Below are 57,671 nucleotides of genomic sequence, written 5' to 3' on the forward strand. Positions count from 1 at the left end.
TCTCCTTCCAGCTCGAGCAGGGCGAAGTGCTGGGGATCATCGGCCCGTCCGCCTCGGGTAAAAGCTCGCTGGCGAAACTGCTGGTCGGCGTCTGGCATCCTCTGTCCGGCAAAGTGCGGATCGACGGCGCGGATATTTGCCAGTGGGATAAAGTCCTGCTTGGCCCGTCCATCGGCTATCTGCCGCAGGATGTGGAGCTGTTTGACGGCAGCATCGCGCAGAACATCTCCCGTTTTGGTCACGCCGACAGCGAACTGATCGTCGCCGCCGCGCATCTGGCCGGGGTTCACGAGATGATCCTGCGCCTGCCGCAGGGCTACGACACCCCGCTCGGGATGGGGGGCTATCAGCTCTCCGGCGGCCAGCGTCAGCGCATCGGCCTGGCGCGGGCGGTGTACAACAACCCGGCCTTTATCGTCCTCGATGAGCCGAATGCCAACCTCGACGACATCGGCGAAATGGCCCTTATCAAGGCGATCAACACTCTGCGTACCCAGGGGCAAACCGTGGTGCTGATTTCCCATCGCCCGACTCTGCTGGGGGTGGTCAACAAAGTCCTGCTGATTAATGAAGGCGCCGTCCAGGCGTTCGGCCCGCGCGAACAGGTGTTTGCCAACCTGCGCCAGGCCAACATGCTCAAATCCGTGCCGACCACTGCCGATGCACCCGCTGCCCACAGCCAGCAACCCCAACGAGAGGCATTATGATGAAAAAGAATAACAACAGCCCTGCGATGCCAGACGGTGACGGCGTGGATATCAATATTTGGCCGCCGTTGATTCGCGGCACGATCGTGATTGTGATCGCCGTTGGCGGGTTCTTACTGTGGGCGGTCAAAGCGCCGCTGGATGCCGGCGTGGTTGCCGAGGGTACCGTCACCGTGTCCAGCAACCGTAAAACCATCCAGCATTTAAGCGGCGGTCGGGTCACCGATATCTTTATGAAAGAGGGTGAAGTGGTCAAAAAGAACCAGGTATTAATGCGCCTGGACACCCTGCAGCTCGATATGCGCTACAGCGCGTTGAGCGCGCAGTTTATCTCCGCCAAAACCAGCGAAGACCGCCTGCTGGCAGAGCGCAACGGCGCGGATACCATCACCTTTAGCGACACGCTGAGCAAAAATTTTGCCAGCAATAAGCGGCTGGACGAAAGCCAGCAGCTGCAGACCAGGCTGTTCGAGACGCGCCGCAAAAATATTCAGGATGAGATCTCGATGATCGACGAGTCGCTGGATGGCCTGACCGAACAGACCGGCAACCTGAATAAAATAAAAGGCTACCGCGAGCATCAGTTCACCTTGATCAACAGAGAGCTGGGGGCGATCCGGGCGCTTGCCGAGAAGAACTACTACCCCAAAGCCCAGCTGATGGTGCTGGAGCGCGAAGCGGCTGAAATCTCAAGTACCGTTTCAGAGGACATTCTCAACATCGCCAGACTCAAATCACAGCAAAATGAACTGCGGATCAAGGCCTATCAGGTGCAGCACCAGTATCTGCGTGAAGTGGAGTCAGAATTAACCCTGAAGCAAAAAGAGGTGGCGATGCTGGAGGACGAGCTGATGTCGACCCGCCATGAACTGGATAACACGGTGATCCGCTCCCCTATCGACGGGATCGTGCTGGATGTCAAAGTCAGCACCGTCGGCGGGATCATTCAGCCGGGCGAGCATTTAATGGATATCGTCGCCGCCGGGCAGCCGCTGCAAATCGATGCCAAAATCCCGGTGCAGGCCATCGATAAGCTGGCTCCAGGGCTGACGGTCGACGTGCTGTTCCCGGCACTCAACCACGCCCTGCTCCCGTCGGTGCCCGCCCGGGTGCTGACGGTGTCGGCAGACCGCTTAACCGATAAAGTCACCCAGCAGCCGTACTACCTGGCCGAAGTACAAGTCTCCGCCGAAGGGGTGCATCTGCTGGGGGACTACAAGATCAAAGCCGGGATGCCCGCCAGCGTGACCATCAAAACCGGGGAACGCACTTTCCTGAGCTACCTGTTCAAACCGCTGCTGGCCCGGCTGGAGCTGGCGTTTAAAGAGATTTAATCCTGTCGCTACACCGCAGCGCCCTGCCAGCAAAAACATGCCGGGGCGCTGCGCTTGCCCGGCCTACAAAACCCGAAAAGCGTGCCCGTCACCTACGACGCCCCCTTCCGATACCGTAAACCTGTACACATTATTGTGCTGAAATGCTCTACCAGCGTGAAATCTGCTCGTTATTTCAGCAACTAAAACCTTTTTTTTACGGATTCGGAAGAATCTGTACAAGTTCTATGTACAACTTTAACCTTTTCGTCTATTTTTTGTATCAATCATTTAAACCTACCCATCCGGAGTCACTATGCGACGTAACGGTTCGCAACAGAGTTCAGCCATGGCCATCACGGCCTACTTCAATAAAGCCACCATGCCGACCCAACAGGAGACGCTGGGATTGATTGTGAGCGAAATTCTGAAGGAAGGGCGTAGCCTGAGCCGGCTGAGCATTTGCACTAAGTTGTTGCACCGGGTTGAATCGACTGAAAACGAGGAAGAGATTGCTCATTACAACGCATTAATTGGTTTGTTCTTTGAACGATAACGACAATCGAACTTCCATAGCTTCCATCAGTCAGTATTTGCTACGCGCCGGATCGCACCTGACGGCTGGCGTAAAACGTTACTGATAATATGCTGCGGTGAATATGTACTCCCGTCAGCAGTATGAGAACAGTTATGCACAGAACGAAAAATGAAAAACTGAAAGATGACCTTATTGGCGAAGCCGTATTATTAATTTTAAAAAATAATGGGCCGATAAATTTTAAGGCGCTGGCTAGCAAACTGCGTGCCATGGCGATGGGTGAAAGCGACCCCGAAAGACAGGCGGCGCTGGCTGCGGCAGTGGCCGAAATTGAACAACGCAACGCCGGGAGCGCCAATAACCCTGCAGAGACAAGGGGCAACTACAGCATTGATAATATGCACCACCTGATGACTAAAAATAGCCAACCCCGCGCTGATAAAAAACATTAACTTTATTCTGGTGAATAAGATGAACAAAGACATCGCACAGCACAGTTATAAATTTGACGCACTGCAAGACCAGGCTCTGGCCAAACATTTTCGTACCGCTGGCGCATCCTTATCTGATGAAGCGGCAGTATTAGGCGCCGCCATCAGATGTATTTTGCTCTGCGGCGATAACCTGTCGAATAAAGAAGTTATTCTTCAGTTGATACACGCGCTGGAAGTGACAACCGATCCTGCGGCTGCAGATGTCATCCGCAACACGCTGGAGATTGTGGTTGGCTTTACCCGCGACGATATGTGATCGTCATGTGCAAAAAGACAGAAGGCCAGCATCCCGCGAGCTGGCCTTTTAGTAAAACTGTGAACTCACCACAACTCCTGCAATAACACCCCCCTTGCCGAGAGCCGGCCACTTTTCTACGCTTACTTCACATCAAAAAGCGCACAACCCACATCGAATAAACCAGCAGCCTCATGCGTTAACATTTTACCTGTGTAATGGAGAGTCACCCTATGCTGCGCCCTCTTCTCCTGCTGGTCGCAACGCTGTTTTGCCCGCTGGTCCATGCGCTGCCGACCACCTGGAATATCGATACCGATAAGACAACCATCAGGCTGTCGTGGCATGCATTTGGTGGCATTCTGTCGTGGGCGAACCTGAGCGGCGTGACGGGGGCGGTAACGCTCGATCCCGACAATGAATTTGCCGATCGCATCAACGTGCAAATCCCGGTCGCCACCCTCAAAGCCTCCAACAACCTGCTCACCTGGCAGCTTAAAAGTAATCTGTTTTTTGATGCGCAGCGCTACCCGCACATCACCTTTACCAGCACCCGGGTGGTCAAGCTCGGTGAGGATCGCTATCGCGCCTTTGGCACCCTGGCGGTCAGGGATCTCACTCGCCCGGTGATCCTCGAGGCCTCACTCGATCGCCAGTCGGCGGGGGCGATCGCACTGCACGCCACCACCGCCATCTCACGCGCGGCCTACAAAATGGATCGCTTTGCGCTGGTGGTGGACGATCGGATTGCGATCTCCATCGCCATTAAAGCCAAAACCACCGCCGCACTATGACAGCGCGGCCTGTAATTGGCGGGCCGTTGCCTGTAATTGTGCCACCGGGGTGCGGGCAATCAATGCGAACTGATACTGCGGGTTACGCCACCAGACGATATTCATCCCGTAGCGCTGCTCAGTGCTGATGGCGGCGCCACTCCCCTGCTTATGCGCCGACACACACAGCGCCATCGGGCCGTAGTCGGCATGGTTCCAGGCAATCTGGGCAATCGGAATGCTTTCATAGCGCAGAATGCGCACCATCTTCAGCTCGCTCCCCGCTAACCGCAGCTGGCTTTCCTGCAGCTGCAACCCCATATCCCCGGCAAGACGGGCCAGACCACGGCGCAGCACCGGCGGTGAGCTGTCGGCGTCGAGCAGCGTTTCGCCGCTGTAGAGCGACATGTAGTGGGCCTCAAGGTCACGAATGCTGGCGTCCTCGTGCTGTGCCTCATCGTGGTCATCACCCCCCGGGCGCGCCAGATAGCCTATCCCGACGCCGGTGAGCAGAAACGCCACCGAGGCGGCAATCAGCGCCCGGCGGCTGACGCCCGCCCGCGCCAGCGCAGGGTCGGCAAGATGAGTTTCCAGTCGGGACAACATCTGCGCGTGGGGGGCCTCCATCAGCAGCGATGCAAAGGCTTGCTGATAATCCTGATTGCTTTTCATCAGCTCGGCGGTGCGCCCGGCGAGGATATCGTCGCTGCGCAGCAGGCGCGCAAACTGCTGCGCGTCGGCCTCCGCCATCTGCCCGTCGAGCCAGGCAACAATGGCCTCATCGTCATAAGGGGGGGTAAAGCGGAACGTGTTCATCCCCGTCTCTCCTTGGTGGATGGCGGGGCATCCACTGTTTTCGCCAGCGTCGCCCGCGCACTCGCCAGCCGACTCATTACCGTGCCGATCGGCACCGACAGGGTATCGGCCGCCTCCTGATAGGTAAAACCTTCGACATACACCAGAAAGAGCGTATTGCGCTGGGCCTCCGGCAGGGCGTTCACCCGACGCATGATCTGCTGATAGCGGCGTCGATCGTCATCCTGCTCAACGGTGTCCGGTGCCTGCAGATCCTCGCCGTCGACAAAGCCCTGCCCCATCCGCACGCGACGCGCGCGCAGATCGGAGATCCAGATCGAGTGCAGGATCGCAAACAGCCAGCGGTCGATGCGCGTACCTGGCGCATACTGGGCGCTCTTTTCCAGCGCGCGAACGCAGGTCGCCTGCACCAGCTCTTCGGCCATCTCACGATTGCGCGACAGAACCAGCCCATAGCGCCAGAGACGGGTCAGATGCGCAGCAAGCTGCTGGTGAACCTCGCGGGTGGCGATTTTCAGCTCCTCATAGACAGATTCAGGATTCAGGGTGGCCGTTAATCGCCGCCTGCAAATCCTGATACTCTTCACAGCCGTGGCCGCAGATGCTGGCGATGGCTTTTAGCTGTTCCCCGGCCAGATCGGGACGGCCTTTTACCATCCAGGCTTCGCCGAGATATTCCCGGGCCTGGGCATAATTGGGTTTAAGCGCCAGCGCACGCTGATAATAGCCAATGCCCTCGTCGGTGCGCCCGAGCTTGCGGGTGGCGAAGCCGCGATAGTTCCACGCCTCGGCGGTATTGCTGTTTTTCAGGCTATCCAGCAGGTTCAGCGCCGCCTGATACTCGCCTTTTTTCGCCAGGTGATAAGCGTAATGGGTTTTATCGGTGTCGCTCAGGCTACCGGACTTATCCGGCACGCATTTTTTGGTCGCACTGTCATACACCTGCCCGCGTGGGCAGTCCGGCGTGGTCTTGTCGGTATTATTATCGCCCATCGCCAGCGCATAAGGGGCCTGTAAAAAGCAGAACAGCAGCGGGATCGCCAGACGGACGGTTGAGCATTTACGCATGATCGTGACTCCAGGTTAGCAGCAGGGAAAATCAATCCGTAAACGCGCGATGCTTTTACTTTATTCGTTAAATTTATTCTCATTGCCCCCGAAGCGAAACCGTAAAAGCCAGGCTATACTGCCAGCCAGATATAAGCCACCGCAGTTAAAACTCATACCTTTGTCTTATTCTTATTTTGCTGCAACCTCCCTGACAATAAATAAACAAAGGATAAAATCATACTTTTGTATTATGCCATATATTTACAACGCGACTAATAAGCATTCCCTCAGACATTACAACCTCTGTAACAATAAATACCCGAACGGCAGTAATTAAACGCATGCCAATAAATAAAAAAACGGCAATAACCGACAAGATCTGTGATGTTTATCAATATCCTGCTGCCCGGCATAACACCTGAAACTCCACGCCAACCCTTACAGTACAAGGCCTGCCGCCAACTTCACTTCTACGGATTCACGGCGTCTAAGGTGCTAAATATATCCGTCAAACGCTTGTGTAAAGATTACTGACACTTCATTTGCGCTTTTAGTGCTTTCTGGCTATATCAATTTCAGGCCCTAATGAAATGATAGCAATATTAATAACAGGGATTACAGCCCTTACAAATAATCCCGATAACCGTACTCACTGAATCATCCTGAGCCCAGGATCTTTGCTACGTCTGCGCAAGCGGGCGGGCATTGGTCGCCCAAAAATTATTACAGCAGGTCACTATTATTCACACATAGTGTTTCCTTAAGGGCGCTCATCATCTGCTGAGAACATTTGACGTAAATCACACAGCATTTCAATTAACTCTGTTGGGAGTAATACGAATGAGTAAAATTACTGTCATCTCCAGTGTGACGCGCAAGGAAACGGTAACGGAAGGCACTCAGGTGATACTGGGCGACGCCTCCGTTGTTAAAATCCAGGCAGGACGCGGCGAGATTTACGGGTATTCTCGCAGCGGAAACGATCTGCTGGTCAAAATGTCCGACGGCCAGACCCTCACCCTGAAAAACTACTTCGTGAACAGCCACGAGCTGGTGCTGGATGAAAACGGCTCCCTGTGGTGGATTGAAGAGCCGCTAGGCGTGGAGCGTTACCAGCAGGTCGCGTCAACCGATGTACTGCTGTCGGGATCCGTCACCAGTTCGTCGAACGACGGAACCGCCATCTGGCCGTGGGTATTAGGCGGACTGGCTGCTGCGGGCGGTATTGCGCTGGCCGCGGGTGGCGGCGGTGGTGGCGGCGGCGGTGACGATCGCGTGGATCCCGGCCCGGCGCCGCAGGATACCACCCCACCCGATGCCCCGACCAACCTGCGCTTCTCGGCAGATTCCACCCAGCTGCTGGGTAATGCCGAACCTAACAGCGGCATTACCATCACCGATGCCAACGGCAACGTCATTGGCAAAACCATCACCAACGGCAACGGCGAATTCACCGTCGAGCTGGGCACGCCGTACAACAACGGCGAGACCCTGACCGCAACGGCAACGGACGGCTCGGGCAACGTCAGCCCCGAAACCACCATTACCGCCGCCGACACCACCGCGCCGGATGCGCCCCTGATTATCATCGCCGATGATGATGTGGGCAGCATTACCGGCTCGCTGGCCGACAATCAGACCACCGACGATCCGCGTCCGACCTTCACCGGCAGCGGCGAACCGGGGGCGAAAATCACCATTTATGACAATGGCGTCGCCATCGGCACCGTCATGGTCAGCTCGGAAGGCAGCTGGACTTTTACCCCCACCGCCAATCTGAGCGATGGCTTCCACCAGCTGACCGCCACCGCCACCGACCCGGCCGGGAACGTCGGCCCCGAGTCGCCGGTGTTCTCGATAACCATCGATACCCTCGCGCCCAACCCGCCTGCCGTGCAGGTGATTGACAACGAGGGCACGTCACAGGGCATTATCATCGCCGGACAATTTATTGATGCCGACCAGCCCGAGCTGACCGGCACCGGGGAAGTGGGCAGCACCATCGCCATTTACGATAACGGCGAACTGCTGACCGAAGTCGCGGTGGCCGCCAACGGCACCTGGAGCTATACCCCAACCGAGCCGCTGGCGGAGGGCGCTCATTCCCTGACCCTGACCGAAACCGATCTGGCCGGGAACACCAGCGCGCTGTCTGCGCCGTTTACGTTTACGGTCGATCTCACCGCCCCTGCGGCACCGACCGTCATCCTCACCCCAGACGGCACCCAGGTAAGCGGTACCGCTGAAGCTAACGCCACCGTCAGCGTCAGCAACAGCCTGGGCGAAGATCTGGGCACCGTTAAAGCCGATGCCAACGGCGCGTACACCCTCACCCTGAGCGCCGCGCAAATCGACGGTCAGACCCTGAACGTGGTCGCCGAAGATGCGGCAGGCAACCAGAGCGCCCCGGGTATCGTCGTCGCCCCTGACCTCACGCCGCCGGATGCACCGACGGATCTGGTGGTTGCGCAGAACGGCGGCACCCTCACCGGGACTGCCGAAATCGGGGCCAGAATTGCCGTGATGTCGTCCGCCAACGAAGTGCTGGGCACCGGCACCGTCGGCGACGATGGCAAGTTCTCCATCTACCTCGCCCAACGTCAGGTTAATGGCGAAGCGCTGGAGGTGTACGCCTGGGATCACTCAGAGAACAAAAGTCTGCCCGGCAAGGCAGGTGCCTTTGACACCACCGCGCCGCTGCGCCCGGACAACCTTGCGCTCTCCAGTGATGGCCTGACGGTCAGCGGCACCGCCGAAGCCGGCAGCACCGTCATCATTCGTGAGGGCACCGTCGAGGTGGGCCGCGTCACCGTAGGCGACGGCGGCAGCTTCTCGGTAGTGTTCCCGCTGCCGAAAAAGAACGGCGAAGAGATGCTGTTCACCGCCACCGACAAGGCGGGCAACATCAGCCCGGAAAGCATGTTGCTCGCCCCAGATACCACGCCACCGGCCAAACCAATCATTACCGACGTGATCGATGACGTGCTGGAGGGGCTGGGCACCATTCACAGCGGCGACATCACCAACGACCGCGCGCCGCTGATCGTCGGCACCGGTGAAGCGGGCACCAAAATCTTTATCTACAGCGGCACGGATCAGATCGGTTTCACCGAGGTGGGCGTGGACGGTAACTGGTCATTCCAGGTGAATGCCCATATGACTAACGGCATCCATGACCTGACGGCCGATGCCGTCGACAGACGCAGCAACCACAGTGAGCTGTCGGATATCTGGACGATTAACGTCGATCCCGCCTCCCCTGGCGTCCCTGGCACCCCGGTGGAAACCCCGGTTGAAACGCCGCAGTTGGCGACGCTGGCAAGCGTTGCACCGCTGGCGGTGGAGAGCCTCAGCCACAGCGACACTGGCGAAACCGTGATTTACCACGTGCTGGATAATACGGTGGGTAACGCCACGGCGGGCAACAGCGGCAGCGATCATCTGAGCGACTTCTCGCTGGCAGACGGGGATAAAATCGATATCAGCGAGCTGCTGGTCGGCTGGGACGGGGATCGCGCTACGCTGGGGGACTATATCCAGATCTCCGGCAGTGACGGCAACACCCTGATCTCCATCGACCGGGATGGCGCCGAAACCCGCTATGCACCCACGCCGCTGGTGACGCTGGATGATGTGCAGACCACCTATGAGGAGCTGGTCGCACAGAATCATATCGTCGCCGGTTAACGCGAAAACCAGCCCGGGTAATTTAACCCGGGCTTTATCTGCTTATTATCGCTAGCATTTCTGAATAATAAACATCGCAAACCATTACAGTTGCATTTATTTAATGTTTTGCACCTTTAGCTTATTCCACCACGAATTCAACCCTTGCATTTTATTAATAAATAAACCAGCCAAATATATCATATTAAATATCTTCTTCACCCCCGCTTAATTAATTAAACAGCCACGCTAACATTCCAGAAATGTGATTTCACGCAATATTCAGCTTACTCCCGCGCACAATCGCCTGTGGCCAGCGATCGCCACAACGCCCGCCACGTCAGGGACTAACCACCAAAAACCCTGATTCCCGCTTATTTTACCCGGCCAGCGAAACGTTATTTTCAGTTCAACTTACCTTTTATTTACCGACGCTTAATTTGCGCTTTTGCGACTTTCTGGCTATATCAGAATTAGTCAATAATAAATTAATACTATTAATGAGATCAGGGGTTTCACTGCCAAAAACCAATTAACGCCGCACGCTTTTCCAAGCAAAAAAAAAGCTTTTAAAACAATGCCGCCACATTTCGCGCGGGCAGGCATCGTTCGCCCTAAATTTATTGCCCCGGTCACTGTCACTTGCCAACAGTATTCCGCGGGACGCGCTTAATCTGCACACACAAATGGCCCGCACGATGCGCCATTTCGTTGCACTTGATGGGAGTCATACCGATGAGCAAAATCACAGTCATCTCTAAACTGACGCACAAGGAAACGGTAACAGACGGGTCGCTGGTCACGCTGAATGACGCCTCTGTGGTTAAAATCCATGCAGGACGGGCCGATATTGCCGGCTATGAGCGCGTGAACAATGACCTGATCGTCAAGCTCAATTCCGGTGAAACCCTTACCCTGAAAAACTTCTACGCTAACGGCGCTAACGGCATCAGCCAACTGGTGCTGGAAGAGAGCAACGGCGCGCTGTGGTGGATTGCCGATCCGCTGGCGGTCGAGCATTACCAGTCTATCGCCTCCCTGGACATGCTGCTGGCAGGCACCGCCTCAACGGGCTCCGGCGAGTTCGCCGCCTGGCCGTGGGTGGTGGGTGGGCTGGCCGTAGCAGGCGGCATTGCGCTGGCCGCAGGCGGTGGTGGCGGAGGTGGCGGCAGCGATGGCGATAACGTCGGCAATCCGAATCCCGTCCCGCCCGATAACACGGCACCGGATGCCCCCGGCAATCTTCGCTTCTCGGCTGACGGCAAGCAGCTTTCCGGTACCGCCGAAGCCAACAGCCAAATCACCATCACCGATGCCAACGGTAACGTCGTCGGCAGAGGTACCACTAACGGCAACGGCGAATTCACCGTCGATCTGAATACCCCGTACAAAAACGGCGAAACCCTGACCGCAACGCCGACCGACAGCGCGGGCAACGTCGGGCCAGGCACCAGCGTCACGGCGGGGGATACCACCGCGCCAGATGCGCCACTGATTACCGCCGTCAGCGATGACGTGGGCAGCATCACCGGGTCACTCACCCGCGGCCAGACCACCGACGATAACCGTCCGAGCTTTACCGGCAGCGGCGAGCCCGGTGCGACCATCACCGTCTACGATAACGGCGTCGCCATCGGCACCACCCTGGTGAACAGCAACGGCAGTTGGGCCTTCACCCCGGCCAATGCCCTCGGTGAAGGCGTCCACGCCATCACCACTCGCGCCACCGACAGCGCGGGCAACGTCGGCCCGGAATCCGCCAGCTTCACCCTGACGGTCGATACGATCGCCCCAAATGCCCCGTCGGGCGTGACCGTCAATGACACCACCGGAGCGGTACTCGGTCCGGTTGCGGCAGGTGCCAGCACCGACGCCAACCAGCCGGAACTGAGCGGCAGAGGCGAAGCGGGCGGCACCATCACCCTGTATGACAACGGCCAGGTGGTCGGGCAAACCACCGTCGATGCCGACGGCAACTGGCGCTTTACCCCGAGCAATCCGCTGGCGGAAGGCCCGCACGCCATCACCCTGACCGAGACCGATCTGGCGGGCAACACCAGCGCCCCGTCGGCAGCGTTTGAGTTTGTGGTCGATCGCACCCCGCCAAATCAGCCGACCCTGGAAATCAACGAAGCAGGCACCGAAATCAGCGGCCGCGCCGAGCCGGGCAGCACCATCGTGATCACCAACAACGACGGCGTGGTAGTCGGTAACGGCGTGGCGAATACCGACGGCAACTTTACGATCGTACTCAACCAAATCCAGAACGACGGCCAGACCCTGAGCGCGGTCGCCACCGATACCGCGGGCAACCCAAGTACGCCAACCACTATCGTCGCCCCGGATGCCACCCCGCCAGACACCACTGCACCACTGGCTCCGACCGATCTTGAGATCAACGAAAATGGCACCCTCGTCACCGGTAAAGCCGAGCCGGGCAGCACCGTCACCGTGCGGGTGGGCGACAGCATCGTCGGGCAAGGGACCGCCACCGACAACGGCGATTTCTCAGTAACACTCAACACGCCGAAGCTGAACGGTGAAGTGCTCTCGGTCACCGCCACCGACGCGGCGCAGAACACCAGCCTGCCAGGCACTGTGACCGCCCCGGACACCACCCCGCCTGCGGTACCGGTAATCACCCACATCGTGGACGACGTGGAAGGCATCACCGGCAATATCAATAACGGACAGATCACCAACGACACCAAACCGGTTGTCCACGGCACCGGTGAACCGGGCTCCACCATTTACCTCTACAACGGCACGGATCAGGTGGGCTTTGCCGAGGTGGATCAGGACGGCAACTGGCAAACCGAACTGCTGCTGATCGACAACGGCGGCTATGTCCTGACCGCCGAAGCGGTTGACCGCTACAACAACCACAGCACGCCGTCCAACAGCTGGACCATTATCATCGATGCCTCCGCCCCGGACGCCCCGGCGATTAACCAGGTAATCAACGATCGACCACAAATCCCGGTCGCCATCGATAACAACGGCGTCACCAACGACAACCGCCCGACCCTGTTCGGCTCGGGAGAAGTGGGAGCCACGATCAGCATTCGCGTCGATGGCACCGAGATTGGCTCCGCGCTGGTAGGGCCGGGCGGTGAATGGCGCTTTACCCCAACCCAGGACATTGCCGACGGCACGCACGCCATCACCGCCGTGGCAACGGACGCCGCCGGTAACATCGGGGAGCCTTCTGCGGCCTTTAACATCACCATTAACACCGTGGTGCCCACCGCCCCCAGCATCACCTTCGCCGAGGACAATACCGGCAGCATTCAGGGGGATGTCACCAGCAACGTACCGACCGACGAAACCCGCCCGGTGCTGCACGGCACCGGCCCGGCGAATACGCTGATCAGCATTTACAACGGCACCACCCTGCTCGGCACCGCGACCACCGACGCTAACGGGGCGTGGAACCTGGCCCTCAGTACCCCGCTGGTTAACGGCACCCACGCCCTGACCGCGACGGTCAGCGATGCGGCGGGCAACATCGCCACCTCGGGCACCTTCAACCTGGTGGTGGACACCACCACCCCAGGCATTCCGGGCCTGCCGACCGTCACCGTCAACCCGGACGGCGAGCCGGATGTGGTGCTGAAATCCGGGGACAGCACCCGGGACACCACCCCGACCTTGAGCGGCACCGGCACCGTCGGGGATGTGGTGACCATTTACAACGGAGGCGACAAGCTCGGTGAAACCACCGTTCAGCCGGATGGCAAATGGAGCTGGACGCCGGATCCGGCGCTCGGCAGCGGCACCTATGAGCTGAGCTTAACCGTCAGCGACAAAGACGGCGCGGGCAACGAGAGCGCCCCGTCCCAGCCGGTGACCATCACCATCGATACCGTGGCCCCGGATCAACCTGATATTCCATTAGTGGTGGATAACGTCAGCGACATTACCGGCCCCATCGGCAATAACGGCGCCACCAACGACACCCGCCCGGTGCTGAGCGGCACCGGCACGCCGGATGACGTGATCAGCATCTACGACCAGACGCCAGCCGGGGGCAATGAGAAAGTCGGTCAAGTGATTGTCGACGTGAACGGCAACTGGAGCTGGCGTCCGGAAACGGCGCTGGATGAGGGTTCGCACAGCTTTACGGTGACAGCCACCGACAAAGCGGGGAACATTTCCCAAACCTCCGACAGCATTACCGTCACCGTCGACAGCCAGGTGCCGGAGATCCCGACCATCACCAGCGTGGACGATAACGTCGGCCCGGTCACCGGCACCATCGACCCGGGCAGCAGCACCAACAACACCACCCCGACCGTCACCGGCAGCGGCGAAAGCGGCACCACGGTGATCCTCTACAGCAACGGCGTTGAAGTGGGTCGTGGGCTGGTGGTGAACGGCGAATGGACCATCGACACCAGCGCGCTGAAAGACGGCCCGGTTAACCTGACCGTGGCGGCGGTGGACGCGGCCGGGAACGTCAGCGAGGCGGGCAGCGACTTTGCCTTTGTCATCGATACCGTACCGCCGGCGATCCCGCAGATCCTTGCCATTTCCGACAGCACCCTGGCGAACGGCACCCTGTACACCAACAGCGGCCTGCCGACTCTCAGCGGCACCAGCGATCCGGGCAGCACCGTGTCGGTGTATGTTGACGGCAACTACCGCGGTCAGGTGCAGGCCAACGATCAGGGCCAGTGGGAACTGACGCTTGACGACGCCGCCCTGAGCAACACCCCGCACAGCATTACGGCTGTGGCCAGCGATGCGGCGGGCAACACCAGCGGCAGCACGCCGGTCGCTGTCACCGTCGATACCGTCGCCCCGAATGAACCGGACGTCACCAACATCACCAGCGGCGGCACGCCGCTTAACGGCAGCGCCGAGCCAGGTTCCACCGTCACCGTGCGCGACCCGAACGGCGTCGTGCTGGGCACCGGGATCGCTAATACTCAGGGCGAGTTCGCCGTCGCCCTGACCCCGCCGCAGAGCGATGCGGTGACCCTGAGCATCACCGCCAGCGACGTGGCCGGTAACACCAGCGATCCGATCACCTTTGATGTGCCTGCCACGCCTGCCCTGCCAGACGTTCCGGTGATCCTCGCGATCACCGATGACAACGGCACCGACGCGATTAACGTTAAAGGCCTTAGCTCCAACGATTCCACCCCGGTGGTCAGCGGCACGGCAATTCCTGATAGCCTTGTCACCCTGTATCTTGACGGCGGCACGACTCCGATTGGTAGCGTGTTGTCAGATCCGGTCACCGGCGCATGGTCGATCCCGGTCACCGTCCCCCTGAGCGAAGGCAGCCACAGCTTTAGCGCCACCGCCACCATCAACGATGGGCTTGCGACCAGCGGCCAGTCGCCGGGGGCGACGGTCAACATCGATCTGACCGCGCCAGACGCCCCGGTTCTCGGCAGCGTGGTGGACGACGTCGGCACCGTAGTGGGCGCGCTTGTCAACGGTCAACGCACCAACGACACCCAGCCAACGCTCTCCGGCAACGCCACGCCGGGCGACACCATCAGCATTTACGCTAACGACACCCTGCTCGGCAGCGTGCAGGTCAGCAATACCGGGGCCTGGAACTTCACCCTGCCGCAGGCGCTGGTCGATGGCGCCTACGCGTTGACCCTCAGCGCCACCGATCCGGCTGGCAACGAAAGCGATCGCTCCTCACCGTTCACGCTCAATGTCGACACCGTCTCCACCACGCCTGTGATCACCGGCGCGCTGGATAACGTCGATCCGGTCACCGGCACTGTCGTCAGCGGCGGCAGCACCAACGACAACACCCCAACCCTGTCCGGCACCGCAGAAGCCAACAGCAGCGTGGCGATCTACGAAGGCACAAAACTGCTGGGCACCGTCACTGCCGGGGAAACCGGGCTCTGGAGCTTCACCCCAATCAGCGTGCTGGCCGAGGGCCAACACGTCTTCACCGTGGTGGCCACCGACACGGCGGGCAACGTCAGTTCGCCGTCGGGCAGCTACACGCTGGTGGTGGATATGACCCCGCCAGCCGTGCCGGTGGTGGTCTCGGTGCGCGATGACGTGCCGGGCAACACCGGCCTGCTGACCAGCGGGCAAACCACCAACGACACCCGCCCGGAACTGACCGGCACCGGGGTCGCGGGCTCAACCATCCATATTCTGGATAACGGCAGTGAGATCGGCACCGTGGTGGTCAGCGAAACGGGAAGCTGGAGCTTTACCCCAACCGCCGATCTCGGCGAAGGCCGCCACGACCTGCGGGTCAGCGCCAGCGATCCGGCGGGCAACCTATCGGGCACCTCGCCGGTGTTCACCGTCACCGTTGACACCACACCGCCACCGGCTCCGGTGGTCCTCACCGTGGTTGACGATGTCGGCACCATTACCGGCACGCTTAACAGCGGCGCGGTCACCGACGACGCGCGCCCAACCTTCACCGGCAGCGGCGAAGTGGGGGCGACGATCCGCATCTTCAGCGACGGCAGCGAGATTGGCAGCGCGGTGGTGAACGCCGCCGGAAGCTGGACCTTTACACCGGACACGCCGCTGGCCGAGGGCGCACGCACCATCACCTTTAACGCCACCGACACCGCGGGCAACAGCACCCCGGCAGGCGGGGCCTTTACCCTGACGGTCGACACCCTCGCCCCGGCCACGCCGTCGATTGTCTCGGCGGCGGATAACGTCGGGCCGATCCAGAACCCGCTTACCAGCGGCCAGGTCACCGACGACACGACCCCAACGCTCTCCGGCACCACCGATCCGAACGCCACGGTCACCCTTTTTGAAAACGGCATTTTCGCCGGTACCGCGCTGGCCAACGAATCCGGTGTCTGGACCTATACGCCTGGTGCGGCGCTCAGCAACGGCAGCCACACCTTTACCGCCAGCACCCGCGATGCCGCAGGCAACCTCAGCGAAACCTCTGCCGGCTTTACGGTGATTGTCGATACCCTGAAACCGACCGCCCCGCTGATCGCCCTGGCCTACGATGACGTCGGCACCCTCACCGGGCCACTCTCCAACGGCCAGACCACCAACGACACCCTGCCAACGCTCACCGGCACCGGCGAGCCGAATGCCACCATTCAGATTTTTGAAGGCCAGACCCTGATGGGCAGCGGCACGGCGGATAGCCTGGGCAACTGGTCGGTGACCCTCACCGTGCCGCTGGGCAATGCGACACACAACCTCACCGCGGTGGCGACCGATGCGGCGGGCAACACCAGCGATGCATCGACGCCGTTCATCCTGAGAGTGGACACCCTGCCGCCAGCGGTGCCGGTGCTGCTGGCCGTCACCGACGACGTCGGAACAGTGACCGCGCTGACCGACGGGCAACAGACCAACGATCCGACCCCGACGCTTAACGGCACCGGGGAAGCGGGGGCGACGGTCAGCATTTACGACGGCACCACCCTGCTCGGCACCGCGCTTATCGGGGACAACAACGCCTGGACCTTCACCCCTACCACCCCGCTCGGCAACGGCCCGCACAGCCTGACGGTGATTGCCACCGATGCCGCCGGGAACGCCAGCACCCCGACCAACGCCTTTACGTTTAACGTCGACACCACGCCGCCTGCGGCACCGGTTATTACCTTGATTGTCGATGATACCGGCTCGGTGCAGGGCCCGGTCACGGCCGGCAACCCAACCAACGACACCCGTCCGACCCTCAGCGGCACCGCCGAGGCCAACGCGGTGGTGCGCATTTACGACGGCACCACGTTGGTCGGGCAAGTCACGGCCAGCGAGACCGGGGAATGGACCCTCGCCCAGACCACCATCGCGCTGAATAATGGCCAGCATAACTTTACCGCCACCGCCACCGATCCAGCGGGCAACACCAGCCTGGCGTCGCCGGTGACCGCGATTACCGTCGATACCATCGCCCCGGATGCACCGAACAGCTTCACGGTGATCAACACCGGCACCACGCTCACCGGCCGCGCCGAAGTGGGCAGCACCGTCACCGTCTATAACGGCAACACGGTGATTGGTACCGCCGTGGTGCGCGACAGCGGCGACTTCTCCGTCTCCCTCAATCCGCCGATGCGTAACGGGGAGTCACTGACGGTGACCGCCACCGACAAAGCGGGCAATACCGGGCTGGAAGGCACCCTCACCGCCCCGGACACCACCCCGCCTGCCGTGCCGGTCATCACCGAAGTGCTGGACAATGTCAGCCCGGGGATTGGCATTATCGACAGCGGAACCCTCACTAACGATGCCACGCCGCTGATCCGCGGCACCGGCGATCCGAACGTCACCATTAATCTCTACAGCGGCGACGTGCTGGTCGGCACCACCACCAGCAGCGCGCAAGGCACCTGGGAGATCCAGCTGAGCACGCCGCTCCCGGATGGTGGCCACGTGCTCACCGCCCAGTCCGTGGACGGCAACAGCAACACCAGCGCCGCGTCTAACGGCTGGACCATTATTGTCGACGGCACCGCACCGGACGCCCCGGCCATCAACCAGGTGATCAACGATCTCTCCGGCACGGCGGTCGAAGTCACCAACAACGGCGCGACCAACGACAACCGTCCAACCCTGTACGGCACCGGGGAACCGGGGGCGACCATCAGCATTCGGGTAGACGGTGAAGAAGTGGGCACCGCGCAGGTCGGCAACGGCGGGGCATGGACCTTTACGCCAGACGATCCGATCGACGATGGGCTGCACGCCATCACCGTGGTGGCCACGGATACCGCCGGGAACGTCGGGGCCGAATCGCCTGCCTTTAACGTCACCATCAACACCGTTCCGCCGGATGCGCCGACCATCACCTACGCCGAGGACAATACCGGCAGCATCCAGGAGGATGTCACCAGCGGCGTGGCGACCGACGAAACCCGTCCGGTACTGCACGGCACCGGCCCGGTCAATGCGCAGATCAATATTTATGACGGCAGTACCCTGCTGGGCACCGCCACCACCGACGCACAGGGTGCATGGAATTTAGCCCTGGTGACCCCGCTCGGTAACGGCACGCACGCCCTGACCGCGACGGTCACCGATAGCGCGGGCAACATCGGTACCTCGGGCATCTTCAACCTGGTGGTCGATACCGTGGCACCGCTGACCCCAGCGATACCGGCGGTCAGCGTTAACCCGGATGGCGATCCGGGCGAGACCCTGTCGTCCGGCAGCAGCACCCGCGACACCAGCCCGACGCTGACCGGCAACGGTACCGCCGGGGATATCGTCAGCATTTATAACGGCGCGGATAAAATCGGCGAAACCACCATCCAGTCGGGTGGCGGCTGGAGCTGGACGCCAGACCCGGCGCTGGATCCGGGTACCTACACCCTCAGCTTAACCGTCACCTACCAGGACGGCGCAGGCAACGAGAGCGCCCCGTCGCAGCCGGTGGTGATCACCATTGACACCGACGCACCAGACGCACCGGACCTGCCGCTGCTGACCGATAACGTCAGCGATATCACCGGCCCAATCGACAACAACGGGGCCACCAACGACACCCGTCCGGTACTGAGCGGCACCGGCACCCCGGATGACGTGATCGCCATCTTCGACAACACGCTGGCGAATGGCAACGTGCAGGTCGGGGAAGTGGTGGTCGATATCAACGGCAACTGGAGCTGGCGTCCGGAAACGGCGCTGGATCAGGGCGGGCATATCTTCACCACCACCGCCACCGATCGGGCGGGCAACACCTCGCCGGTCTCTGACAGCCTGACCGTCACCGTCGACAGCATCGTGCCGGACATTCCGGTGATCGTCAGCGCCGATGACAACACGCTGCCGGGCCTCGGCAATATCGCCGCCGGCAGCAGCACCAATGAAGCCACCCCGGCGATCAGCGGTACCGGTGAGAGCGGCACCACGGTTATCCTCTACAGCAACGGCGTCGAAGTGGGACGTGGCGATGTGGTTAACGGCGAATGGACCATCACCACCCGCGCGCTGAAAGACGGCCCGGTCAACCTGACCGTGGCGGCAAGGGACGCGGCGGGTAACGTCAGCGAGGCGGGCAGCGACTTTGCCTTTATCGTCGACACCGTGCCACCGGCTATCCCGCAGATCCTCGCCATCTCCGACAGCACCCTGGCGAACGGTAACCTCTACACCAACAACGACACGCCGGTTATCAGCGGCACCAGCGATCCGAACAGCTTCGTGCGGGTCTTTATCGACGGCCTTGATCAGGGCGTGGTGCAGGCCAACGGCCAGGGGCAATGGTCGCTGACCCTGCCTGACGGCACCGTGCTGACCAATACCACCCACACCGTGACCGCGCAGGCCGCCGATGCGGCGGGCAACACCAGCAACAGTGCCCCGGTCAGCGTGATTGTCGATACGCAGGCACCGGATGCGCCAGAGGTCACCAACATCACCAGCGGCGGTACGCCGCTTAACGGCAGCGCCGAGCCGGGTTCCACCATCACGGTGCGCGCCCCGAACGGCGATGTGCTGGGCACCGGGGTCACCAACCTCAGCGGGCAGTTCTCCATCGCCCTGACCCCGCCGCAAAGCGATGCGGTAACCCTCAGCGTCACGGCGAGCGACGTGGCGGGTAACGCCAGCGGTCCGTTCACCTTCGACGTGCCGGCCACCCCGCCTCTGCCTGCGGTACCGACCATCGACGCCATTTTTGATGACGTCGGCAACGCGGCCACCAACGTGAAAGGCCTCAGCTCCAACGATGCCACGCCAACCCTCAGCGGAACCGCGATCCCGGGCAGCCTGGTGACCCTGTACCTGGACGGCAGCACCACGCCGCTGGGCACCGTCACCGCCGATGCCACCACCGGAGCATGGACCTTCCCGGTGGGCGGCGCGCTGAGTGAAGCGAGCCACAGCTTTACTGCCACCGCCACCGTCGGCGGCCAGACCAGCGGCCAGTCGCCGGGGGCCACGGTCACCATCGACCTGACCCCGCCAGCGGCTCCGACCTTTGGCAGCGTGGTGGACGACGTGGGCACGGTCAGTGGTTCGGTGACCAGCGGCACGCCGACTAACGACGCACAGCCGACGCTGAACGGCACGGCGACGCCGGGGGATGTTATCAACATCTACTCCGGCAATGCCCTGCTCGCCAGCGTTCCGGTGGGAACCACCGGGGCCTGGAGCTATACCCCAACCCTGCCGCTGACCGACGGCACTTACACCCTGACCCTCAGCGCCACCGATCCGGCCGGGAACGAGAGCCTGCGCTCGTCGTCGTTCTCGCTGGTGGTGGATACGGTCTCTCTGGCACCGGTGATCGTCGGCGCGGACGATAACGTCGGCCCGGTTACCGGCAACGTCGCCAGCGGCGGCAGCACCAACGACAACACCCCGACCCTGTCCGGCACCGCCGAAGCCAACAGCAGCGTGGCGATCTACGAAGGCACAAAACTGCTGGGCACCGTCACCGCCAGCAACACCGGGGCCTGGAGTTTCACCCCAACCGTGGTGCTGGCAGAAGGCACGCACACCTTCACCGCCATCGCCACCGACACGGCGGGCAACGTCAGTTCTCCGTCGGGCAACTACGTGGTAGTGGTGGACATGACGCCGCCAGCGACCCCGGTGATTGTCAGCATCAACGACGACGTTGCGGGCAGCACTGGCCTGCTGGTCAGTGGGCAGGTAACCAACGATGCCCGGCCGGAACTGACCGGCACCGGGGCGATCGGCTCAACCGTCCACATTCTGGATAATGGCAACGAGATCGGCACGGTAGTGGTCGGCGCAACGGGCAGCTGGAGCTTTACCCCAACCGTTAACCTGTCCGAAGGGGCGCACGATCTGCGCGTCAGCGCCACCGACGCGGCGGGCAACCTGTCGGGCACCTCCCCGGCCTTCCCGATTGTTGTCGATACCGTGCCACCGTTGACGCCGACCGTCCTCACCGTGGTCGACGATGTAGGAACCCTTACCGGAACGCTCGCCAACGGGGATGTGACCAACGACGCCCGTCCAACCCTCACCGGCAGCGGTGAAGTGGGGGCCACGGTGCACATCTTTAACGACGGCACCGAAATTGGCAGCGTGGTGGTGAATGCCGCCGGCAGCTGGACCTTCACCCCAACCGATCCGCTGGCCGACGGCCTGCGCACCCTGACCTTTAACGCCACCGATACCGCAGGCAATACCGGTCCGACAGGGGGCACCTTTACCCTGACGGTCGACACCGTTGCCCCGGGCGTGCCGTCGATTGTGTCGGCCGCCGATAACGTCGGCTCAATCCAGACCACCATCACCGTCTCCGGCCAGGTCACCGACGACGCCACGCCGGGCTTATCCGGTAAGGCGGATGCCGGTACCACAGTGGTGATTTACGACAACGGCGCGGTGGCAGGCACCGTGCAGGCCAACGGCTCAGGCGACTGGACCTTTGTGCCGGGCACGGCGCTGGCGAACGGCAGCCACACCTTTACCGCCAGCACCCGCGATGCGGCAGGCAACCTCAGCGAGGCCTCACCGGGCTTCACCCTGATTATCGATACCCTGAAACCGGTCGCCCCGACCATCGCCCTCGCCTTTGATGACGTGGGGACGATTACCGGGCCACTGACCACCGGCCAGAGCACCAACGACGCCCTGCCAACGTTCAGCGGCACCAGCGAACCGAACGCAACGGTGCAGCTGTTTGAAGGCACCACCCTGCTGGGCACCGCGACGGCGAACGACAGCGGTGCCTGGTCGCTGACCCTCACCACCCCGCTGAGCAATGCCCAGCACAGCATCACGGCGGTGGCGACGGATGCGGCGGGCAATGCCAGCGATCCGTCCGTGGCGTTCTCCCTGACGGTAGATACCCTGCCGCCAGCCGTACCGGTGTTACTGGCGGTCACGGATGATGTCGGTACCGTGGTGCAGCTCACCAACGGCCAGTTAACCAACGATGCCCGTCCGACCCTTACCGGCACGGCGGAAGCGGGGGCGACGGTCAGCATTTACGACGGCGCGACCCTGCTGGGCACCGCGCTGGTGGCAGCCAATAACAGCTGGACCTTTACCCCGACCACCGCGCTGGGCAACGGGCCACATACTCTGACAGTGACAGCCACCGACGCGGTCGGCAACGCCAGCGGCGCGACCACCGGCTTTACGATTAACGTCGATGCCACCCCGCCAGTGGCCCCGGTGATCACCTCAATCGTCGATGACGTCGGCTCCATCACTGGCCCGGTCATTAACGGCAACCCCACCAACGACACCCGTCCAACCCTCAACGGTACCGCCGAAGCCAACGCGGTGGTGCGCATTTACGACGGCGCGACGCTGGTCGGCCAGGTCACCACTGGCCCAACCGGCCAGTGGATCCTGCCGCAGACCACCGTCGCCCTGACTGACGGGGTACATAACTTCACCGCCACCGCCACCGATGCGGCGGGCAACACCGGCCCGGCATCGCCGATTACCAGCATTACCGTCGACACCATCGCCCCGGGCACTCCGGGCGGCTTCACGGTGCTGAACAGCGGCGGCCTGGTCAACGGTACTGCCGAAGCGGGCAGCACGGTGACCATTCTGGGCACCGACGGCGTCACCGTGCTGGGCAGCGGCGCGGCGGACGGCACCGGACGCTTCAGCATCACCCTTTCCACCCCGCAGGTGAATGCGGAGGTGCTGCGCGCGTATGCCACCGATAAAGCCGGTAACGTCGGCCTGACGGTGGATCTGCCGATGCCGTACTCGCTGGTGCCAACCCCACCGGCGATCACCAGCGTCAGCGATAACGTTGGCAGTATTATTGGCCTGCTGACCAGCGGCCAGAGCACGGACGACACCACGCCAACCCTGACCGGGACCGCGCAGCCGTTCTCCACCATTACCCTGTATGACAACACCACCCTGCTGGCGACCGTTACCACCAACAGCGCCGGGGTCTGGACCTATACCCCAACCACGCCGCTGGTGAACGGCCCGCACGCCTTTACCGCCACGGCGGGCAATGCGGTGGGCACCAGTACGTCCGTCCCGCTGAGCACGGTGATTGTCGATACCGTGGCACCGGGCACGCCGGTCGGCACCTTTAACGCCGACGGCAGCGTGCTGAGCGGCACTGCCGAAGCCAACAGCACCATCACCCTGCTGTTAAGCGATAACAGCGTGGTCACCACCACCACCAACCCCCAGGGCGGCTGGAGCTACACCTTCCTCGACAAGCAGTCTGAAGGGGAGCGGGTGCTGGTGTCGGCCACCGATGCGGCGGGTAACACCTCCGCGCCGGGTACGGTGCTGGCCCCGAACCTGCCGCTGTCCGCCAGCGACAACGTGGTGGAGCTGGCACTGACCACCACCGCCACCACCAGCACCGCCCAGTACAGTGACTTTGGCGTCCAGCTGGTGGGCGGCGTGGGTAACGTGCTGTCGCTGCTGGGCGAAAACTCGGCGCAGGTGACCTTCAGCGTGCCGGTCGGTGGCAGCGCCGACATGCAAATTAACGCCAGCGCGACGGGGATCGTCCTGTCGCTGCTCAACACCCTGGAGGTGATTGTGCAGCGCTGGAACGGCACCACCTGGACCACCGAAGTGGATACCGGCCTGCCGCAGTTTGCCAACCTGCTGACGCTGGGGGCCAGCGGCGTGACGCTAAACCTGGCCGGTTTGCCGGGCGGGCAGTACCGGGTGCTGAGCTACAACAGCAACCTGCTGGCGACCGGGTCGTACACCAGTCTCGACGTCGACGTGACCCAGACCACCGCGGGCGTGCTGAGCGGGGCGCTGGTGAAACAGGGCAACGTGATCACCGACACCGACCCGACCAGCGGCAGCGACAGTGCGCCTAACGGCACCCTCGTCACCAGCATCACCAACGCCAACAACGTGACGGTGAACGTGGTGCAGGGCGCGGCGGGCACCACCATCAACGGGCTGTACGGCACCCTGAACCTGCACACCGATGGGAGCTACACCTACACCCTGACCAACACCAGCGCCTCGGTGCTGGGCCGGACCGAAACCTTCACCTACAACATTGCGGGCGGCAACGCCTCGGACAGCGCGCGGCTGGTGATTTCGCTGGGTGCGAATACGGTCACCAACAGCGTGACGGCGATTGACGACACCAATGCGCTGACCTTCAACACCTCCGTGCAGGCCGTCGATAACGGCACCTCGAGCCAGGGTGGCTTTACCGTGGTGGGCGTCAACCTGGGCACCGTGCTGAACCTCAATCTGCTCGACGATCGTAGCGAGGCGACCAAGTACAGCGTGGCGGAAGGCACCACCCGCACCATGACCCTCCAGTCCACCGTCGGCGGCGTGGCGCTGGCCTCGGTGTTTGACCTGTATATCTACAAGTTCAACCCGGCGACCCAGAGCTACGAGCGGATGCGCACCGAGGCCGGCTGGCTGCGTGCGCCGCTGCTGGGCGGCACCTCAGGCAAGCTGACCCTGACCCTGGCGGCAGGCGACTACATGTTCCTGCTGAACACGGTATCGGGGATCACCGCCCTGACCAGCTACCGTCTGGACGTGCTGGAGGACCACGTCTACACCGTCTCCAGCGTCACGGCGGCTACCGGCGGTAACGTGCTGGCCGATGACATCGTCCCGGCCGGTACCCACGTCACCCAGGTTAACGGCGTGGACGTTCTGGCTACGGGCAACACCCGCATCGACGGGCTGTACGGTACGCTGCTGATTAACGCCCAGGGGCAATATACCTACACCCTGCGGGCGGGCGTCGGTGCCGACCATGTCAGCACCCCGGACAGCTTTATCTATACCGTGACCGCGCCGAACGGGGATAAAGACACCGCCTCGCTGAACATCACCCCAACGCCGCAGGCGCTGGATGCGGTCAACGACGTGAGCCAGGCGATGAGCGTGGATGTGACGCCGCAGGTGGCGACTTATAGCGATACGTCGGTGGGTACGGTGACGTGGAATGCCGCCCTGCTGGCCTCGACCACCTCGGCCAGAGCCAGCGGCGACTTTGTGGTGGCGGCCAACACCGCGCTGCACGACGTGGTACTCCACTTCAATATCACCTCAGTGCTGGCACTGGGTGGCCTGAGCGTGAACTGGACCATCACGGGACCCGGCGTGACCCGGTCCGGCGTCTTCCCTGGCAACCTGCTGCTGGGCTCCGCGGGCTCCGTTAACTTGACCGGGCTGGATCTCGATGCCGGGACCTACACCCTGAGCTTTACCGGCTCCATGGGGCCGCTGGGGTTAGGCGCGATCACCATCACCCCTTACGTCACCGGTACGACCCTGTACCTCAACAATGAGCTCACCACCGCCGGGCACACCGTCGCGGGCAACATCTATGACGGTACTGACTCGCAAGGGGTCGCGGACCAGCTGCACTCGGTCGACAGCCGCCTGAGCATCACCGGCTACACCGGCACCGTCACCACGCTGGATCCGTACACCACCGCCAACGCCACAGCGACCATTCAGGGACATTACGGCACGCTGAATATCGGGGTCGACGGAGCCTACACCTACACCCTGAACAGCGGTGTTTCACTGGCCTCGATGACCAGCAAAGAGACCTTCACCTACAAACTGACCGGGGATAACGGCCAGACCGACACCGCCACGCTGACCATCAACATGGCGCCGAAAATCACCAGTTCCGAGCACAGCGATACCTTCACCGGTAGCGCCTATGGCGACACCCTGATTTACGAGGTACTCAACAACACCGCAGGCAACGGGACGGGCGGCAACGGCAGCAACGACCACTGGACCAACTTCTCACTGGCACAAGGAGACAAAATTGACATCAGCGATCTGCTGGTGGGCTGGAACGGGCAAGCCGCTACGCTGGGTAATTATCTGCACGTCACCAACAGCGGTGGCAATACCGTGATCTCCATCGACCGGGACGGTGTAGCAAATACTTACACTAATACTACACTTGTCACATTGGACGGCGTTCAAACCACGTACGACGAACTGGTCAACCAGAATCATATCATTACCAGCTAATGCCCATAATAAGACCCGGGCGCACGTCGCCCGGGCTTAACACTATAAAGTTGTTACGTTTTATTAGGGATAATCTATGAATAAAGTGCCTTGCTGGTGGCTTGGGTGCTGCCTGTTTTCTATGCAGGTTCTGGCCGCAGATTCACCCGCGGTCATTAACTTTGGTCAACTGAGCGAAGACCAGGAACTCCCTTCTTTAAATGGACGCGTCGCGCTGCCGACAAACCAGGCCGCGCCCGGGACGTTAACCCTCGGCGATGCCGTCACCCGGGCCGTTAACTGGCACCCGACCATTCGCGAAGCGGTGGGCAAACTCTACGAGCAGATCCAACAGGTCGACGTCGCCAAATCAAAATACTATCCGCAGATCAGCGCCGGAATAGACAACCGCTACAGCAACTCCTCCAGCGACACCGGCTTTACCCCCTCGGTGGTGCTCTCCCTGTCGCAGATGCTGTATGACTTTGGCAAGGTGGCAAGCCAGGTGCGCGCCGAAAACGCCGGTGTGGCCCAGCAGCAGGCCAACGTGCTGGTGAGCATCGACACCATCGCGCTGGATACCGCCACCGCGATGGTGCAGGTGCAGACCTGGCAGCAGATGGTCGATACCGCCGAAGAGCAGCTCACGGCCCTGAGCAAAATCGGCACCCTGACCCGCCAGCGCAACGACGAAGGGGCGACCTCGCTCTCGGACGTGGTGCAGACCGACGCCCGTATCGAAGGGGCACGCTCGCAGCTGATGCAGTATCAGGCGAGCCTCGACAGCTCTCGCGCCACCCTGATGAGCAACCTCGGCTGGAGCAACCTGAATAACGTCAGCAACGCCTTTCCGGAAAAACTGGCCCGCAGCTGCGAGGTGGGCGAACCGGACGATCGGCTGGTGCCGGCGGTATTAGCCTCGTGGGCGCAGGCGGGCGTCGCCCAGGCGAACCTCGATTACGCCAACGCCCAGATGACGCCGACCGTGTCGCTGGACCCGGAAGTGCGTCACTACATGAACAACCGCTATGCCGGACACGACACGCTGGATAAAACCCAGTACTCGGTGGGGGTGAACGTGCAGATGCCTATCTACCAGGGCGGCGGCCTGAGCGCCCGGCGCAACGCCGCCGGACACGCGGTGGAAGCGGCCCAGTCCAACATTCAGCGTACCCGCCTCGACGTGCGCCAGAAGCTGCTGGAGTCCCGCAGCCAGGTGATGAGCCTGATGAGCACCCTGCAGATCCAGTCCCGTCAGGAGACGCTGAGCCAGCGCACTCGGGAACTCTATCAGCAGCAGTATCTCGAACTCGGTTCCCGCCCCCTGCTGGACGTGCTGAACGCCGAGCAGGAGGTCTACCAGACCCGCTTTACCCAGTGGCAAACCGCCGGACAGCTGCACCAGCTCCAGCTTAACTGCCTGTATAACACCGGCCGCCTGCGTAACGCTTTCGACCTTGAGAACCGCACCATTCAGTCAGTGGAGATCCAGCCATGATGCGAGACGATATCCTGCACGAGGACGCGCTGACGCAAGAGGCGCTGGAGCACTGGGCGCAGGCGTTTGGCTATGTCGCCACCCGCTACCGGGTGGCCTGCTCCCCCGGGGCACTGGTCGCCAGCGCTCCCTGGCTGCAGGGCAAAACCAAAATCCCGGCGCTGACCGGGCTGGCCCGCGATGCCGGGCTGTCGTTCACGGTGCTGAACAATGGCAAGGAGGCGATCAACAGCTGGCGTCTGCCGGTGGTGGTGGAACTTAACGACGGCAAAATCGGCGTGATTGAGCACTTCGACGGCGAAGACACCCTCGACGTCTGGTTCTTTGACGAAAAAGCTCAGACCAACCGCATCTCGCTGACCGGGCTGTTGCCCGCCATTCATCAGGTGGTGGCCTTGCGCCCGCTGGCGGCGCTGAAAGACAGCCGCGTTGACGCTTATATTTCCAAATACCGCCCGGACTGGCTGTACCGGCTGGTGATGCGCGACCTGCGCCCGTACGGCTGGGTGATGCTGGCGGCGCTGTTCATTAATCTGCTGTCGCTGGCCGGGATTTTGTTCTCGATGCAGGTGTATGACCGGGTGATCCCCGCCCAGTCCTACCCCACGCTGTACGTGCTGACGATTGGGGTGCTGATCGCCACCCTGTTTGGTTTTATCCTGCGCCTCGCCCGCTGCCACATTATGGATCTATTGGGTAAACGCGCCGACCTGCGGGTCTCGGACCGGGTGTTCGGCCACGCCCTGCGCCTGCGTAACAGCGCGGTGCCACGCTCCACCGGCAGCTTTATTTCCCAGCTGCGCGAGCTGGAGCAGATCCGCGAGATGGTCACCTCGTCGACCATCTCCACCATTGTCGATCTGCCGTTCTTCTTCCTGTTTGTGGTGGTGCTGGCGATCATCGCCCCTCAGCTTGCGTGGATCGCCCCGGTCGCGGCGGTGCTGATGGTGCTACCGGGCCTGCTGTTGCAGAAAAAGCTGGCGGTGCTGGCCAAGCAGTCGGCCCATGAATCGACCCTGCGCAACGCAGTGCTGGTTGAGAGCGTACAGGGGCTGGAGGACATCAAGCTGATGCAGGCTGAGAACCGTTTTCTGCAGCAGTGGAACAGCTACATTCAGATCACCGCCGAGTCGGGGCTGAAAACCCGCGAGCTGACCCAGGGGTTGATCAGCTGGGGGATGACCATTCAGAGCCTGGTGTACGCTGCGGTGATCGTGGTGGGTGCGCCGATGGTGATCGAAGGCGAGATGACCACCGGTGCGGTGGTCGCCGCCTCGATGCTGGCCTCAAGAATGATCGCCCCGATGGCGACCCTGTGCGGCGTGCTGGCACGCTGGCAGCAGGTGAAGGCCGCCAAAGAGGGGCTGGACAACATTATGCAGCTCCCGACCGAGAACCAGCGCGAAGAGACGCCGATCCGCCGGGACGTGCTGCGCGGTCACTATCTGTTTGAGCAGGCGCAGTTTGCCTATGCGGGCGACGTGCAAAATCCGGCCCTGCGCATCAACCGGCTGGAGATCAAGCCCGGCGAGCGTGTCGCCCTGCTGGGCCGCAACGGCGCGGGCAAATCGACCCTGCTGCAGGCGATGGTGGGCAGCATGGATCTGACCGGCGGCGAGCTGCGTCTCGACGGCCTGAGCCTGCCACATCTCGACATGGCGGACGTGCGCCGCAACGTGGGGCTGATGAGTCAGAACGCGCGGCTGTTTTACGGCACGCTGCGCGAGAACATTACCCTCGGGATGCCGCGCGCCACCGACGAGGAAATCTTTGCGGTGCTGGAGATGTGCGGCGCGGCAAGCTATGTGCAGAAGCTGGCGAAGGGGCTGGATCACCCGGTTATGGAGAACGGCGTCGGGCTTTCCGGCGGCCAGCGGCAGTCTATTTTGCTGGCGCGCATGTTCCTGCGCGATCCGAATATCGTCCTGCTGGATGAACCCACCGCCTCGCTGGATGAACACACCGAACGCGAATTTATCCAACGCCTGGGCCAGTGGCTGGGCAACCGGACGCTGATCGTCGCCACCCACCGGGTGCCAATGCTGGAGCTGGTCGAGCGCGTGGTGGTATTGAAAGAGGGGATGCTGGTGATGGATGCGCCGAAGGCGCAGGCGCTGAACAACAGCCGGATGGGGCAACAGCAGGCGAATGGACGGGAGTGGAAAAATGAAAACCAATCAGCATGATGCCGCCGCGATGGACGACCTCGACAATTCGCTGGATACCGAGACCGGCTACAGCGGTGCGCGACGGATTGTGGTCTACACCCTGCTGCTGTTTATCGTCGCCGGGGTGTGGGCGTGGTACGGCATTCTCGACGAAGTCTCGACCGGCACCGGGAAAGTGATCCCCAGCTCGCGCGAGCAGGTATTGCAGTCGCTCGACGGCGGGATCCTCGCTGAACTGAAAGTCCATGAAGGGGATCAGGTCAACGCCGGGCAGGTGCTGGCCCGTCTCGACCCGACCCGCTCGGAATCGAACGTCGGTGAAAGCGCGGCCCGCTATCGCGCCTCGCTGGCCTCCAGCGCCCGTCTGCATGCGGAAGTGAACGACCAGCCCCTCGCCTTTCCGACTTCGCTGGCGAAATGGACCGATCTGATCGCCGCCGAAACGCGACTGTACACCACCCGCCGCGCGCAGCTGGAAGATTCCCAGCGCGAACTGCGTCAGGCGCTGGATCTGGTGAATGCGGAGCTGGGGATCACCCAGCGGCTGGTAAAAACCGGTGCCGCCAGCCACGTGGAAGCCCTGCGTTTGCAGCGTCAGAAGAGCGACCTCGAACTGCGTCTCACCGACCTGCGCTCGCAGTATTACGTGCAGGCGCGCGAGGCGCTGTCCAAATCGAATGCCGAAGTGGATATGCTCTCGGCGATCCTGAAAGGCCGGGAAGACTCAGTAACCCGCCTGACGGTGACCTCCCCGGTACGCGGGATTGTGAAGAACATTAAAGTGACCACCATCGGCGGTGTCATCCCGCCCAATGGCGAGCTGATGGAAATTGTGCCGGTGGACGACCACCTACTGATTGAAACCCGCCTGTCACCGCGCGACATCGCCTTTATCCACCCGGAACAAAAAGCGCTGGTGAAGATCACCGCCTACGATTACGCCATCTACGGCGGTCTGGACGGCGTGGTGGAGACCATCTCGCCGGACACCATTCAGGACGAAGCCAAGCCGGAAGTGTTCTATTACCGGGTGTTTATTCGTACCGGCCAGGATTACCTGGTGAATAAAGCGGGGAGGCATTTTTCGATTGTGCCTGGGATGATAGCGACGGTGGATATCAAGACCGGCGAGAAGTCGGTACTGGATTATATGATTAAGCCGTTTAACCGGGCGAAAGAAGCGCTTCGGGAGCGGTAATGGGTTTTCTCCCTCTCCCTATGGGAGAGGGCCAGGGTGAGGGGAACATGCCAGGGCGGCTCAATCGCCGCCGGGCGATCCGGCGCTTCGCGAGCTGTAGTGTTTTTTTCTCCCTCTCCCCTTGGGAGAGGGCCGGGGTGAGGGGAACATGCCACTCAGGTGGTGGTTCCGTTCACTTTCCGTTCCTTGCTACTTTGTAATCACCGAACCGGTGAACGTGCCAGGGTGGCTCAATCGCCGCCGGGCGATCCGGCGCTTCGCGAGCTGTAGTGTTTTTTCTCCCTCTCCCCTTGGGAGAGGGCCGGGGTGAGGGGAACATGCCACTCAGGTGGTGGTTCCGTTCACTTTACGTTCCTTGCTACTTTGTAATCACCGAACCGGTGAACGTGCCAGGGTGGCTCATCGCCACCACCCTGGCAACCCGGGCTACCGGCAAGAAAATCGCCGCTACGCGGTTCCCTCAGCTTATTCCTTCCGGCTTCGGGTCGGGCGCGATCCTACATCCATGTAGGTCACGCCCTCTCGGCGCATCCCTGCACCTCGCCCCGGCCTACAGGAAACGCTTCGGCGATTTACAGCCGGACCTGGGTGTCGCTTTAGCCGGTTTATACTCATGCAATTAGCTCATCGCTTTACGCTTTGGTAGGCCCGCGCAAGCGAAGCGCCGCCGGGCGATCCGGTGTTACCGCCGCATATTCCCCTTACACACCTCCCCCTTAAACCTTCGGAAATACCCCCAGGTATTTCTGTGAGCCATAAAACGGAATCACCAGGAACGCCATCCCCGCGCTGCCTTCGGCATACTGCACCGCCATATCGCCGCTGCGGGTAATAAACATATCGCGCTCTACCCAGCGACATCCGACGCTCATATCCGGGGTGCAGTTTTTATATTTCGTTCTCAGCACGCCGTCTTTGGTCAGCCAGAGGTATTGCCGTTCAGGATCCGAGGGTTTGGCGGCGGATTCATCGAGCAGGGTCCAGGTTTGCTGGCTCAGGGTGTTGTTTTGCGCATCCCGCGAGGTGGCCTGCAGTGATTTCGCCGGATAGTTGAAGCGTAATTCCACCGTTGCCGCGCTCTTGCTGCTGACATAAAACAGCTGGGCTAAGTCATCGGTCCCCTTGTACTCGTCCCCGCCCGGTTTTAGCGGCGTGGTCTTAAACTGATACACACTGTGGCTGCGGATATCCTGCCGGTTAGGGTATTCCGCCTGGAATTGCGATTGTTGCGGCGAGCTGACGACGCAGCCGCTGAGCAGCAAGACTAAACCGAGTACAGACAATTGACGCATTCACATTCCCCTATGATGGCTAAGCCAGACTGAGCGGATAATTATGGGTGCTAATCAATGGGATCAGAAACGCGTCCGGCCATTACTCCCTGAAAAGGTAGGCACTACGCACTTACGCCGTAATCGTTTTGCTCATATTGACCCCCGTCACCCCAAAACCGCTGGTCTCGTACAGCGACCGGGCGCGGGCGTTATCACCGGCCACGCGGAGTTTGATCTGCTCAAAGCCCTTTTCCCGCAAATCCTGCTCTAACGCGTGCAGCGCCTGTTTCCCCAACCCCTGCCCCTGGTACGCATTCAGGATGTGGAAATCATAAATAAACGCCGCGCGCGCAGCCGGGTCCGGCTTGTACCACAGATAGCCGACGTGCCTGTCGTCGTTAAGCAGGCACAGCAAAACGTGCCCGGCGGTATTGACGCCCTGCGGCAGCAGATCTGCTGTCTCCTGTTTCGCTCGGGCCAGGGCGTCGCCGTGCGCAAGCCGGTAATTGGCGGCGATCTCATCCGCGTAATCTGGAATGAAGTACGCAAGATAAGCAGGATATTGATCCTCCTGCAGGGGACGTAATGTGATCATGACGGATGCCTCAATGGGGTGAAATAGCCCTGACCTTCTCAATAATCGGCCTCATTCACCAGCTTAAAATAGGCGTTGACGGTGGCACTGGCCTCCTGCGCCCGGCCGATCATCACCAGATTGGCGGTGAATTCGGCTTCTTTTAGCGGGCGATATACCAGGCCGGGAATATGCACCTGCTGCAACGGGGCCGGAATAAGTGCCAGCCCCAGCCCGGTGGCCGCAATCGCCAGCGTGCTCAACGTGCTCCCGGCCCGGTAGGCGATATGGCAGCGTTCCCCCAGCTTTTGCGTCAGCAGCATAAACAGATGCTCATGCACGTCGTGGGCTTCATACAGCACAAGGGGTTGCCCGGCCAGCATATCGACCGTCAAACCCTCATGGGCAACCAGAGGATGATCCTCAGGCAGGGCGACCAGCATCTCCCAGTCCCCCATCCGGCTGACGGTCAGGTCCGCGCCGAGGATATTGCTGTGCGCCGGGGTGTAGCCGATGTCCAGATGCCCGGCTCGGATCGCCTCGACCTGCTCCAGCGGGCCGACTTCGTCGATCGTCAGATCGGCATCGGGAAAGCGCTGATGAAACCGGCGCAGATCGGCGGTCAGTTTGCCACTGAAGATGGCATTTCCGGCAAACCCCACCCGCACCCGGCCCGTTTCGCCTCGCAGGGCGCGCTCGACGGTCAGCCGCGTATGGTCGGCCTGCTCCAGCGTCCGTCTGGCTTCTATCTGCAGCAATACCCCGGCGTCGGTCAGCTCGACCCGACGGCTGGTGCGCACGAACAGCGCGCCGCCCAGCTCCTCTTCAAGCGCCTTGATTTGCATGCTCAGCGCGGGCTGGACTATGTTCAGCCGCGCGGCGGCCCGGCCAAAGTGGCCCTCTTCGGCCACGGCTAAAAAGTAGCGCAGGTGACGTAAATCCATGCCTCCCCCAGACAATCACTAAAAGTGATTGATCAGTCATATCTATATATTTCATTTTAGCCTGTTCAGGTTGCACACTGCATCTCGTTAACTCACAGGAGATCGCGAAATGACTACTCAACTTAATGACCGTCAACAACTCAATGACCTGATGAATGGCTGGATGCACCGGGATCTGGGCGAATGGGCGCAGCTGCGCGAACTGTTCCATCCCGATGGCACCATTGAAATTACCTGGTTCGAGGGGCTGGGGAGCGATTTTGTCGAGGGCTCCATGCGGATGGGCGAATCGGATCTGCGCACCAAGCACCTGATTACCTCGCCTGCAGTGACCTTCAATGCCCGTGGCGATAAAGCGATCCTTGAAACTAACGCCATGATCATCGCCGAGAACGTCAAACTGAATATCGGCTGCGAGTGCCACAATCGCTTTTACGACCTGGCCGAAAAACGAGACGGGGTGTGGAAGCTGTTTCGTCGTCAGAGCGTGTACGACATGGGGACATTTACCTTCCCGTTAGGCCCGGTGGAGATTGACCAACGCGTGGTGGCGAAATACCCGCGTGAATATGCCACGCTGGCGTATCTCCTGGAGCAGAGCGGCTTCCCGCTCGGGCGCGTATTTGCGACGCGCGGCAGCGAGCTGGAGAGCAACATGAAGGCGGCGGGCCAGCGCTGGTTAGCGGCCTGATTCGCCACTCGGCGGGAAATTGGGGTATCATCCGCGTCCACTCTTCCTGCGGGCTGCCTGATGTCTACGATTGTTGATACGTTTATTGCCCCGCCGTGCCATGCGCAGATCGAGACGCTGTATCAGGACTCGCACCTGGTGCTGATTAACAAACCCGCCGGGCTGCTCAGCCTGTCGGGTAAAAATCCGCTTAACCTCGATTCGGTACACCATCGGCTGGTGCAGATTTTCCCCGGCTGCACGCTGGTTCACCGCCTGGATTTTGGCACCTCCGGGCTGATGGTGGTGGCCCGCAATAAGGCGATCAATGCCGCGCTGTGCCAGCAGTTCAGCCAGCGCACGGTGAGCAAGGTGTACAGCGCCCTGCTGTGCGGGCATCTGGAGAGTGATGAAGGGACGATCGACGCGGCGATTGCCAAAGATCCGGCTCTGTTCCCACTGATGTCGATTTGCGCCATCACCGGCAAGCCGGCCCGCTCCCGCTATCGGGTGGTGGAGCGTCTGTATCGCGAACAAGAAGGGCCGCTAACGCGGGTAGAATTAACCCCGGAGACCGGGCGCACCCACCAGCTGCGCATTCACTGCCAGCAGCTCGGCCACCCAATTTTAGGCTGCGATCTGTACGGCGGTCTGCTGCCGCCCGGCACCGAACATACGCCCCGGCTAATGCTGCACGCCAGCGAGCTGCATTTTGTGCATCCCGTTAGCGGCGAGAATATTGCCGCCCGCCATGCCAGTCCGTTCTGAAAAGCAAAGCAGGCATCGTGCGATGCCTGCCATCACGCTTACTTCGCGCAGTACACTCGCGCTTCACGTGGGGTGTAGATCCCCAGCGTGATGATGCGGAACAGGACGTTGGTTGCAGATTCCTGCACTTCGGTACGCACCACTTTATCCGCACCGCCGCACACCTGCGCAGCATCGATGGTCTTAGACTGACCGATACCGTTCAGGAAGAAAGTCTGGCGTGTTTCCTGCGTCGGCTTTTCAACAATGCCACTGTTCACTTTAAAGGTCTGTTGTGCACAACCCGACAGGGCCGCTGCGGCAACGACTGCAATCATTAACTTTTTCATATAGGCCTTTATTATTCGAAGTAACCGGGAGCAGATACTATTCCCTCTTCGCTAAAGGCGATATTCCTTCCTGAACATATTCAGCACCTGAATAACAACCGTTGATGCCGCATTCAGGTATGTGATCCAATTGGTTTTTACCGGTGAAGGTTGTGCAAAAGCGCGGTAATAAAAACGTTACTCACCGGGGGTAACTTTCTGCACTTCAGTGTCGGCCGGTATCACCTCCAGCACCAGCGGCGGCACCGCTTTGCCGGTGCGGGTGTCGATCAGCACCGAATGACGCTCGCCGGGTGCGAACAGGTGCTGCTCGCCCCACTGGCGCAGCGCCACCACCACCGTAAATAGGCTTTCGCCCTGCGGGGTCAGGACATACTCCTGGTATGCCGTGCCGTCCGAGGCATCCTGCCGAATGAGGATCCCCGCCTCAACCAGCCTGGTAAGCCTGTCGGTGAGGATGTTTTTCGCCACCCCCAGGCTGCGCTGGAAATCACCAAACCGGCGTATGCCGTCAAAGGCATCGCGGACGATCAGCAGCGACCAGCGATCGCCAATCAGATCCACGGATCGCGCCACGGGACAGGGTTGTTGACTCAAGGGGTGACGAGGTTTCATCGCGTCTCCAGGGTAGAAAAAGCCGACTGTGTGGTTGCATTTTAAAACTGGAAAGCCTAGCATTCAATCAGTTTCGTTTTGCAACCAGGTTGGATTGCGCAGCAATGATCAACGTCTCTCATGCATCACCGATGTCACCCGGCCTGGTGTGGCTGTTCGCCATCGCCAGCGGCCTGAGCGTGGCCAATGTTTATTACGCCCAACCGCTGCTGGACGCCCTGGCGCGGGATTTTGCCATCAGCCAGGCGGCAGTCGGCGGGGTGATCACCGCCACCCAGATGGGTTGCGCGCTGGCGCTGCTGTTTCTGGTGCCGCTGGGCGATCGGGTGGATCGCCGCCGCCTGATGGCGCTGCAGCTACTGGGGCTCATTGTCGCGCTGGTCGCGGTGGGGATGGCGCAATCTGCCCCTATGCTGCTGGCGGGCATGCTCGCGGTCGGCCTGCTCGGCACGGCGATGACCCAGGGGCTGATCGCCTATGCGGCCAGCGCCGCCGCCCCACATGAACAGGGCCGCGTGGTGGGTACGGCGCAAAGTGGGGTCTTTATTGGGCTGCTGCTGGCGAGGGTCTTTGCCGGGGGGATCAGCGACCTGGCGGGCTGGCGCGGGGTCTATTTCTGCGCGGCACTGCTGATGCTGCTGATTGCCCTCCCCCTGTGGCGACGGCTGCCCGCCCTGCCCCCGGCTTCTCACCGGCTGAGCTATCCGCGCCTGCTGATCTCTATGCTGACGCTGCTGCGCGAGGAAAAGGCGCTGCAGGTGCGGGGCACACTGGCGCTGCTGATGTTTGCCGCGTTTAACATTTTCTGGAGCGCGTTAACGCTGCCTCTGAGCGCCCCGCCCTACAGCTTCTCACACACACTGATTGGCACCTTCGGGCTGGTTGGCGTGGTTGGCGCGTTGGCCGCCGCGCGTGCCGGGCGATGGGCCGATCGCGGTTATGCAGAGCCCACCAGCGCGCTGGCGCTATCGCTGTTGCTGCTGGCCTGGTGGCCGCTGTCGCTGATGGGAACCTCGCTGTGGGCGCTGGTGATCGGCATCGTGCTGCTGGATCTGGGCGGCCAGGCGCTGCACGTCACCAATCAAAGCCTGATTTTCCGTACCCGACCGGAAGCGCACAGTCGGCTGGTCGGCCTGTATATGCTGTTTTATGCCGTTGGCAGCGGGCTGGGAGCCATAGGCACCACCGTCACCTATGCCCATCTGGGCTGGCACGGCGTGTGCCTGCTGGGTGCGGCGGTCAGCCTGCTGGCGCTGGTATTCTGGTGGCTGACGCGCGTGTCGCCTTCAGTGATACAACTTCGCCATGAAGCCGATTAATACCGTTGGCCCGCTGCCCTGCGGGCCAGGATCCACATCAGGGGGAGCAGGACAACATGGAGAATCGTCAGGCCGAGTAAAATCCCGGCGTTACCTGCCTGATGATCGCCCGTGGTGGCCAGCTGGTGAAAATGCCCGTACACCAGGCCCGCAAATTCAATGGCCACCCACAGCACCACCGCTAATTTGAATTCCAGACCTCGCCAGAACGAGACGATGGCCACCACGCCTAACGCAATATCGGCCATCCCCATTTCGAACTGGAAGGGGCTGCTCTGCCAGCCAATAAATGCCGCCGCAGTTTGCGGCGAAAGCGTATGGTAAAGACCCGCCCACAGGGATGCGACCCCGATAGAGAGCAACAGTAGCCAGGATAAATAACGCTCGGCGTAGTGACCCGACTGTCGATGACGGAGTAAGGGAATAAGCGAGGCGAGAATAAACATGACCAGCGGAATATTTGTCAGAATCAAGCGGATAGCATTGGCAATCATGATTATTCCTCTTTAAAGGATATCACCCCGCGATGTGCAGTTTTTGAAGTATAGGATACGCAGCCGGACGATGGGTGCAGCCCGGTGCAAAGCCATCAGAGCGCGAACAGCGTCTCGATTTCTATTTTAAGATCGGGTGAGAAAAGGCGGCTGACTTCAACCCTTATCAAAGAATTCGGTTTGCAGTGATGTCGTACACATCGTTGTTATTGCGTTTCCCGACGCCCAGCACAAACACCGTGATGGTGTCGTCTTCAACCAAATAGACCAGACGGTAGCCTAACTTGCGCAGCTTGATTTTGTACTGATCTTTACGGCCATGGAGTTGGTCTGCCGGTACACGTGGGTTTTCCAGGCGCTCGGCTAACTTCTTCTTAAACTGATCCCGGACAACGTGCCCCAGCTTATCCCACTCCTTCCTGGCGACAGGGATAAACTTGAGCTTATAAGTCATCCAGATTGACCTCCACCGCCTGGCTCAGGTCGGCCATGCGTTCGTCGACCAGTCGGCCGAGTTCTGCATCTTCCACCAGCTCCATCAGATACGCGTACATAGAGGGTGGGACACAGTAAAACGCGGGTTCGTTGCGGTTGAGAATGGCGATGGCCGCCCCTTCACCTGACTTAATCGTCCCCATTGGGTCTTTTTTTAAGTCAGTAATACTGGCTGCAATGTTTGACAGAATTTCGTAGGGCATCATATTCCTCCTGGTAGATAACTTTATAATAGCATCAATAAAAGTGCTTTTTAAAGACTCTTAACCATACCATAACCAGCACATCGACGTGTCAGGCGCATCTTGTTTCCGGATAAGATATATTGAAAGGACTGACGTAAAATAATCGCTTTGTAACAGGTAACATCACCATGGCTCTGATCCCTAAAAACTACACGCGGCTGGAAAGTGGCTACCGCGAGAAAGCCCTTAAAATTTATCCGTGGGTCTGCGGACGCTGTTCACGGGAGTTTGTGTATTCCAATCTGCGCGAACTAACGGTTCACCATATCGACCACGATCACACCAACAACCCGGAAGATGGCAGCAACTGGGAGCTGTTGTGCCTGTTTTGCCATGATCATGAACACTCGAAATACACCGAAGCCGACCAGTACGGCAGCACCGTAGTTGCCGGTGAAGATGCGCAGAAAGATGTCGGGGAGGCCACCTACAACCCGTTTGCCAATTTACAGGCGATGCTAAACAAGAAGAAATAGCCTCGAAAATGTCGGCTCAACTGAAGCCGACATCTTACTCAGGATGGGCTCAGCACCCCCTTCAGGGCCACGTGATACAGCAGCATGATGGTTTTGCCATCGACGATAAGGCCGCTTTCAACGGCGGCGAGAGCCTCATCAAGGGGCATCTCCAGCACCTCGATATCCTCGCCTTCCGCCTCGATGCCGCCGCCCGCACTTTTCTTGTCGCCTGCCGCGTATTCCGCGATGTAAAAGTAGAGTTTTTCGGTCACCGAGCCCGGGCTCATGTACGCTTCCAACACCTTCTCCACGTGGGATACGTGAAAGCCCGTCTCTTCTTCGGCTTCTGCTTTGATGCGGCTTTCGGGATCCATGTTGTCGAGCAGACCGGCGGCCGCTTCGATCAGATAGCCATCATGGCCATTCATAAACACCGGAAAGCGAAACTGCCGGGTGAGGATCACGGTTTTCCTGTCGCGGTTATACAGCAGGATGGTGGCCCCGTTGCCCCGATCGTAAACCTCGCGGCTCTGACGCTGCCATTCCCCCTGTCGGCGCTGAATATCAAAGGTGTATTTTTTGAGTGAAAACCAGTTATCGGACAAGATTTCACTGTCGATAATGCGTATTTCTGCACGTTTTGGTGGCATACTGACTCCTTAATTCCTGGAGCAAGCATCATAAACAGCAATATCGTGCACGATCAAGATCACTCGTGCAATAAAACGGAGCCCCCATGCTGACCCCGCAACGTAAACAACGCATTCTTGAACAACTCGCCCGCGACGGACAGGTGCTGTCGAAAGATTTGAGCGCCCGGTTTGCGGTATCTGAAGACACTATCCGCCGGGATTTGCGCGAGCTGGCATCCGCTGGGCGCTTACAGCGCGTGCACGGCGGCGCGCTGCCGTCATCGTCCGCCATCGCCACCTTTGCCGAGCGTACTGCGTTAAAAACTGATGCGAAAAAGACGATTGCCCGCACAGGCGCGGAGCTGATTTCCGCCGGCCAGGTGGTGATGATTGACGGCGGAACCACCACCTCGGAACTGATTAAATGCCTGCCGAATGAGCTGGATATTACCGTGGTGACGCACAGCCCGAGTATTGCGCTGGGCATGATTGACCATCCCACCATCGAGGTGATTTTAATAGGCGGGCGGTTGTACAAGCATTCCATTGTGACCGTGGGCGCGGCGGCCATTGAAGGCATCGGTCATATTCATGCCGATATTTTCTTTATGGGCGTGACCGGCATTCATCCCGAAGCGGGATTAACCACCGGCAATTACGAAGAAGCGTGCATCAAACGTGCATTTTCCGCCAGAGCCGCCGAAACGGTGGTGCTGGTCTCGCCGGAGAAGATCAACGCCGCGTCCGCGTTTGTCATCGGCAGCCTCGGCTTAATCAACACGATAGTGGTGGACAGCGGCACCGATGACAACTGGCTGCGCAGCATAGAAGAAAAAGGCGTCAGCGTGGTACGGGCAGAGTGAGTTAACCCTGAGCGGTGAGAGTGAACGGTTGGGAAATTGTCCAGCGAGAAGCAAAGTGCGCCTGATACTGCGCCACGACGTCCGGCATATTTTTGATAATAAGGACATTCTCACTGTTGGAATATTCTGCTGATTTCGCGTAATTGAATGAGCCCGTCTCCAGCGTGGTGCCATCAACAATCATCATCTTGTCGTGCTGAATGTGATAATGGCCATCAATGCGCAGCGCCACGCCATGGCGGGCGATGTCACGCATGGCCGCCAGCGAAACCGGGCCAGTGTTGCGACGTTTATCGATAACGACCTGGACCTTGACGCCTCGCTGCTCGGCAGCGTCCAGTGCCGCAGTGATATCTTTCGCCTGGAAGGCATAAGCCATCATCTGGATAGAGGAATGCGCATTATTGATGGTCTCCAGCACCCGCTTTTGCGCACTGCCCTCGGGGGAAAATCCCACTTCAATGGAGGGGGCTGCATACGATGAAGCAGAAATCATCAGCAGGAAAAGCACTAGTTTAGGCATGGTGTGTTCTCAGCTCGCGTTCGACAGTGTGCTAGATAAGATTGCTGACCATCGACCCGTTTGCCCGGCAGCAGAATCTGTAGCGTTTATTCTGTCATTAAAAGCCGTAACGTTAATCAGTGCATTGGTTACAGAGCGTAAGCACCCTGACGTTCACCGACTAATGCGCTGTCGTTTTTGACAGAAGGTTTAAAACCAGCACCCCACTGATAATTAACAGCATCCCGATCACCGCCCAGATATCCAGTTTCTGCCCAAACAATAGCCAGCCAAATAAAGAGATAATAACGATGCCGAGCCCAGACCACACGGCATAGGCAATACCTAAAGGTATCGATTTTAAGGTGAGCGATAAGCAATAGAATGCGATGGCATAGCCCACAATCACCACAACGGAGGGCAATAACTTTGTAAATCCTTCACTTAGCTTCAGGCTGGTGGTTGCCACCACCTCGGCTAATACTGCAACAAACAGCACAATCCACGTATTCATCATTGACCTTACGTTAAATCAAGGGTGCTAAAAATATAATCCACCCCGTCACTGACAACCCAAACGGCACAGAAAAAAAGACATTACCTGAATATTGTGACAACGCACCTAAATGCTCTTCCCCTTATTGATTTATTTCCGTCTGGCTTTGCTTAATGCGTGGCTTCAATGCGTTGCCTTTACTGAAAACAGTGTCACTGTTCACTCCATCATCCCCCTCATTTCCTGATGAAAATAATTCGCATTCGCCCGTCTTTATGATAAGTTGCATTTATAATGCAACTTAATCGGAGACACCGCTATGAGCGCAAGTCAGAAAGCCGGACACACCTTCTTAGCCAGCCTGGGTAAAACCCGTTTGCGCCCCGGCGGCGTTGATGCCACCGAGTGGCTGTTCAGCCAGTCGGCACTGACGCCGGACAGCGTCGTGCTGGAGGTCGCCTGCAATATGGGCACCACCTCTATCGAACTGGCGCAGCGTTTTGGCTGCACGATCTACGCCATCGACATGGATAAAAATGCGCTCGATCAGGCGCGGCAAAACGTCGCCGCCGCCGGTCTGCAGGATAAAATCCACGTGCTGGAAGCCAACGCCACCAAACTGCCCTTCGCCGACGATGCGTTCGACGTGGTGATTAACGAAGCGATGCTGACCATGTACGTGGACAAGGCCAAAACCCGGCTGATTGACGAGTATTATCGGGTGCTCAAACCCGGCGGTCGCCTGCTGACTCACGACATCATGTTCACCAGTGAGCGGCTGGAGACGGGCCGGCAGACGCAGCTGGAAGAGATTGTGCGATCCAACGTCAGCCCGATGTCCCAGGAGGCGTGGAAAGCGCTGTTTATCGCCAGCCACTTCCAGTCGGTCGATACCCACAACGGGGCGATGTCCCTGATGTCTCCGGCGGGGCTGATTCGCGACGAAGGCTTGCCGCGCGCGGCGAAAATCCTGTTTAACGGCCTGCGCACCCGCGAGAACCGAACCCGCTTCCTGGGGATGTTCCGCTTCTTTCGCCGTAACCGCCACCAGTTGAACTACATCGCCTGCTGCTCGCGCAAATAGCGCGCACAGGCCATAATCCGTGCTAAATTCATCCGTCAACTCACTGCTGGTAAAGGATTTTAGGATGGACGCCGTTGAGAATTTAAAAGCCAAATACCCCGGAGCCCAGGCATGGGGGTTTGGCGACAGCGCGGAGATGGCCGACGAACTCGCCGCTCTGGTGATCATGGGAATAAAAACCGCCTCCTGCGGTTCCCTTGCCGCGTTGCTGGCAGAAGAACCCTCCCCACAAATTGGCAGTTATCACATCATCCTCAACGGGCAAGATGTGCCGGTATGCGTCATCAGAATCGTGTCGATGCGCCTGGTGCGCTTTTGCGACGTGACGGAAGAATTTGCCCGCAAAGAGGGTGAAGGCGACTTAAGCCTGGACTACTGGCGACGCGAGCATCAGGGCTTCTTCACCCGGGCAGGCTTTTTTGCTGAGGAGATGGAGCTGGTTGCGGAGGAGTTTGTGGTGGTCGAGGTGCTGGACCCGGCTTAGGTAAAGGGATTTAGTGAACGTCTGAAGGGATATGTAAGCGCGGCAATGCTCGATTTTGAGTTATCGTGCACATTTGATGGTTTCAAAGGTCGCGCACTCGCTCGGTTGTGATAGATTGATCTGCCGTCTGGGATGACTGCCTCCGTTGCGCGGAGAGTCATTAAACGCCGGAAGATCCCGATTATCCTAAGAGAGAACAGTATGATAAATGAGCATATTGGCGCTGTGGTGCTTGATACTTCCGCTATTGCATCAGGAGTCGCAAAGGTTGCAGCTCAACTCAATCAGGACTATAGCGAAGCAGTCATTGTCACGGTAGTTCCGGGAGGGATCCTGTACACGGCGGACCTCACCAGGCAACTGGCATTTGATATCAAAATGGATTACATCTCCTGCCCGCACACGCCGGGTGACAGGAGTAACCACTCATCCATTGTGTTCCATAACAATATTGATTTGCATGATAAAGATGTCATCCTCATTGATGACGCAATTGAATCAGGTGGAACCATGAAACGCCTGGTTGAGTACATTAAAGAACATCATTCCCCGCGTTCAGTATCCGTCGCCATTCTATTTGTGAAACCCGGCCGCGTTGAGATCCCGGTTAAGCAATATTATGCGTATGAAATGGCGAATGATGACCTCCTGATTGGCTATGGAATGCCCTGGGACAATAAGTACCGCAACCTTCCCTATGTCGCTAAGTTAAAGCGCTAACACTGATTCTGACTTCTCATTAGCAGGCAGCGGATGTTATGACGCAGATGGACGAGGCGCCGGTTTCACATATCCCGACAAGATGGCCGTTGCTTCATCCATCCGTTGCCGATCGAGCTTATAAAATACCCAGTTCTTGATCCGTTTCGAGGTCACAATCCCTGCTTTTGCCAGAATTTGTAGATGGCCGGTCACGGAAGGCTGACTCAGACCCATTTTTTCCGTGATAAACCCTACGCATACCCCATCCTCAACCAGGTCGCCGTCCTGCTGCTCAGGAAAATGTGACCGCGGTTCGGACAGCCATTCAACAATCATCAGCCGATGTTCATTACCCAGTGCGCGAAAAACATCGGCCATGAATGCCTTTGTGTTGTTCATATAGCCAATCTCCTATATAGTCATTTTCATATATAGCTACAGGAGAATACTATGACAATCCCTACACAAAGGCCAACAGACAGTGTCACGCTGAAAGATATTTATGCCGCTTCCCGGCGTATTAAGGCAACGGTATGCCGGACGCCACTTGAGCATTCACCGGCACTGTCTGCCCTTGTCGGGGCAGAGGTCAGGCTCAAAATGGAGAATCTCCAGCATACGGGTAGCTTCAAACTGAGAGGTGCCGCAAATGTGATTGCCAGTCTGGATGCCAATCAGCGCAGCAGCGGCGTCATCGCGCCGACGGCGGGGAATCATGGATTAGGACTGGCCTTTGCGGGGCAGGTCGCAGGCGTACCGGTATCCATATACTTGCCGCATTCAGCCGATCCGATGAAGGTCTCGACGATGAAAAGTTATGGTGCCCAGGTGACGTTTTTTGACAATATTGAACAGGCGAGGCTGGCCGCGATTGCTGCCGCGCAACAGTCCGGCGCAACGTTCGTCTCCGCCTACAATAATACGCAGATGATTGCAGGCGGCGGCACCGTCGGTCTGGAAATTATGGAGGACTGGGTCGACGCGGACGTTATTCTGGTGAACATTGGCGGCGGCGGGCTGACCTCCGGTATTGTGACGGCAATTAAAGCCATAAACCCTGTTGCCGAAGTATGGGCCATACAAAGTGAAGCGAGCCCGACGTTTGCGCGCTGGAAAGACGCTGGCGAAACGGTTCCCGTGGAATTAACACCGTCAATAGCCGAAGGTATCAGTGGCTACATCGAGCCCGAAGCGATGACCTGGCCATATATACGCGATCGCGTGGATCGTGTTCTTCTGGTCTCCGAAGCCGAAATTCAACACGCGATGCTGTTAATGCTCAACCTGCATCGCCACGTTGTGGAGCCTTCAGGGATCCCGGCCGTTGCGGCAGCTCTTCGTTATGCAAAAGACCTGCGTGGGCGTAAAACCGTCTGCGTGGTCAGCGGTAGAAACATCTCGGGATCCCGTTATCTCAGCCTGGTGAATGAGGCCACAACGTCATGCTAAAAGTCATTGCCGAAGATTTTATCCAACCCGAATCTATCGCCACCGTTCTCCCTCTCTACCGTGAACTCGTCGCAGCAACGAGAAAAGAGCCGCTGTGCATTGCCTATGATTTGTACCGGGATGAAAAGGATCCGGGGCATTTTATTTTTATTGAACAGTGGCCCGACCGGGCAGCCCTCGACGCGCACTGCGCCAGCGAGCACTTCAGACGATTAGTGCCGTTGATCGATCAACACGCGCGCAAAGAGGCGCAGTACATTCTGATGAATGAACAGGTCGATCCCGACATCGCGTAACTCATCTTGCCCTGCGATGTGGCGGATCCTCGCCACAGGTTGTCAGTTTTGCGCCAGTACCGGGCCGCATTCTTCGCCAGGATAAAACCTCAACACATCCTGGAGAACCGACATGCTGCCCAATCCCGCACAAAAATACGCTGCTTATGCTCCCCTTCCGTTGCCCGATCGCCAGTGGCCGGATAAAACCCTGACCCGCGCCCCGCGCTGGCTGTCGACCGACCTGCGCGATGGCAACCAGGCGCTGGCCGAACCGATGGATATCCCGCGTAAGCTGCGCTTCTGGGAGCAACTGCTCGCCTGCGGGTTTAAAGAGATCGAGGTGGCGTTTCCCTCGGCCTCGGAGACGGACTTTCAGTTTGTGCGCCAGCTGATCGAAGAGCAGCGCATCCCGGATGACGTCACCATTCAGGTGCTGACCCAGGCCCGCAGCGATCTGATCGAACGCACTTTTGCCGCTCTCGACGGGGCAAAAAATGCCACCGTGCATCTGTATAACGCCACCGCCCCGCTGTTCCGCAAGCTGGTGTTTCGCCAGAGCAAGGAGGAGATCGTTCAGCTGGCGGTCAGCGCCACCCGTCAGATCCGCACCCTGTGCGAAGCGAACCCCAACACCCGCTGGAATTACGAATACTCGCCGGAGACCTTTTGCTTTACCGAGCCGGAATTTGCCCTGCAAATCTGTGAGGCGGTGGCAGATGTCTGGCAACCCTCTGCGGCGCGGCCGATGATCATCAACCTGCCCGCCACCGTTGAGGTCAACACCCCCAACGTGTATGCCGATCAGATTGAGTATTTTTGTCGTCACTTTACCCGCCGTCATGACGTCTGCATCAGCGTTCACCCGCATAACGATCGCGGCTGCGGCGTCGCCAGCGCCGAACTGGCCCTGCTTGCCGGTGCTGACCGGGTAGAAGGGTGTCTGTTTGGCAACGGAGAGCGCACCGGCAACGTCTGTCTGGTGACGCTGGCGATGAACCTCTACAGCCAGGGGATCGCACCGGAGCTCGATTTCAGCGATATGAAGCAGGTGGTGGAGTTGGTGGAGCAGTGCAATCAGCTGCCGGTGCATCCGCGCCATCCGTACGCCGGTAAGCTGGCGTTTACCGCCTTTTCAGGTTCACATCAGGACGCGATCAAGAAAGGTTTTCACGCCCGCGAACAGACCGATTCTCCGCGATGGGAAATGCCCTATCTGCCGGTCGACCCGGAGGATATCGGCTGCAGCTATGAGGCGGTGATCCGCGTGAACAGCCAGTCGGGTAAAAGCGGTGCGGCATGGATGCTCGAGCAAAATCATGGCCTGGTGCTGCCCCGGGCGCTGCAGCAGGACTTTAGCCGCCACGTCCAGGCGCAGACCGACCGCGAAGGCAACGAGATGACCCTGAGCGCGCTGTGGCAACTGTTCCGCGATCTGTATGGCCCGTATCCCCTCGCCCCGCGCCAGCTGCTGGACTATCGCAGCGAAAGCCAGCCAGACGGCGAGCTGCAGCTGTCGGCCCGCGTTCAGACCGCCGAAGGGATTGTCACCCTGCAAGGGACAGGCAACGGCCTGCTTTCGGCGGCGGCGGCGGCGATCGCCTCCCGCTTTAAGATGACGCTGGCTATTGAGGATTATCATGAGCATACCCTCGGCAGGTGCAGCGAAAGCCGCTCGGCGGCCTATATCCGCTGCAGCTTTAAACAAGGGGTGAGTCGCTGGGGAACGGGGATTGATAACGATGTGTCGCGCGCGTCGCTTCAGGCACTGTTAAACGCCTTACCGGATGGCGACGCGGGCTGGAAGTAATCGCTCGGCGCCACCCCCAGCGTGCGGCGGAACATGGCGCTGAAGGCACTGTGGCTGTCATAGCCCAAGTCCAGCGCCACCCTGAGCACCGACTGTCCCTGCGCCAGGCGATTCAGCGCCTCCATCAGCCGCGCCCGGCGCAGCCATTCACTGAACACCAGCCCGGTCTGCTGGCGAAAGTGGCGCAGCAGGGTGCGCTCGCTGATGTTTAACGTCTGAGCCGCCAGCGCGGTGGTCCACTTCTCTCCCGGCTGGGCCTGGATCTGGCGGCACAGCGCCAGTAGAGCCGGTGCCTGGGGTTCCGGAAGATTAAACGGCAGCACGCTGATCCCCCTGATCTCATCGAGGATCAGCTCATAAATACGCTCCGCCCGGCTGCCCGCCGGATACGCTTCCGGCAGTTCAAGCGAGGCGATAATCAGCTCGCACAGCAGGGTGGAGATTTGCACCACCTGGCACACCGACGGCAAATCCGCGCGGGCAAAGGGATCGATAAACAGCGTCCGGGCAGCGACATTGCCGGTGATCAACAGACGGTGCTGCGTTCCGGCAGGCAGCCAGACACCCCGGCCCGGCGGAACAATCCACACCCCCTGCGTTGTCTCCACGCGCACCACTCCGCTTAAGGTGTGCAGCAGCTGGGCGCAGGTGTGGCTGTGCCACGGCTCCGTTGCGCCATGCGGATAATCATGGGCGAAGGGCACCAGAGGACGGGTGGCAAAGCTGAATTGCTGATGAGCAGACATTGATTACGCCGTGAGCAAAACGATGACCATAGCATAGCGATGCGCGTTTTCAGCATTACCTTAAGGCAACGTCTTAAAGCATCGACCAGGCTTATCCTTTCTCTTTATCAGGATGCCACGCAATGCGTCGTTTTTTTATGTCCATGTTCTCCAGCCCGGAGTCCTTGCTGCAGGTAATGAGTCATCAGGAAATCATCGAGGCCGTAGAAGACGGGGACCGAATCATCATCGATCAGGACGGTAATGCCTCGGTCAACTTTAAAAGTCATGAGGTGCGGCAGGATTTTCTGCGTCACGTTAATGCGCTGAAGAGGGCCTGAGATGGGCACAGCGATATTTATGGTGCTGATGGTGTGTGGCTACTGGTACACCAGCCGCGACCTGTCCACCCGTTTTAAGATCAAGCGCTCCTTCGGTTGGGATGTCTATTTTCTGGTTGCGCTGTACGGCTGTATCTTCGTCCTGCAGGGGGTGATCGCCACCGGGCTACTGTGGCTGCTGCTGCTTGCCGCGTCTGCCACCAGCAATGCCTTCCACCTGACCGCGCAGAACTACGTCGACTGGCAAATAGACTTTATGAACTGGAGCTTTCTCGGCATCCAGGCGCCGGTGGTGGTGATGCTGGCCTTTGCCATTTTGTTTTGTCTCTATCGATCGAACTGGGCGGGCAGCGCCAGGCTCGACGGTGAAGGCCGCAAAAAGCTCTACAAGCGCCTGTCGCAATCGAACGGTATCGAACAGCTGCTGTATCAGTGCATGGAGGAAGGCGAGCTGGCGCTGGTGACGTTAAAGTCGCGGCGGATTTATATCGGCATGATCCATACCGCAACCCTGGAATACGAAAAGACCGCCAATATCGTGCTGATCCCGATGCTCAGCGGTTATCGTGACGGGGAGAAGATGGACCTGCGCATCGAGCATAATTACAGCAAATGGTACGCCGAACATGACATCACGCTCGATTCCGAGCCGCGCAGCGCGATGGCCTTTCGCAAGGTGATTATGCTGGATCAGATTGAGAGCCTGTCGCTCTTCGATCCTGCCAGTGCCAGCGCGCTGGCGCTGGAGCAGCGCCAGAACGACGGGGTTTGACCCTGGCCTGGACCCATCCTCAGCCGAGGTAACAACGGTGGATATCAAGCGGTGGCGAAATCGTTCTTTAGCCCCCGCTTCCTATTAACTTTAGTAGTTATCTCTGGCTGCATATATTCATATAATAAAAAATTGTATTTTCATTTTTATATTTTATATCTGTGGATGTAATGCAGATGGCGCAGCGATTCCGATGATAAGAATAACAAGGACCGTTGAGCACAGCATTGCTGTGCAAAATTATATCAATCTCTACCCTGCCTTTATTTCCCTTGTTGATCAGCATCTCCCTGCTGGCTATAAAAATCTGTTTGCCCGGCCTCACCTGGCCTCGGACGGGGCGATTGAGTGGTACAGCGATATTAACGGTCAACCGGTTTCCCTGACCGCGTTACCGCCTACGGAAAAAGAACAGGCGCGAGCCTTGTTACAGCAAAAACTCATCGTCATTGAACAGCTTTATCTAAAACTCTCGATAAATAATTCTGCGCCTGCCGACGTTTTGCAGGTGTTATCGCTCGCCAGTCGTCAGCCCGATGAGCGCGGCGTCTGGGTGGTTGATGGCCAGCCGGTCATCACCGCCTGGAGCGAAAGCCCGGCCGTGCCCGCAACGCCGGTAGCCCCTCCGGGGCGACGATGGTGGTGGTTGCTGCTGCTGGCATTGCTGGTGCTGCTGGCTTTTCTGTTGCTGCGTGGCTGCATGCCCACGGCAGAGCAGCCGGTCCAGCCTGCGCCAGCGCCGTTGCCGGTAAAACAGGTCTGCCCGATAAACCGGACCAAACAGCAAGCCCCTGAAATGGTGTTAATTTTTGATGCCTCGGGCTCGATGTCCATCAGCATGGACATTACGCCGGACGAGCTGCGCCGTCTGATGCAGGATAAGCCGGTGAAGAATTTTGATCGCGAACCCCGGCGCATTAGCCTGGCGCACCGCTCGGCAAAACAGGTGATCGACGAGGTGCCAAAAGACATCGATATCAGCCTGGTGTCGGCGGCAACCTGCCAGCAAGTCGATGTTACGCCAGCCTTTTCCTTTGATCAGCGCAACGACCTTAAACACGCCATCGATAAGATTCAACCGGTAGGCAAAACCGCGCTGGCAGAAGCGCTGGAGAAGGCGGGCAAGCAGGTCGATGGCGTGGATCGTGATGCGATTATCGTGCTGATTACCGACGGGGAAGAGACCTGCGGCGGCGACCCGTGCGAGGTCGCGCGCCAGCTCAAGCAGAGCAAACCCCGCCTGCAGGTTAACGTGGTCGACATTATGAATACCGGTGCCGGAAACTGTATTGCCAGCCAGACGGGGGGGTCGGTTTATGCCGTCAACAATACCCATGAATTTAATGAAATGATGAACAAAGCAATTAAAGAATATATACCCGAGGGCTGCGACTAATACATCACTCGCCGTGCCAGATTAATGCCGACATAGTTACAGTGAGAAATCACATGCGTTTTTCGTTCAGGTAACAGCCACTGCCGCCAAAATTTAATTTATGGCTAAACGTTTACTGTCACCTGCCGATAATGTTTCTGCTCATTTTTTTATCCTTCCCGGAAGGTGATTCATCTCGCTTGCGATTTGACGCCGTCGAGGATGCTGTACATATCAATAAAGCAGAGTTAACCCGAATAATTACCAGTAAGGGTAGGCCAACGTGAAAGAGATGTTCCTGTGCAGTGACAGGCTCGACAAATATCAGTCAATGGGTGAGAACGGTCAGGCAGTTCATATTTCCGCACTGCAACTTCGCGAAACACTGCGCCTGAGAAAACAGAGCGCGGTTGCCGATACGCTGGCCATTCCGCAGGTCAATGAACAGGGCGATCGCATCGACTGGTACGCCCCCGCCGCCGGTGATGTTATCCCGTGGTCGGCCGCCACCGAGAGCGAGCGCCAGGCCGCGCTGAGTCAACTGGATAACAGCCACGACGTGTTACGCCAGCTCGGCGCTGAATACAGCCAGCATTCCAGCCCGGAACAACGCCTCTTCGGCCAGCTGCTGGAGAAAGCCCTGCAATTCCCCGACCAGAACCATGTCTGGCTGGTGGGCGGTAAACCGGTCATCAGCTTCTGGGGCTTCGTTAATGCCCGCCATCCGTCCCGTATCGACCCGCTCGATTGCCTGCGCCCGCCCGTTCCGCTCGCCCCTGCGATGGCAGCAGCGGCCGCTCCCGTGGTTGCAGAAACCCTCACTGAACGCCGGGTCACGCGCCGGGGCTGGTGGTGGACGTTGCCTGGCTGGCTGCGCTGGCTGCTCCCCTTGCTGCTGCTGGCTCTGCTGATCATGCTGCTGCTGCGCAGCTGTGTTCCGGGTCTTTCTATCCCGGGCTTCTCGGCCACGCTGCCGGGCTTGCCGGACGCACATCTGAAGGTGCCAACGGTCAACACCGGCCTGCCTACCGCAACCGGTGGCGCTGACAGCGGTCTGTTACTGAACGGCAGCGGCAATGGCGCGAACCTGCCGGACGCATCGCTGCCGTCAGCAACGTTGCCTGCCACTGGCGAACTGCCTGCCAATGACGAGACGCCAGTCAACGGTGAAGCACCGGCTGCGCCCGCCCTGCCGGATGAATCCCCGGCAGAGAACGCACCACCGGTTGATCCGGCCGCCCCGGAAAGCGCAGCTCAACCCCCTACCCCGGACGCCGCCGCGGGCCAGACGCCACCGGATGTCACCCCCGGCAACAGCCCGCCGGGCGTGAAAGCGCCGTTGACTATCCCCACCGATGCGCTGGCGCAGGGAAACACCGATTTCTTAAACGGACGCTGGCACGCTGGCGCGGGCATTCAGGATCAGCGTACCGGTAAGCCGCTGAGCCTGAACTATCAGATCAACGACGGCAAAGGCGAAGTACAGATGGTGCGTGGCGATGGGGTGACCTGTCGCGGCGCGGTCAATGCGGCCATTCAGTCCGGCAATCTGGCGATCAATAACCAGGGTGAAGCCCAATGTTCCGATGGCTCGGTCTATCAAATGCCTGACGTTCAGTGTGCACCCGGCGCGCAGAACATTGCGGATTGTAAGGGCCGTTACGACGCCAACACCCTTTTCCCTATTTCGATGAAGCAGGAGGCAAGTAAGTAATGCTCGCTGAACTTACTGATTTTAAAAAGCAGGTCAAACTTATTCGTGACAGCGGCATCCAGTTCCTGGATTTCGCGTTTACGCTGCCTGCCCGTAAAGAATACGGTGATTTTTTGCGCCAGACCGGCGATGGCGCCATCCTGCGCCTGGTCTATAACGAACGCGAAGATAAGCTGCAGATCCCGGCGGCCGATAATGCCGCGCCGCGTTTTGCCGAATCGGATTACTCCCTGACCACGGAAGAGTCACTGCGCCTTTATCAAGGGCTGTGGCTACCGCTGCCGTTCTTCCGCTTTAACCCGCCGCGTGCGTTTGCACACGGGCCCACCAACTGGGCGCGCGTGCAGTTCCACGAGCTGGCTGAACCCGACGAAAAAGGGAACACCTGGCGCGCGATCCTGATCTTCGATACCAAAATTTTCCCGGATCGCGATAACACGCAATATCTGGCCCCCAGCGAAGATGACGTACGCTCGGGTGCCGGTTTTGCGCTGGCCCTGCACCCGCACGAGATGGGCGATTTCCTGACCCTCCCGTGGGTAGACGAGTGGTTGCGCGAAGTGTTCAGCATCCAGGCGCGCGACGTGCTGCGCCAGCATGCGGAAGACATCGATGAAAAACTGCTGCAAAAAGAGCACCAGGCGCACTACCTCAACCTGCTGAATATCCTCGATACCACCGTGGGCATCCCGGAAGTGCAGGTCAACGACGTGAAGATCCGCGACTCGGCCATTCCGGTTGATCTGGTGCTGGATATCGGCAACTCCCGCAGTTGCGGGATCCTGATTGAAGAGCACCGGGATGACAACAAAGGTCTGTCACAGCTTTACCAGCTGCAACTTCGTGACTTAAGCCAGCCGCAGAACGTCTATAACGAACCCTTCGACAGCCGCCTCGAGTTTGCGCAGGCCGAGTTTGGTAAGCAGGACTTCTCGCTGAAAAGCGGACGCAGCGACGCCTTCACCTGGCCGACCATTGGCCGTGTGGGTGATGAGGCCTTCCGCATGGCGGCACAACGCCTGGGGACCGAAGGCTCGACCGGGATCTCCAGCCCGAAACGCTATCTGTGGGACGACCAGCCTTACTCACCCGGCTGGCGTTTCAGCCAGGCATTCGTCAAATCCGATCGCGAGCCGCTCGCCACCGCCGCCCCGATGCTGTACATGCTAAACGACCAGGGCAAGCTGCTGATTCGCCTGCCGGAAGATGAGCGGATGCCGGTCTTCTCCCCGGTTTACAGCCGCAGCTCGCTGATGACCATGATGCTGTCGGAAGTCCTGAGCCAGGCGCTGATGCAGATCAACAGCCCGGCACAGCGCCTGAAGATGAACCACGCCAGCACGCCGCGCCGCTTGCGCAATGTCATCATGACCGTGCCACCGGCGATGCCAAAACCTGAGCGCGCCATCTTTGAGCAATGCATGCTGGATGCCATCCGTCTGGTGTGGAAAGCGCTGGGCTGGGAAGAGATGGACGACGACAGCGAAGAGACCGAACAGCTGAAATACCCGCGACCTGGCGTGCACGTCAAATGGGACGAAGCCACCTGCGGACAGCTGGTCTATCTGTACAACGAAACCCAGACCTACTTCGGCGGCCGTACCGATGAGTTCTTTGCTGCAACCCGTCGCCCGGACAACCAGCCTGCGGCCAACGCGCCTCGCAGCCTGAAGGTGGCCTCCATTGATATTGGCGGCGGCACCACCGACCTGGTGATCTCGCGCTATACGCTGGATGACGGCGAAGGGATCAACGTGCGTATCACGCCGAAACAGCTGTTCCGTGAAGGCTTTAAAGTGGCAGGAGACGACATCCTGCTGGATGTGATTCGTCTGTACCTGCAACCGGCAGTGAAAGCGGCGATCGTGAAGGTCGGCCATAGCGATATGTCAGCAGAATCGATGATGTCGCAGCTGTTTGGCAGCGAATCCATCGAGGCCGGCAAGCAAGTTCTGCGTCAGCAGCTGACCTTGCAGATCTTCGCCCCACTGGCGCTGGCGATCCTGCATCGCTATGAAAACTACGCACCGGAGACCGGCCGCGAGCAGCTCAACTTCACCTTCCGTGACCTGCTGACCGAAAACCTGCCGACGCAAAAAGTGCAGGACTACGTGAATGACGTGGTGCGCATGGGGCAGGTATCCAGCGAAGCGCCATTCTCGATTCTCGATGTGCCGCTGGAGATCGATCTGGCCAACCTGCACAACGAATTCATCAACCCACGCAGCGGCCGCATGAACATCTGCCACAGCCTGCGCGCGCTGTGCGAAGTGCTGTGGCACTACAACTGCGACGTGCTGTTGCTGACCGGCCGTCCGTCGCGTCTGCCGGGGATCCAGGCGCTGATCCGCCAGCTCCAGCCGGTGCCGCCATCGCGCGTGCTGCCGCTGCATGGTTATGAGACCGGCGGCTGGTATCCGTTCAACAAAAAAGGCTGTATCGACGACCCAAAATCCACCGCTTCGGTTGGGGCGATGCTGTACCTGCTGGCAGAGAACTCGCGGCTGAGCAGCTTCTTCTTCCGCACCCAGAACTTTGTGCCTTACTCCACCATCCGCTACCTCGGGATGCTGGATGGCAACAACCTGATCAAAGACAGCAACGTCTTCTATCGCGATGTTGACCTGGACGCGCAGGCGTTCCAGCTGCCGCAGGGGCAAAGCTTTGAAGCGCGTGGCGAAGTGCGCATTGGTTTCCGTCAGCTGAATAACGAGCGCTGGCCAGCCTCTTCCCTTTACACGCTGAAAATCGCCAACCCTAACCTCGCGAGCGAGCTGGCCGGAGACGCCATGATGCGCATCGAGCTCACCGCCGAGCAGGGGCGTCCGCGCAACGGCGTCGAGGCGGTCAGTCCCGAGAAGTTCCGCATTGAATCCCTCGAGATGGACCATGCCCGTCGCAACTACAACCGCAAAGACGTGGCATTCCAGTTGAACACTATGGTCGGTAACGGTCTCAGCGAGACGCACTACTGGCTGGATAGCGGGAGTATCAAAAGCTAATGAGTACCCATAATTCTGCAAATATCATTCAGGGCTGGCAGGGCGTTGAGCAAGGTGCCGGCCAGGCGATTGACTGGATTAGCGCCGTTCGCCAGGACGCCCCGCGTCTGAACACCGAAGCCGACCGACTGACGCTGAACCTGCGCCGCAGCCGTAACAAAGCCCGCCGACTGGCGCAGGCGGCTGCACGCCCGATGACCATCGGCTTCTTTGGCTTGTCGCAGGCGGGCAAGTCGTACCTGATTTCGGCGCTGGCCGCCGGTGAAAACGGCAAGCTGGGCACGGTGCTCGGCGGGCGTCAGCTCGATTTTCTGACCCACATCAACCCGCCAGGCGGCGGGAAAGAGGCCACCGGTCTGGTGACCCGCTTCAGCCGCCTGAAGCATGACGACGACCAAAACTGGCCGGTCAGACTGCAGCTGTTCAGCGAAGTCGAGATGGCCAAAATCCTCGCCAACGCCTTCGTGCATGACTTCAACCAGGAGAAGTTCGACTGGAATTATGACGAAGGACGGATTGGCGACCTGCTGGCGACGCTGGAAAAACGCCGCCGCCCGACGCGCGTGCCGGGCGTCACGGAAGACGACGTGGTCTCCTTCTGGGACTACCTCGTCCGCCATGCGGAAAAAACCCAAAGCCGCTTCGCCCTGCACTACTGGCCGCAGGCGGTAAACCTCGCCCCGTGGCTGACCACTGACGATCGCGCCCAGCTGTTCTCGGTGCTGTGGGGAGAAGTGCCGGAGCTGACCCGCGCCTACGGGCATTTTGCCCAGACTCTGCAACGCCTGGGCAGTGTGCAGGAAGTGCGCGCGCCGTTAAGCACGCTGGTAGTTGAAGAGAACGGCCTGCTGATCCAGAAAAACAGCATCATGAACGTGGACATGCTGGAGCATCTCAACCAGCCGGACGATCCGCGCATTGAAGTCTGTCCGCTGCAGGATGGCCAGCTGGCGGCACCTGTCACGATTTCGCTGGCCGAGCTGACCGTGTTGACGGCGGAACTGCATGTTCCGCTCAGTGCACCGACCACCGAGCCGCTGTTCGATCAGGTGGATCTGCTTGATTTCCCTGGCTACCGCGGGCGCATGTCTATCGACACGTTCAACGGCAAGTCGGCCGAGAGCGAAGGCGGCAGCCGTCTGGCAGAGCTGATCCTGCGCGGCAAAGTGGCTTATCTGTTTGAGCGTTATACCGAAAACCAGGAGATGAACGTCCTGGTGCTCTGTACCCCTTCCGCCAGGCAGTCGGACGTGTCTGACGTGGGCGATGCGCTGGACGAGTGGATCTCTCGCACTCAGGGCGACGATGCAGACGTGCGCGGACGCCGTCTGCCGGGGCTGGTCTGGGCGTTGACCATGTTCGATAACCGCGTCACCGGCGCGCTGGGGCACGAAGAAGCCCTGCTGCGTCAGTACTGGGGACAGGGCGGGATGATCAAAATGGCGATGCTGGAGAAATTCGGCAAATACAGCTGGATGAGTGAATGGAAGAAGGGCGAAACCTTCAACAACACTTTCCTGGTGCGTAAACCCGGTATGCCAACGCCGTTCATTCGGATGAGCAGCGGCAGCGAAGTGGCCTTAAGCGAAGACAACGCCGATCAGCTGACGCTGATGCGTAAAACCTTCGTGGAAGACGACGCCGTGAACCGCTACATCGCCTCGCCGGCAGAAGCCTGGGACGCGATGCTGAGCCTCAATGATGGCGGCATGAACCGTATGGCGCGCTACCTGAGCCAGGTCGCACGCCCGGAGAACAAGCTGGAACGCATCGCCGAACAGCTCGAAGAGAGCCGTCACGAGCTGGTGCAAGGCGGGCTGGGCAACTGGTATCAGCCGGATGGCGACGAAGAAGTGGCGAAGAAAGCCCGCATCGCCCAGGAGATTGTGGCGGCGGTGAAAAAACGCAACGGGATGCACGGGGAACTGCTGGCGCGCCTGG

The 57,671-nt window shown here is 59.7% G+C and carries 44 protein-coding genes (2 of these 44 cut by a window edge); 28 read left to right on the forward strand and 16 right to left on the reverse strand.

All coding sequences use genetic code 11. The features are described 5' to 3' along the window. From M8013_RS08160 to M8013_RS08185, 6 genes are all read left to right on the forward strand, one after another. Positions 1–707, forward strand: partial view of a type I secretion system permease/ATPase gene (locus tag M8013_RS08160; protein ID WP_271267292.1) — the end only. 1,048 nt of this gene lie to the left of the window's left edge; the window shows 707 of its 1,755 coding nt (coding positions 1,049–1,755); the start codon falls outside the window, past its left edge; its stop codon occupies positions 705–707. After that, a complete protein-coding gene (locus tag M8013_RS08165; RefSeq protein WP_271267293.1) occupies positions 704–2,041 on the forward strand; it encodes an HlyD family type I secretion periplasmic adaptor subunit in 1,338 nt (445 codons plus the stop codon). The genes M8013_RS08160 and M8013_RS08165 overlap by 4 nt, the downstream gene beginning before the upstream one ends. Positions 2,042–2,336: 295 nt before the next feature. Then, positions 2,337–2,576: a regulatory protein YcgZ gene (ycgZ, locus tag M8013_RS08170; protein WP_271267294.1), complete on the forward strand. Its 240-nt coding sequence runs from the start codon at positions 2,337–2,339 to the stop codon at positions 2,574–2,576. A gap of 134 nt (positions 2,577–2,710) precedes the next feature. Beyond that, positions 2,711–3,010 (forward strand): hypothetical protein, encoded by a 300-nt coding sequence (locus tag M8013_RS08175; RefSeq protein WP_271267295.1) that lies wholly within the window; start codon positions 2,711–2,713, stop codon positions 3,008–3,010. 31 nt (positions 3,011–3,041) lie between these two features. Continuing rightward, positions 3,042–3,308, forward strand: coding sequence for a biofilm development regulator YmgB/AriR family protein (locus M8013_RS08180; RefSeq protein ID WP_418939530.1), 267 nt, complete (start codon positions 3,042–3,044; stop codon positions 3,306–3,308). Positions 3,309–3,520: 212 nt separating this feature from the next. Further along, on the forward strand, positions 3,521–4,081 hold the full coding sequence (locus tag M8013_RS08185) for a YceI family protein (RefSeq protein WP_271267297.1): 561 nt from the start codon (positions 3,521–3,523) through the stop codon (positions 4,079–4,081). Here M8013_RS08185 and M8013_RS08190 read toward each other — a convergent pair. The 3 genes from M8013_RS08190 to M8013_RS08200 are packed head-to-tail and all read right to left on the reverse strand — an operon-like array spanning position 4,076 to position 5,944. After that, a complete protein-coding gene (locus M8013_RS08190) occupies positions 4,076–4,876 on the reverse strand; it encodes an anti-sigma factor family protein (protein ID WP_271267298.1) in 801 nt (266 codons plus the stop codon). The two genes, M8013_RS08185 and M8013_RS08190, sit on opposite strands and share 6 nt — an antisense overlap. Further along, complete coding sequence (locus M8013_RS08195) at positions 4,873–5,448, reverse strand: sigma-70 family RNA polymerase sigma factor (RefSeq protein ID WP_418939531.1); 576 nt, start codon at positions 5,446–5,448, stop codon at positions 4,873–4,875. Before M8013_RS08195 ends, M8013_RS08190 begins: the two co-directional genes overlap by 4 nt. Then, on the reverse strand, positions 5,411–5,944 hold the full coding sequence (locus M8013_RS08200) for a tetratricopeptide repeat protein (protein ID WP_271267299.1): 534 nt from the start codon (positions 5,942–5,944) through the stop codon (positions 5,411–5,413). The genes M8013_RS08195 and M8013_RS08200 overlap by 38 nt, the downstream gene beginning before the upstream one ends. 822 nt (positions 5,945–6,766) lie before the next feature. On the opposite strand from M8013_RS08200, the gene M8013_RS08205 reads away from it, so the two are divergent. From M8013_RS08205 to M8013_RS08225, 5 genes are all read left to right on the forward strand, one after another. Then, positions 6,767–9,613: an Ig-like domain-containing protein gene (locus M8013_RS08205; RefSeq protein WP_271267300.1), complete on the forward strand. Its 2,847-nt coding sequence runs from the start codon at positions 6,767–6,769 to the stop codon at positions 9,611–9,613. A 714-nt stretch (positions 9,614–10,327) separates the two neighbouring features. Then, positions 10,328–26,476 carry a BapA/Bap/LapF family large adhesin gene (locus M8013_RS08210; RefSeq protein WP_271267301.1) on the forward strand — a complete coding sequence of 5,383 codons (16,149 nt, stop codon included), beginning with the start codon at positions 10,328–10,330 and terminating at the stop codon, positions 26,474–26,476. A gap of 76 nt (positions 26,477–26,552) precedes the next feature. Further along, complete coding sequence (locus tag M8013_RS08215) at positions 26,553–27,953, forward strand: TolC family outer membrane protein (RefSeq protein WP_271267302.1); 1,401 nt, start codon at positions 26,553–26,555, stop codon at positions 27,951–27,953. Continuing rightward, complete coding sequence (locus tag M8013_RS08220; RefSeq protein WP_271267303.1) at positions 27,950–30,139, forward strand: type I secretion system permease/ATPase; 2,190 nt, start codon at positions 27,950–27,952, stop codon at positions 30,137–30,139. The genes M8013_RS08215 and M8013_RS08220 overlap by 4 nt, the downstream gene beginning before the upstream one ends. A 10-nt stretch (positions 30,140–30,149) precedes the next feature. Continuing rightward, a complete protein-coding gene (locus M8013_RS08225; RefSeq protein WP_271267425.1) occupies positions 30,150–31,319 on the forward strand; it encodes a beta-barrel domain-containing protein in 1,170 nt (389 codons plus the stop codon). Between the two features lie 716 nt (positions 31,320–32,035). Here the strand turns inward: M8013_RS08225 and M8013_RS08230 are convergent. From M8013_RS08230 to M8013_RS08240, 3 genes are all read right to left on the reverse strand, one after another. Beyond that, a complete protein-coding gene (locus tag M8013_RS08230) occupies positions 32,036–32,611 on the reverse strand; it encodes a hypothetical protein (protein WP_271267304.1) in 576 nt (191 codons plus the stop codon). 112 nt (positions 32,612–32,723) lie between these two features. Further along, positions 32,724–33,188 carry a GNAT family N-acetyltransferase gene (locus M8013_RS08235; protein WP_271267305.1) on the reverse strand — a complete coding sequence of 155 codons (465 nt, stop codon included), beginning with the start codon at positions 33,186–33,188 and terminating at the stop codon, positions 32,724–32,726. 38 nt (positions 33,189–33,226) lie between these two features. After that, positions 33,227–34,111 (reverse strand): LysR substrate-binding domain-containing protein, encoded by an 885-nt coding sequence (locus tag M8013_RS08240; protein ID WP_271267306.1) that lies wholly within the window; start codon positions 34,109–34,111, stop codon positions 33,227–33,229. 109 nt (positions 34,112–34,220) lie between these two features. Here M8013_RS08240 and M8013_RS08245 point away from each other — a divergent pair, with 109 nt between their 5' ends. Both M8013_RS08245 and M8013_RS08250 read left to right on the forward strand, forming a co-directional pair. Then, positions 34,221–34,802 (forward strand): nuclear transport factor 2 family protein, encoded by a 582-nt coding sequence (locus M8013_RS08245; RefSeq protein WP_271267307.1) that lies wholly within the window; start codon positions 34,221–34,223, stop codon positions 34,800–34,802. 60 nt (positions 34,803–34,862) lie between these two features. Then, positions 34,863–35,549: an RluA family pseudouridine synthase gene (locus tag M8013_RS08250; protein ID WP_271267308.1), complete on the forward strand. Its 687-nt coding sequence runs from the start codon at positions 34,863–34,865 to the stop codon at positions 35,547–35,549. Between the two features lie 38 nt (positions 35,550–35,587). On the opposite strand, the gene M8013_RS08255 is transcribed toward M8013_RS08250, so the two are convergent. Next, positions 35,588–35,878, reverse strand: coding sequence for a Bor family protein (locus M8013_RS08255; protein ID WP_271267309.1), 291 nt, complete (start codon positions 35,876–35,878; stop codon positions 35,588–35,590). Between the two features lie 177 nt (positions 35,879–36,055). Then, the gene (locus M8013_RS08260; RefSeq protein ID WP_271267310.1) at positions 36,056–36,493 is read right to left on the reverse strand and encodes a winged helix-turn-helix transcriptional regulator; all 438 of its coding nucleotides are present in this window, start codon (positions 36,491–36,493) and stop codon (positions 36,056–36,058) included. Positions 36,494–36,597: 104 nt separating this feature from the next. Between M8013_RS08260 and M8013_RS08265 the strand changes: the two genes are divergently transcribed. Beyond that, positions 36,598–37,812 (forward strand): MFS transporter, encoded by a 1,215-nt coding sequence (locus M8013_RS08265; protein ID WP_271267311.1) that lies wholly within the window; start codon positions 36,598–36,600, stop codon positions 37,810–37,812. Here the strand turns inward: M8013_RS08265 and M8013_RS08270 are convergent. The 3 genes from M8013_RS08270 to M8013_RS08280 form a co-directional block, all read right to left on the reverse strand. After that, positions 37,809–38,306: a DUF6790 family protein gene (locus tag M8013_RS08270; protein ID WP_271267312.1), complete on the reverse strand. Its 498-nt coding sequence runs from the start codon at positions 38,304–38,306 to the stop codon at positions 37,809–37,811. The two genes, M8013_RS08265 and M8013_RS08270, sit on opposite strands and share 4 nt — an antisense overlap. Before the next feature lie 166 nt (positions 38,307–38,472). Beyond that, positions 38,473–38,760, reverse strand: a complete 288-nt coding sequence (locus M8013_RS08275) for a type II toxin-antitoxin system RelE family toxin (protein WP_271267313.1) — start codon at positions 38,758–38,760, stop codon at positions 38,473–38,475. Next, complete coding sequence (locus M8013_RS08280) at positions 38,750–39,004, reverse strand: type II toxin-antitoxin system Phd/YefM family antitoxin (RefSeq protein WP_271267426.1); 255 nt, start codon at positions 39,002–39,004, stop codon at positions 38,750–38,752. Before M8013_RS08280 ends, M8013_RS08275 begins: the two co-directional genes overlap by 11 nt. A 170-nt stretch (positions 39,005–39,174) precedes the next feature. Between M8013_RS08280 and yajD the strand changes: the two genes are divergently transcribed. Next, positions 39,175–39,522, forward strand: coding sequence for an HNH nuclease YajD (gene yajD, locus M8013_RS08285; RefSeq protein WP_271267314.1), 348 nt, complete (start codon positions 39,175–39,177; stop codon positions 39,520–39,522). A gap of 38 nt (positions 39,523–39,560) precedes the next feature. On the opposite strand, the gene M8013_RS08290 is transcribed toward yajD, so the two are convergent. Next, entirely contained in the window at positions 39,561–40,154 is a 594-nt protein-coding gene (locus M8013_RS08290) for an NUDIX hydrolase (RefSeq protein ID WP_271267315.1), read from the reverse strand. A gap of 86 nt (positions 40,155–40,240) precedes the next feature. Here M8013_RS08290 and M8013_RS08295 point away from each other — a divergent pair, with 86 nt between their 5' ends. Further along, positions 40,241–40,999, forward strand: coding sequence for a DeoR/GlpR family DNA-binding transcription regulator (locus M8013_RS08295; protein ID WP_271267316.1), 759 nt, complete (start codon positions 40,241–40,243; stop codon positions 40,997–40,999). A gap of 1 nt (position 41,000) precedes the next feature. Here the strand turns inward: M8013_RS08295 and M8013_RS08300 are convergent, their stop codons facing one another. Continuing rightward, the gene (locus M8013_RS08300; RefSeq protein WP_271267317.1) at positions 41,001–41,522 is read right to left on the reverse strand and encodes a phospholipase D family nuclease; all 522 of its coding nucleotides are present in this window, start codon (positions 41,520–41,522) and stop codon (positions 41,001–41,003) included. Positions 41,523–41,682: 160 nt separating this feature from the next. Continuing rightward, on the reverse strand, positions 41,683–42,015 hold the full coding sequence (locus M8013_RS08305; RefSeq protein ID WP_271267427.1) for an SMR family transporter: 333 nt from the start codon (positions 42,013–42,015) through the stop codon (positions 41,683–41,685). Positions 42,016–42,316: 301 nt separating this feature from the next. On the opposite strand from M8013_RS08305, the gene M8013_RS08310 reads away from it, so the two are divergent. From M8013_RS08310 to M8013_RS08320, 3 genes are all read left to right on the forward strand, one after another. After that, the gene (locus tag M8013_RS08310; RefSeq protein ID WP_271267318.1) at positions 42,317–43,081 is read left to right on the forward strand and encodes a class I SAM-dependent methyltransferase; all 765 of its coding nucleotides are present in this window, start codon (positions 42,317–42,319) and stop codon (positions 43,079–43,081) included. 64 nt (positions 43,082–43,145) lie between these two features. Continuing rightward, positions 43,146–43,565, forward strand: a complete 420-nt coding sequence (locus tag M8013_RS08315; protein ID WP_271267319.1) for an ASCH domain-containing protein — start codon at positions 43,146–43,148, stop codon at positions 43,563–43,565. Between the two features lie 201 nt (positions 43,566–43,766). Then, on the forward strand, positions 43,767–44,285 hold the full coding sequence (locus M8013_RS08320) for a phosphoribosyltransferase (protein WP_271267320.1): 519 nt from the start codon (positions 43,767–43,769) through the stop codon (positions 44,283–44,285). Positions 44,286–44,321: 36 nt separating this feature from the next. Here the strand turns inward: M8013_RS08320 and M8013_RS08325 are convergent, their stop codons facing one another. After that, a complete protein-coding gene (locus M8013_RS08325; protein WP_271267321.1) occupies positions 44,322–44,666 on the reverse strand; it encodes an ArsR/SmtB family transcription factor in 345 nt (114 codons plus the stop codon). A gap of 51 nt (positions 44,667–44,717) precedes the next feature. Here M8013_RS08325 and M8013_RS08330 point away from each other — a divergent pair, with 51 nt between their 5' ends. The 3 genes from M8013_RS08330 to leuA all read left to right on the forward strand — a co-directional run bounded on the left by M8013_RS08330 (position 44,718) and on the right by leuA (position 47,801). Continuing rightward, a complete protein-coding gene (locus tag M8013_RS08330; protein WP_271267322.1) occupies positions 44,718–45,716 on the forward strand; it encodes a threonine ammonia-lyase in 999 nt (332 codons plus the stop codon). Then, positions 45,710–46,012, forward strand: coding sequence for a putative quinol monooxygenase (locus M8013_RS08335; RefSeq protein ID WP_271267323.1), 303 nt, complete (start codon positions 45,710–45,712; stop codon positions 46,010–46,012). The genes M8013_RS08330 and M8013_RS08335 overlap by 7 nt, the downstream gene beginning before the upstream one ends. A 112-nt stretch (positions 46,013–46,124) precedes the next feature. Further along, positions 46,125–47,801: a 2-isopropylmalate synthase gene (gene leuA, locus M8013_RS08340; protein WP_271267324.1), complete on the forward strand. Its 1,677-nt coding sequence runs from the start codon at positions 46,125–46,127 to the stop codon at positions 47,799–47,801. Here leuA and M8013_RS08345 read toward each other — a convergent pair. Next, complete coding sequence (locus tag M8013_RS08345) at positions 47,753–48,547, reverse strand: AraC family transcriptional regulator (protein ID WP_271267325.1); 795 nt, start codon at positions 48,545–48,547, stop codon at positions 47,753–47,755. The two genes, leuA and M8013_RS08345, sit on opposite strands and share 49 nt — an antisense overlap. A gap of 122 nt (positions 48,548–48,669) precedes the next feature. Between M8013_RS08345 and M8013_RS08350 the strand changes: the two genes are divergently transcribed. From M8013_RS08350 to M8013_RS08375, 6 genes are all read left to right on the forward strand, one after another. Then, complete coding sequence (locus tag M8013_RS08350; protein WP_271267326.1) at positions 48,670–48,867, forward strand: hypothetical protein; 198 nt, start codon at positions 48,670–48,672, stop codon at positions 48,865–48,867. A 1-nt stretch (position 48,868) separates the two neighbouring features. Continuing rightward, a complete protein-coding gene (locus M8013_RS08355) occupies positions 48,869–49,639 on the forward strand; it encodes a hypothetical protein (RefSeq protein WP_271267327.1) in 771 nt (256 codons plus the stop codon). Positions 49,640–49,871: 232 nt separating this feature from the next. Then, a complete protein-coding gene (locus M8013_RS08360; protein ID WP_271267328.1) occupies positions 49,872–51,035 on the forward strand; it encodes a VWA domain-containing protein in 1,164 nt (387 codons plus the stop codon). 271 nt (positions 51,036–51,306) lie between these two features. Then, entirely contained in the window at positions 51,307–52,728 is a 1,422-nt protein-coding gene (locus M8013_RS08365; protein ID WP_271267428.1) for an SrfA family protein, read from the forward strand. Next, positions 52,728–55,730: a virulence factor SrfB gene (locus tag M8013_RS08370; protein ID WP_271267329.1), complete on the forward strand. Its 3,003-nt coding sequence runs from the start codon at positions 52,728–52,730 to the stop codon at positions 55,728–55,730. Before M8013_RS08365 ends, M8013_RS08370 begins: the two co-directional genes overlap by 1 nt. Then, positions 55,730–57,671, forward strand: the 5' portion of a protein-coding gene (locus tag M8013_RS08375; RefSeq protein WP_271267330.1) for a putative virulence factor. It continues 710 nt past the right edge of the window; 1,942 of the gene's 2,652 nt are visible here — the first part of the coding sequence; it begins with the start codon at positions 55,730–55,732; the stop codon falls past the right edge of the window. The genes M8013_RS08370 and M8013_RS08375 overlap by 1 nt, the downstream gene beginning before the upstream one ends.

Source organism: Silvania confinis, assembly GCF_025564085.1.
GTDB classification, from domain to species: Bacteria; Pseudomonadota; Gammaproteobacteria; order Enterobacterales; family Enterobacteriaceae; genus Enterobacter; species Enterobacter confinis.

Bases quoted from the DNA above. Each gene is read 5' to 3' on its own strand.
- M8013_RS08205 (WP_271267300.1), top strand. From the start codon at position 6,767: ATGAGTAAAATTACTGTCATCTCCAGTGTGACGCGCAAGGAAACGGTA.
- M8013_RS08240 (WP_271267306.1), bottom strand. From the start codon at position 34,111: ATGGATTTACGTCACCTGCGCTACTTTTTAGCCGTGGCCGAAGAGGGC.
- M8013_RS08230 (WP_271267304.1), bottom strand. From the start codon at position 32,611: ATGCGTCAATTGTCTGTACTCGGTTTAGTCTTGCTGCTCAGCGGCTGC.
- M8013_RS08330 (WP_271267322.1), top strand. From the start codon at position 44,718: ATGACAATCCCTACACAAAGGCCAACAGACAGTGTCACGCTGAAAGAT.
- leuA (WP_271267324.1), top strand. From the start codon at position 46,125: ATGCTGCCCAATCCCGCACAAAAATACGCTGCTTATGCTCCCCTTCCG.
- M8013_RS08250 (WP_271267308.1), top strand. From the start codon at position 34,863: ATGTCTACGATTGTTGATACGTTTATTGCCCCGCCGTGCCATGCGCAG.
- ycgZ (WP_271267294.1), top strand. From the start codon at position 2,337: ATGCGACGTAACGGTTCGCAACAGAGTTCAGCCATGGCCATCACGGCC.
- M8013_RS08220 (WP_271267303.1), top strand. From the start codon at position 27,950: ATGATGCGAGACGATATCCTGCACGAGGACGCGCTGACGCAAGAGGCG.
- M8013_RS08320 (WP_271267320.1), top strand. From the start codon at position 43,767: ATGATAAATGAGCATATTGGCGCTGTGGTGCTTGATACTTCCGCTATT.
- M8013_RS08305 (WP_271267427.1), bottom strand. From the start codon at position 42,015: ATGAATACGTGGATTGTGCTGTTTGTTGCAGTATTAGCCGAGGTGGTG.
- M8013_RS08260 (WP_271267310.1), bottom strand. From the start codon at position 36,493: ATGAAACCTCGTCACCCCTTGAGTCAACAACCCTGTCCCGTGGCGCGA.
- M8013_RS08315 (WP_271267319.1), top strand. From the start codon at position 43,146: ATGGACGCCGTTGAGAATTTAAAAGCCAAATACCCCGGAGCCCAGGCA.
- M8013_RS08365 (WP_271267428.1), top strand. From the start codon at position 51,307: ATGTTCCTGTGCAGTGACAGGCTCGACAAATATCAGTCAATGGGTGAG.
- M8013_RS08265 (WP_271267311.1), top strand. From the start codon at position 36,598: ATGATCAACGTCTCTCATGCATCACCGATGTCACCCGGCCTGGTGTGG.
- M8013_RS08210 (WP_271267301.1), top strand. From the start codon at position 10,328: ATGAGCAAAATCACAGTCATCTCTAAACTGACGCACAAGGAAACGGTA.
- M8013_RS08225 (WP_271267425.1), top strand. From the start codon at position 30,150: ATGGACGACCTCGACAATTCGCTGGATACCGAGACCGGCTACAGCGGT.
- M8013_RS08190 (WP_271267298.1), bottom strand. From the start codon at position 4,876: ATGAACACGTTCCGCTTTACCCCCCCTTATGACGATGAGGCCATTGTT.
- M8013_RS08325 (WP_271267321.1), bottom strand. From the start codon at position 44,666: ATGAACAACACAAAGGCATTCATGGCCGATGTTTTTCGCGCACTGGGT.
- M8013_RS08275 (WP_271267313.1), bottom strand. From the start codon at position 38,760: ATGACTTATAAGCTCAAGTTTATCCCTGTCGCCAGGAAGGAGTGGGAT.
- M8013_RS08310 (WP_271267318.1), top strand. From the start codon at position 42,317: ATGAGCGCAAGTCAGAAAGCCGGACACACCTTCTTAGCCAGCCTGGGT.
- M8013_RS08200 (WP_271267299.1), bottom strand. From the start codon at position 5,944: ATGCGTAAATGCTCAACCGTCCGTCTGGCGATCCCGCTGCTGTTCTGC.
- M8013_RS08355 (WP_271267327.1), top strand. From the start codon at position 48,869: ATGGGCACAGCGATATTTATGGTGCTGATGGTGTGTGGCTACTGGTAC.
- M8013_RS08335 (WP_271267323.1), top strand. From the start codon at position 45,710: ATGCTAAAAGTCATTGCCGAAGATTTTATCCAACCCGAATCTATCGCC.
- M8013_RS08295 (WP_271267316.1), top strand. From the start codon at position 40,241: ATGCTGACCCCGCAACGTAAACAACGCATTCTTGAACAACTCGCCCGC.
- M8013_RS08350 (WP_271267326.1), top strand. From the start codon at position 48,670: ATGCGTCGTTTTTTTATGTCCATGTTCTCCAGCCCGGAGTCCTTGCTG.
- M8013_RS08370 (WP_271267329.1), top strand. From the start codon at position 52,728: ATGCTCGCTGAACTTACTGATTTTAAAAAGCAGGTCAAACTTATTCGT.
- M8013_RS08345 (WP_271267325.1), bottom strand. From the start codon at position 48,547: ATGTCTGCTCATCAGCAATTCAGCTTTGCCACCCGTCCTCTGGTGCCC.
- M8013_RS08165 (WP_271267293.1), top strand. From the start codon at position 704: ATGATGAAAAAGAATAACAACAGCCCTGCGATGCCAGACGGTGACGGC.
- M8013_RS08300 (WP_271267317.1), bottom strand. From the start codon at position 41,522: ATGCCTAAACTAGTGCTTTTCCTGCTGATGATTTCTGCTTCATCGTAT.
- yajD (WP_271267314.1), top strand. From the start codon at position 39,175: ATGGCTCTGATCCCTAAAAACTACACGCGGCTGGAAAGTGGCTACCGC.
- M8013_RS08280 (WP_271267426.1), bottom strand. From the start codon at position 39,004: ATGCCCTACGAAATTCTGTCAAACATTGCAGCCAGTATTACTGACTTA.
- M8013_RS08290 (WP_271267315.1), bottom strand. From the start codon at position 40,154: ATGCCACCAAAACGTGCAGAAATACGCATTATCGACAGTGAAATCTTG.
- M8013_RS08255 (WP_271267309.1), bottom strand. From the start codon at position 35,878: ATGAAAAAGTTAATGATTGCAGTCGTTGCCGCAGCGGCCCTGTCGGGT.
- M8013_RS08245 (WP_271267307.1), top strand. From the start codon at position 34,221: ATGACTACTCAACTTAATGACCGTCAACAACTCAATGACCTGATGAAT.
- M8013_RS08270 (WP_271267312.1), bottom strand. From the start codon at position 38,306: ATGATTGCCAATGCTATCCGCTTGATTCTGACAAATATTCCGCTGGTC.
- M8013_RS08185 (WP_271267297.1), top strand. From the start codon at position 3,521: ATGCTGCGCCCTCTTCTCCTGCTGGTCGCAACGCTGTTTTGCCCGCTG.
- M8013_RS08215 (WP_271267302.1), top strand. From the start codon at position 26,553: ATGAATAAAGTGCCTTGCTGGTGGCTTGGGTGCTGCCTGTTTTCTATG.
- M8013_RS08235 (WP_271267305.1), bottom strand. From the start codon at position 33,188: ATGATCACATTACGTCCCCTGCAGGAGGATCAATATCCTGCTTATCTT.
- M8013_RS08175 (WP_271267295.1), top strand. From the start codon at position 2,711: ATGCACAGAACGAAAAATGAAAAACTGAAAGATGACCTTATTGGCGAA.